At 37.5% G+C, this 57671-nt stretch carries 54 protein-coding genes and 1 other annotated feature (1 of these 55 running past the window's edge); of the genes, 17 read left to right on the top strand and 37 right to left on the bottom strand.

Annotation, left to right across the window (positions count from 1 at the left end):
• From B3D98_RS06130 to B3D98_RS06105, 6 genes are all read right to left on the bottom strand, one after another.
• A protein-coding gene (locus B3D98_RS06130; RefSeq protein ID WP_054549798.1) for a catalase crosses the window boundary here: on the bottom strand, nt 1-1366 show its 5' portion. 716 nt of this gene lie to the left of the window's left edge; the window shows 1366 of its 2082 coding nt (coding positions 1-1366); its start codon is at nt 1364-1366; its stop codon lies off the left edge, out of view.
• 126 nt (nt 1367-1492) lie between these two features.
• Nucleotides 1493-2068, bottom strand: a complete 576-nt coding sequence (locus B3D98_RS06125; protein ID WP_048392008.1) for an RloB family protein — start codon at nt 2066-2068, stop codon at nt 1493-1495.
• On the bottom strand, nt 2065-3342 hold the full coding sequence (locus B3D98_RS06120; protein WP_066036265.1) for an AAA family ATPase: 1278 nt from the start codon (nt 3340-3342) through the stop codon (nt 2065-2067). The genes B3D98_RS06125 and B3D98_RS06120 overlap by 4 nt, the downstream gene beginning before the upstream one ends.
• Before the next feature lie 94 nt (nt 3343-3436).
• Nucleotides 3437-4378: an NAD-dependent epimerase/dehydratase family protein gene (locus B3D98_RS06115; RefSeq protein ID WP_048392010.1), complete on the bottom strand. Its 942-nt coding sequence runs from the start codon at nt 4376-4378 to the stop codon at nt 3437-3439.
• A 186-nt stretch (nt 4379-4564) separates the two neighbouring features.
• Nucleotides 4565-5092, bottom strand: a complete 528-nt coding sequence (locus tag B3D98_RS06110) for a YceI family protein (RefSeq protein ID WP_004224534.1) — start codon at nt 5090-5092, stop codon at nt 4565-4567.
• A gap of 311 nt (nt 5093-5403) precedes the next feature.
• Nucleotides 5404-5976 (bottom strand): manganese efflux pump, encoded by a 573-nt coding sequence (locus B3D98_RS06105; RefSeq protein ID WP_048392011.1) that lies wholly within the window; start codon nt 5974-5976, stop codon nt 5404-5406.
• Nucleotides 5977-6195: 219 nt separating this feature from the next.
• Between B3D98_RS06105 and B3D98_RS06100 the strand changes: the two genes are divergently transcribed.
• Nucleotides 6196-7071: a glycine betaine ABC transporter substrate-binding protein gene (locus B3D98_RS06100; protein ID WP_288581758.1), complete on the top strand. Its 876-nt coding sequence runs from the start codon at nt 6196-6198 to the stop codon at nt 7069-7071.
• Between the two features lie 556 nt (nt 7072-7627).
• Here the strand turns inward: B3D98_RS06100 and B3D98_RS06095 are convergent.
• Together B3D98_RS06095 and B3D98_RS06090 are read right to left on the bottom strand one after the other, a co-directional pair.
• Nucleotides 7628-8248 (bottom strand): thermonuclease family protein, encoded by a 621-nt coding sequence (locus tag B3D98_RS06095; protein WP_288581755.1) that lies wholly within the window; start codon nt 8246-8248, stop codon nt 7628-7630.
• A gap of 133 nt (nt 8249-8381) precedes the next feature.
• Entirely contained in the window at nt 8382-10121 is a 1740-nt protein-coding gene (locus B3D98_RS06090; RefSeq protein ID WP_288581753.1) for an ABC transporter ATP-binding protein, read from the bottom strand.
• Nucleotides 10122-10242: 121 nt separating this feature from the next.
• On the opposite strand from B3D98_RS06090, the gene B3D98_RS06085 reads away from it, so the two are divergent.
• From B3D98_RS06085 to B3D98_RS06075, 3 genes are read left to right on the top strand one after another with little or no spacing between them, the layout of a single operon-like run.
• Nucleotides 10243-11673 (top strand): ABC transporter permease, encoded by a 1431-nt coding sequence (locus B3D98_RS06085; RefSeq protein WP_288581750.1) that lies wholly within the window; start codon nt 10243-10245, stop codon nt 11671-11673.
• Nucleotides 11674-11686: 13 nt separating this feature from the next.
• On the top strand, nt 11687-13183 hold the full coding sequence (locus tag B3D98_RS06080) for an ABC transporter permease (RefSeq protein WP_048392016.1): 1497 nt from the start codon (nt 11687-11689) through the stop codon (nt 13181-13183).
• A 12-nt stretch (nt 13184-13195) separates the two neighbouring features.
• Complete coding sequence (locus tag B3D98_RS06075) at nt 13196-15007, top strand: ABC transporter substrate-binding protein (protein ID WP_288581746.1); 1812 nt, start codon at nt 13196-13198, stop codon at nt 15005-15007.
• A gap of 60 nt (nt 15008-15067) precedes the next feature.
• Here the strand turns inward: B3D98_RS06075 and B3D98_RS06070 are convergent, their stop codons facing one another.
• The gene (locus B3D98_RS06070) at nt 15068-15649 is read right to left on the bottom strand and encodes a phosphatidylglycerophosphatase A family protein (protein ID WP_054549790.1); all 582 of its coding nucleotides are present in this window, start codon (nt 15647-15649) and stop codon (nt 15068-15070) included.
• Between the two features lie 113 nt (nt 15650-15762).
• Between B3D98_RS06070 and B3D98_RS06065 the strand changes: the two genes are divergently transcribed.
• From B3D98_RS06065 to B3D98_RS06055, 3 genes are all read left to right on the top strand, one after another.
• Nucleotides 15763-16482, top strand: coding sequence for an alpha/beta hydrolase (locus B3D98_RS06065; protein WP_054549789.1), 720 nt, complete (start codon nt 15763-15765; stop codon nt 16480-16482).
• 83 nt (nt 16483-16565) lie between these two features.
• Nucleotides 16566-17081 carry a YjcG family protein gene (locus tag B3D98_RS06060; protein ID WP_054549788.1) on the top strand — a complete coding sequence of 172 codons (516 nt, stop codon included), beginning with the start codon at nt 16566-16568 and terminating at the stop codon, nt 17079-17081.
• A gap of 3 nt (nt 17082-17084) precedes the next feature.
• Nucleotides 17085-17513 carry a GNAT family N-acetyltransferase gene (locus B3D98_RS06055; RefSeq protein ID WP_054549889.1) on the top strand — a complete coding sequence of 143 codons (429 nt, stop codon included), beginning with the start codon at nt 17085-17087 and terminating at the stop codon, nt 17511-17513.
• A 119-nt stretch (nt 17514-17632) separates the two neighbouring features.
• Here B3D98_RS06055 and B3D98_RS06050 read toward each other — a convergent pair whose 3' ends face one another.
• The 6 genes from B3D98_RS06050 to B3D98_RS06025 form a co-directional block, all read right to left on the bottom strand.
• Complete coding sequence (locus tag B3D98_RS06050) at nt 17633-17881, bottom strand: stage VI sporulation protein F (RefSeq protein WP_004230969.1); 249 nt, start codon at nt 17879-17881, stop codon at nt 17633-17635.
• Nucleotides 17882-18011: 130 nt separating this feature from the next.
• Complete coding sequence (locus B3D98_RS06045) at nt 18012-18182, bottom strand: YjcZ family sporulation protein (RefSeq protein WP_009374137.1); 171 nt, start codon at nt 18180-18182, stop codon at nt 18012-18014.
• Between the two features lie 65 nt (nt 18183-18247).
• On the bottom strand, nt 18248-18607 hold the full coding sequence (gene spoVAE / locus B3D98_RS06040; RefSeq protein WP_369700615.1) for a stage V sporulation protein AE: 360 nt from the start codon (nt 18605-18607) through the stop codon (nt 18248-18250).
• Nucleotides 18608-18623: 16 nt separating this feature from the next.
• The gene (locus tag B3D98_RS06035; protein WP_054549787.1) at nt 18624-19619 is read right to left on the bottom strand and encodes a stage V sporulation protein AD; all 996 of its coding nucleotides are present in this window, start codon (nt 19617-19619) and stop codon (nt 18624-18626) included.
• Nucleotides 19613-20068 (bottom strand): stage V sporulation protein AC, encoded by a 456-nt coding sequence (gene spoVAC, locus B3D98_RS06030; protein WP_004230957.1) that lies wholly within the window; start codon nt 20066-20068, stop codon nt 19613-19615. The genes B3D98_RS06035 and spoVAC overlap by 7 nt, the downstream gene beginning before the upstream one ends.
• Entirely contained in the window at nt 20069-20473 is a 405-nt protein-coding gene (locus B3D98_RS06025; RefSeq protein WP_225340734.1) for a YhcN/YlaJ family sporulation lipoprotein, read from the bottom strand.
• A 133-nt stretch (nt 20474-20606) separates the two neighbouring features.
• Here B3D98_RS06025 and B3D98_RS06020 point away from each other — a divergent pair, with 133 nt between their 5' ends.
• On the top strand, nt 20607-21131 hold the full coding sequence (locus B3D98_RS06020) for a CotY/CotZ family spore coat protein (RefSeq protein WP_004230953.1): 525 nt from the start codon (nt 20607-20609) through the stop codon (nt 21129-21131).
• A gap of 63 nt (nt 21132-21194) precedes the next feature.
• Here the strand turns inward: B3D98_RS06020 and B3D98_RS06015 are convergent, their stop codons facing one another.
• The 6 genes from B3D98_RS06015 to B3D98_RS05990 form a co-directional block, all read right to left on the bottom strand.
• Nucleotides 21195-21596, bottom strand: coding sequence for a hypothetical protein (locus B3D98_RS06015; protein ID WP_231595610.1), 402 nt, complete (start codon nt 21594-21596; stop codon nt 21195-21197).
• A 53-nt stretch (nt 21597-21649) separates the two neighbouring features.
• Complete coding sequence (gene mgtE, locus B3D98_RS06010; protein WP_288581725.1) at nt 21650-23026, bottom strand: magnesium transporter; 1377 nt, start codon at nt 23024-23026, stop codon at nt 21650-21652.
• 413 nt (nt 23027-23439) lie between these two features.
• Entirely contained in the window at nt 23440-24375 is a 936-nt protein-coding gene (locus tag B3D98_RS06005) for an RluA family pseudouridine synthase (protein ID WP_288581722.1), read from the bottom strand.
• Nucleotides 24350-25144 (bottom strand): NAD kinase, encoded by a 795-nt coding sequence (locus B3D98_RS06000; protein WP_004227435.1) that lies wholly within the window; start codon nt 25142-25144, stop codon nt 24350-24352. Before B3D98_RS06000 ends, B3D98_RS06005 begins: the two co-directional genes overlap by 26 nt.
• Nucleotides 25141-25812 (bottom strand): GTP pyrophosphokinase, encoded by a 672-nt coding sequence (locus B3D98_RS05995; RefSeq protein WP_004227437.1) that lies wholly within the window; start codon nt 25810-25812, stop codon nt 25141-25143. The genes B3D98_RS06000 and B3D98_RS05995 overlap by 4 nt, the downstream gene beginning before the upstream one ends.
• Before the next feature lie 56 nt (nt 25813-25868).
• Nucleotides 25869-26252, bottom strand: a complete 384-nt coding sequence (locus B3D98_RS05990; RefSeq protein ID WP_288581717.1) for a hypothetical protein — start codon at nt 26250-26252, stop codon at nt 25869-25871.
• 126 nt (nt 26253-26378) lie between these two features.
• Here B3D98_RS05990 and B3D98_RS05985 point away from each other — a divergent pair, with 126 nt between their 5' ends.
• From B3D98_RS05985 to B3D98_RS05970, 4 genes are all read left to right on the top strand, one after another.
• On the top strand, nt 26379-26966 hold the full coding sequence (locus tag B3D98_RS05985) for a CYTH domain-containing protein (protein ID WP_288581714.1): 588 nt from the start codon (nt 26379-26381) through the stop codon (nt 26964-26966).
• Nucleotides 26967-26995: 29 nt separating this feature from the next.
• The gene (locus B3D98_RS05980) at nt 26996-27754 is read left to right on the top strand and encodes a lytic transglycosylase domain-containing protein (protein ID WP_288581712.1); all 759 of its coding nucleotides are present in this window, start codon (nt 26996-26998) and stop codon (nt 27752-27754) included.
• Between the two features lie 220 nt (nt 27755-27974).
• Nucleotides 27975-28382 carry a hemoglobin gene (locus B3D98_RS05975; protein WP_004227447.1) on the top strand — a complete coding sequence of 136 codons (408 nt, stop codon included), beginning with the start codon at nt 27975-27977 and terminating at the stop codon, nt 28380-28382.
• On the top strand, nt 28375-29184 hold the full coding sequence (locus tag B3D98_RS05970; RefSeq protein WP_004227450.1) for a DsbA family protein: 810 nt from the start codon (nt 28375-28377) through the stop codon (nt 29182-29184). Before B3D98_RS05975 ends, B3D98_RS05970 begins: the two co-directional genes overlap by 8 nt.
• Before the next feature lie 391 nt (nt 29185-29575).
• Here the strand turns inward: B3D98_RS05970 and pepF are convergent, their stop codons facing one another.
• The 4 genes from pepF to spxA all read right to left on the bottom strand — a co-directional run bounded on the left by pepF (nt 29576) and on the right by spxA (nt 34254).
• Entirely contained in the window at nt 29576-31393 is a 1818-nt protein-coding gene (gene pepF / locus B3D98_RS05965) for an oligoendopeptidase F (protein WP_288581708.1), read from the bottom strand.
• 51 nt (nt 31394-31444) lie between these two features.
• Nucleotides 31445-32563 (bottom strand): competence protein CoiA, encoded by a 1119-nt coding sequence (locus tag B3D98_RS05960; RefSeq protein WP_066036272.1) that lies wholly within the window; start codon nt 32561-32563, stop codon nt 31445-31447.
• A gap of 193 nt (nt 32564-32756) precedes the next feature.
• On the bottom strand, nt 32757-33425 hold the full coding sequence (mecA, locus tag B3D98_RS05955; protein ID WP_004227456.1) for an adaptor protein MecA: 669 nt from the start codon (nt 33423-33425) through the stop codon (nt 32757-32759).
• A gap of 433 nt (nt 33426-33858) precedes the next feature.
• Nucleotides 33859-34254 carry a transcriptional regulator SpxA gene (gene spxA / locus B3D98_RS05950; protein ID WP_025116803.1) on the bottom strand — a complete coding sequence of 132 codons (396 nt, stop codon included), beginning with the start codon at nt 34252-34254 and terminating at the stop codon, nt 33859-33861.
• Nucleotides 34255-34745: 491 nt separating this feature from the next.
• Nucleotides 34746-34967, top strand: a binding site (T-box leader).
• A gap of 115 nt (nt 34968-35082) precedes the next feature.
• Here spxA and trpS point away from each other — a divergent pair.
• Nucleotides 35083-36072 carry a tryptophan--tRNA ligase gene (gene trpS / locus B3D98_RS05945; protein WP_048392030.1) on the top strand — a complete coding sequence of 330 codons (990 nt, stop codon included), beginning with the start codon at nt 35083-35085 and terminating at the stop codon, nt 36070-36072.
• Nucleotides 36073-36074: 2 nt separating this feature from the next.
• Here trpS and B3D98_RS05940 read toward each other — a convergent pair whose 3' ends face one another.
• The 3 genes from B3D98_RS05940 to B3D98_RS05930 all read right to left on the bottom strand — a co-directional run bounded on the left by B3D98_RS05940 (nt 36075) and on the right by B3D98_RS05930 (nt 38613).
• Nucleotides 36075-36296: a hypothetical protein gene (locus B3D98_RS05940; RefSeq protein ID WP_016994330.1), complete on the bottom strand. Its 222-nt coding sequence runs from the start codon at nt 36294-36296 to the stop codon at nt 36075-36077.
• 106 nt (nt 36297-36402) lie between these two features.
• Nucleotides 36403-37644 carry a beta-ketoacyl-ACP synthase II gene (gene fabF, locus B3D98_RS05935; protein WP_048392031.1) on the bottom strand — a complete coding sequence of 414 codons (1242 nt, stop codon included), beginning with the start codon at nt 37642-37644 and terminating at the stop codon, nt 36403-36405.
• Between the two features lie 30 nt (nt 37645-37674).
• Nucleotides 37675-38613: a beta-ketoacyl-ACP synthase III gene (locus B3D98_RS05930; RefSeq protein ID WP_048392032.1), complete on the bottom strand. Its 939-nt coding sequence runs from the start codon at nt 38611-38613 to the stop codon at nt 37675-37677.
• Between the two features lie 465 nt (nt 38614-39078).
• On the opposite strand from B3D98_RS05930, the gene B3D98_RS05925 reads away from it, so the two are divergent.
• Nucleotides 39079-39273 (top strand): YjzD family protein, encoded by a 195-nt coding sequence (locus B3D98_RS05925; RefSeq protein WP_004227469.1) that lies wholly within the window; start codon nt 39079-39081, stop codon nt 39271-39273.
• 49 nt (nt 39274-39322) lie between these two features.
• Here B3D98_RS05925 and B3D98_RS05920 read toward each other — a convergent pair whose 3' ends face one another.
• Nucleotides 39323-41449 (bottom strand): ATP-dependent Clp protease ATP-binding subunit, encoded by a 2127-nt coding sequence (locus B3D98_RS05920; RefSeq protein ID WP_082148127.1) that lies wholly within the window; start codon nt 41447-41449, stop codon nt 39323-39325.
• 266 nt (nt 41450-41715) lie between these two features.
• Between B3D98_RS05920 and B3D98_RS05915 the strand changes: the two genes are divergently transcribed.
• The gene (locus B3D98_RS05915) at nt 41716-42402 is read left to right on the top strand and encodes a Crp/Fnr family transcriptional regulator (RefSeq protein ID WP_048392033.1); all 687 of its coding nucleotides are present in this window, start codon (nt 41716-41718) and stop codon (nt 42400-42402) included.
• Nucleotides 42403-42462: 60 nt separating this feature from the next.
• On the opposite strand, the gene B3D98_RS05910 is transcribed toward B3D98_RS05915, so the two are convergent.
• A complete protein-coding gene (locus tag B3D98_RS05910) occupies nt 42463-42771 on the bottom strand; it encodes a metal-sulfur cluster assembly factor (protein WP_004227477.1) in 309 nt (102 codons plus the stop codon).
• A 53-nt stretch (nt 42772-42824) separates the two neighbouring features.
• Nucleotides 42825-43589, bottom strand: coding sequence for a prolyl oligopeptidase family serine peptidase (locus B3D98_RS05905; protein ID WP_048392034.1), 765 nt, complete (start codon nt 43587-43589; stop codon nt 42825-42827).
• Nucleotides 43590-43710: 121 nt separating this feature from the next.
• Between B3D98_RS05905 and B3D98_RS05900 the strand changes: the two genes are divergently transcribed.
• Nucleotides 43711-44520, top strand: coding sequence for a Cof-type HAD-IIB family hydrolase (locus tag B3D98_RS05900; protein WP_048392035.1), 810 nt, complete (start codon nt 43711-43713; stop codon nt 44518-44520).
• A gap of 142 nt (nt 44521-44662) precedes the next feature.
• The gene (locus tag B3D98_RS05895) at nt 44663-45520 is read left to right on the top strand and encodes a DegV family protein (RefSeq protein ID WP_048392036.1); all 858 of its coding nucleotides are present in this window, start codon (nt 44663-44665) and stop codon (nt 45518-45520) included.
• Between the two features lie 50 nt (nt 45521-45570).
• On the opposite strand, the gene B3D98_RS05890 is transcribed toward B3D98_RS05895, so the two are convergent.
• The 6 genes from B3D98_RS05890 to addB all read right to left on the bottom strand — a co-directional run bounded on the left by B3D98_RS05890 (nt 45571) and on the right by addB (nt 57294).
• Nucleotides 45571-47037, bottom strand: coding sequence for an alpha-amylase family glycosyl hydrolase (locus tag B3D98_RS05890; protein ID WP_288581673.1), 1467 nt, complete (start codon nt 47035-47037; stop codon nt 45571-45573).
• A gap of 184 nt (nt 47038-47221) precedes the next feature.
• Complete coding sequence (locus B3D98_RS05885) at nt 47222-47590, bottom strand: YisL family protein (protein ID WP_004227486.1); 369 nt, start codon at nt 47588-47590, stop codon at nt 47222-47224.
• Nucleotides 47591-47790: 200 nt separating this feature from the next.
• Nucleotides 47791-48693: a fumarylacetoacetate hydrolase family protein gene (locus tag B3D98_RS05880; protein ID WP_048392038.1), complete on the bottom strand. Its 903-nt coding sequence runs from the start codon at nt 48691-48693 to the stop codon at nt 47791-47793.
• 124 nt (nt 48694-48817) lie between these two features.
• Nucleotides 48818-49984: a DUF418 domain-containing protein gene (locus B3D98_RS05875; RefSeq protein WP_016993448.1), complete on the bottom strand. Its 1167-nt coding sequence runs from the start codon at nt 49982-49984 to the stop codon at nt 48818-48820.
• 82 nt (nt 49985-50066) lie between these two features.
• Nucleotides 50067-53783, bottom strand: coding sequence for a helicase-exonuclease AddAB subunit AddA (addA, locus tag B3D98_RS05870; protein WP_288581668.1), 3717 nt, complete (start codon nt 53781-53783; stop codon nt 50067-50069).
• Between the two features lies 1 nt (nt 53784).
• Nucleotides 53785-57294 carry a helicase-exonuclease AddAB subunit AddB gene (gene addB, locus B3D98_RS05865; protein WP_288581665.1) on the bottom strand — a complete coding sequence of 1170 codons (3510 nt, stop codon included), beginning with the start codon at nt 57292-57294 and terminating at the stop codon, nt 53785-53787.
• Nucleotides 57295-57671: the final 377 nt, after the last annotated feature.

Genomic DNA, 57671 nt, shown 5'->3' with positions numbered 1-57671 from the left:
ATTTACTACGCGCTCTCGTGATTCTTCCTTCAACCTTTTCTTCATAATGAACATATCCGCCTTCTCTTGCAGTAGAGGTAGCTGGTGTATTATTTGCTAATGAATTTTTATGATAGCTTACCCTGCCTAAATTAATGGTCTGTCGACTAAAGCCATTACGTTGATTGTTATGCACTGGGCAAATCGGGCGATTAATAGGGATTTCTGCAAAATTTGGTCCACCTAATCGAATCAATTGTGTATCTAAATAGGAAAACAATCGACCTTGTAGTAGAGGATCATTCGTAAAATCTATGCCAGGTACAACATTACCTGGATGAAAGGCAACTTGCTCTGTTTCAGCAAAGACATTATCTACATTGCGATTTAAGGTCATCTTTCCAATTTTCTTCACAGGTACTAATTCCTCTGGCCAAAGCTTTGTCGCATCTAAAATATCAAAATCAAATTTAAATTCATCCTCAGGTTCTAGTATCTGTATGCCTAACTCAAACTCTGGATAATCTCCAATTTCGATGGCTTCCCATAAATCTCTCCGTTGAAAATCTGGATCCTTCCCTGCAATTATTTGTGCTTCATCCCAAACAAGAGAATGCACTCCTAGCACAGGCTTCCAGTGGAATTTCACAAATCTTGATCTTCCCTTGTCATTGACGAAACGGAATGTATGCACACCGAAACCTTCCATCATACGAAAGCTTCGTGGAATGGCACGGTCAGACATTACCCACATTACCATATGTGCAATTTCCTGATTACTGGCTACAAAATCCCAAAAAGTATCGTGTGCAGAGGCTGCTTGTGGCATTTCATTATGAGGCTCAGGCTTTACGGCATGAATTAAATCGGGAAACTTAATGGCATCCTGAATAAAAAATACAGGGATGTTATTACCAACTAAATCATAATTCCCCTCATCCGTATAAAATTTTGTTGCAAACCCACGTACATCACGAGCTGTGTCCATTGAACCTAAGCTCCCTACCACTGTCGAAAATCTGACAAACACAGGTGTCTTCTTTTTCGGATCCTGCAAAAATTTTGCCTTCGTATATTCCGACATGGATTCATATAATTCAAACTCGCCATGTGCTGCAAAACCTCTGGCATGTACAACACGCTCTGGAATGCGTTCATGATCAAAATGGGTAATTTTTTCTCTAAGATGAAAATCCTCCATAATTGTCGGACCACGAACACCTGCCTTTAACGAATCCTCATCATTGGACACCCTTAGTCCCTGATTCGTTGTCATTTTCGTACCCTCATTTTCGACACGAAACGGCTCTAATTGATGATCCTTTGGGTTTCCTTCTCCATTTTTGGATTGATTCGACTTTGAGTTATCCACACAATCCCCTTTCATACATGTACTAATTTCGCTCCATATACACTATATGTTTCGGAAAAAGAAACATACCTTCATTCCGACAAAGCATTATGTAAAGATAAAAAACAGGCTTCTATTTGTTAATAGAAAACCTGCTCAATCTTAAAATATGTATCGTATCATTTCATGTATGTTACAGTATGGGTTGTCACGGCTCTCTGTCTCTCGAAGTGCCATCATATCTGTGCAATTTTTAATCGCTAACTCATGTCGTAATGCAATGGGGGCTATGAGGGATTCATCAGCCTTATGTCGGAAATAACGACTCACACCAAGGTGCTGTTCCATTTTGTCATTAAGGACAGCACGAGGGTACTTTTCTGTACTATCAACTTCCTCAAAATGCAAGAGTAACCACAATTCAAATGCTTCATTTGTATAGGCAATATGAATATTTTTTTCCTCACAAAATTGATTTACTTCCTCAAGTTGCTTTTCGGTTAGATCATCCTTATCAAAAACAATCCAAACTTCATCAAAGTATTGGTAGCTGGAATCTCGATAAGCATGTTGGGCAAGCTTAATCGCTGAACGTTTAACGTTTTTTATCTTGACGCTAACCATCTTAGAGCGCTTTAAAATACGCATTTGTTCAAAATAGATGCGTTCTGTTTCACCTTCACAATAAATTAAAATAGTTTTACGCAGTGTTCGGCTCCCTTGTTGACGTACTCTCACTGCTCAGATACCTCCGCTTCTTCTAAGTATTGTTCAGATAAATACTCATTAATGACAGGCGTTGCACCAAATTCCCCTTTCATATAGCGTTTCGCATAAGAAAGATCTCCACGTTTCCTTTGTAAATCTGCAAAATCAAATAAGGAGTATAGTTCCGATTCATTTTTAAAGCTTTTATTAACAAACCAAATTTGATCGGCGCGTAGTGGCTGATCAAGTAATTCTATTTCATGACTTGTCACGACAAATTGATTACTGCTATTGCGTTTGCTATTCATAATAGCCATTAAAAACTCACAAATCGATACATGGAAGGCTGTGTCGAATTCGTCTATAAAAATGGTTTTTCCTTTATTATAAGCATCCACCATCACACAGGCTAAATGTAGCATTCGCACTGTGCCCTTAGAATCCATTGTCCAATTAATTGTTTTTGTCCCTATCGGTGCACCTGCTTCATCAAATGATAAATAATGTAGATCAATATCTACTTCTTGAATCACCTCAGGCGAATCAAACTCATAGCCAATTGTATTTTTCTCTCTGCGTTCCACACGTCTAGCCGTGACATCTTGAATGGAGAGGTCTGCAATTTTTAGCAGTTTGATCACTTCCTTTTTAAAGGGCTCCTCTTCAAGTTTACGAATAAGAGGATGACTTGATAACCGATTTGCTTCATCTAGGAAAAGAATTTTATGTAAAAACCAATCGAATATCTTTAAAGCGTCTGGATCATTAAAAACATGTAATACGGATAGAAAGGCTGTATTATTACGAGTATATTTTGTCAATTCCTGTGAAGCTGTTTGAAATGTCTCATAAGAATATTCTGTACCATCCCATTGTCTGACAAATAGTTCTTCCTTCAGTGACTTGTTCGTTTTCACAAGACGTTCATAAAGAACTTGAGAAGCATTATACTGTATTTCATAATCATATAAAGCTCCGTCCAAAAAAAGCGATATCATAAACTCTGTTGGTTTGTCTTGCTGACTTCCTAACTTAAACGGTTGATAGGGTAGACGTAACTGCTTTACATTATTTAAGTTTTCAAAATTAAAAAGCAAGGAACGTAATACTTTAATAGCCGTAAACAGATTAGATTTTCCGCTTCCATTTGGACCAAAAATAAATGCGCTTTTTACAAGACGAAGTGTATCAAACTGAATTGTATGGGTATCCTTCCATTTTCGTAGGCGACTTCCAGCTACCATTGAAAACAACGTATCATCTTTATAACTTAAACAATTCTTTACTCTAAAATCTACAAGCATATGTAAGCCTCCGTCCACAACCATTTCTTTAATGAATTATTATACTATAGACATAGAAAAAGACATATTACTCAATGTAATATGTCTTTTTACTTTATCCACTTTTTTGTTGAATTTCTGCTAATGATTCATTTTGTAGCGCATGCAATGTACGTTCAATGCCTTCTGCAAAAGATATTTTAGGCTTCCAACCAATTGCATTGGCTAATTTATCATTATTTAAAAATGAATGCTCAATATCTCCTTCTCGTGCTGGGGCATATTGAATTTCAAGTGGATGGTTTAAGTGTTGGAGCAGTAAGATGACCTGGTGAATTGACCAAGCCTCATTAGTGGATACATTATACGTGCCTTGTAAACGTGCAGATACACCTGCGTAAATAGCATCAGCAATATCGTCTACATAAATAAAATCACGTGTTTGTTCACCATCACCATAAATTGTAAATGGTTTACCTGCCATACTGCTTTTTAACATACTTGGAATCACAGCTGCTTCACCTTGCATTTGCTGTCTTGGCCCGAAAACATTGGCAAATCTATAGATAAGAACGGGCAAACGATAATCTTTTTGCCATTTCTCACAGTAGGTTTCGCCAATGCTCTTGTTTAATCCGTACATAGATATTGGTTCACAGACATCTGATTCCTCTAATGGAGGATAGTGACTATCCCCGTAAACAGCTGCTGAGGAGGCAAAGACAAAGTGCTGTACCTTATACTTGGATGATAAAAAAAGCATTTGGCTAAGCCCAACTATATTTGTCAAAATATCCTTTACTGGCTCCTGGATAGATTGCTGCACGCTCGTTTGCGCTGCACAATGGACGACCACATCAAAGTTTATTTCCTTAAAGAGATGCTCGCAAACCTCATCCTCAACATTTAAAAGATAGGATTTATGCTCGAAGTCAACATTCCGTAAATGCCCCGTACTTAAATTATCAATAATATAAACCGTTGCACCTTCTTCAAAAAAGCGCCTACCTACTGCACTGCCAATAAAACCATAGCCACCTGTCACTAATACATTCATCCTATCGCCCCCAAAAACAATATGATGATTTATATGCAGTAATTACTAAAAATATGCAAGAAACTTATTTACTGGAAATTTTTCTCAAATTCTTTTTACTAGATTTCTTCATTCACAAGTATCTATTTTGAGCTATATAAAAAGCATGTTTGAAGATTACTTCAAACATGCCCTAGCTATCTATTTTTAAGCTGGATTAATTTCTAATTCAACCGTTACTTTAATATCTTTCCCAACAAGGACCCCACCAGTTTCTAATGCCGCATTCCAAGTTAGACCAAAGTCTTCACGATTAATTGTTGTTTCAGCTTCAAAGCCGTATACTTCTTGACCCCATGGATTTGTGCCTTTTCCATTAAATTCTGTATCAAATGTTACTGATTTTGTAACGTCTTTGATTGTTAAATCACCAGTTACTGCATATTCATCGCCTGCTTTTTTAGCAATATTTGTAGATTTAAACGTAATCGTTGGATATTTTTCGGCATCAAAGAAATCTGCTGCTTTTAAATGATTATCGCGATCTTCGCTACGTGTATTAATACTTGCTGGATCGATTGTAAAACTAATGTTAGCAGTTGTTAAATCTGCAAGATCTGCTGCCTCAATATCAGCTGAGTAACTGTCAAATACACCCTTAACTTTTGATACCATCATGTGTTTTACTTGAAAGTTAATTGCTGAGTGTCCTAAATCAATGTTCCATTTTGCCATTATAAATTCCTCCAATTGGTTGATTTTATCTCGATTTCGAGATATATTTTAAAATATGAAGCAACTACATCTTTTATGTTACCCAAAATTGGATAGGATAAACATTTGTAGTTACTTATGTGTTTACATCTTAGCTTATGAAAAGTTTTTAATTACTTTCTGTAACCTACTATATATTAATAATTTAGTTACGTCAAGTAATTAAAAATAAATTTTTAAAACATAAAAAAAGTCGAGTCATCGGTACATCCCTCTCTATGTAATAAAAAGAATATCACCAATATTTGGTGATATTTAGCCGCAGCAATATATTATTTTGCAAAAACCTCAAAAATACCAATCATGATAAGTAGCCATCCTGAGATTGCTGTAGAATGCTTGCCAATAAACGTTTTTGCTAGTAAAGAGCCACATCTACTTCCTACTCCAACTGTGATAAAGGAAAATACGCCGATCGAAATGACTGTCCAAAGGGCTGAGATGCCATTTGCGCCTATTGCAATCCCCCCTGCTAAACAGTTTGCTGACAAGACAAAGCCAAGTGCCATTGCTTCTCTTGTTGAGATTACTAGATTTTTATCTTCATCAAATAATTCGGGATTTCCTGCTATCCGCTGATTAGAAAAATTATTGGACATCAAAGTCCATATACCAATCACACACAGTAGTAAACTCCCTAGTAAATTGGCAGTATGCGGTGAAATATACTCAACAACTGTGCTACCAGCTGTTACTGCGACATATGTGACAATCATCGACATAACAGCAATCACAGCATTTGATAAAATTGGAATTTTAACTTGTTTAACTCCATAGGCTAGACCAATCCCCAAGTTATCTAAATTCGCAGCGATTCCTATTAGAATAATTGTAATCCAATGCATACTAAGCCTCCTCAAATCTCCGTCTCCATTTTCACCTATCGTATGACAACAATAAAAAAATTAATGGGCTCAAATAAGTTAGTTGATTATGTTTCATCTTTTTAGCACGGTGTGACTAAACCATCAATTTGACAAAAGTAACAACTTGTTTATAAAATTAAGTTGTTACTTGTTAATATTTTTATTTTTATGTAAGAAATAATGGAAAGGAGATGTAATATGAAACTCATCAAGTTATTGAAAATAGGAATAGCATTTATATGCCTTATTGTGTTAACTGCATGTGGTTCAGAAAATGGAGACACAAAGAATACTGATAAAGGTGAAATCAATTTAGCATATGTTGAATGGGATACTGAGGTTGCATCTACACATGTAGTAGGACAAGTACTAGAAGATTTAGGATATAAGGTAACACTGACACCTTTAGACAATGGAATCATGTGGGAAGCACTTGCAAACGGAGAGGTCGATGGTATGGTATCTGCTTGGTTGCCACAAACACATGCTCCACAAGTAGAAAAATACAACAATAAGATAGAGAACTTAGGAGAAAACCTAACTGGTGCTAAGATTGGTTTGGTTGTACCAAGTTATATGGATGTCGATTCTATTGAAGATTTAACAAACCAAGCTAATCAAACCATTACAGGCATTGAACCAGGAGCTAATATGATGGCTACGACAGAAAATGCCTATAAGGAATATAAGAATCTGGAAGGTTGGAATGTATTGACCTCGTCTGCTGGTGCAATGACCGCAGCCCTCAGTCAAGCTATCTCTAATAATGAAGAAATCATCATCACAGGCTGGTCACCACACTGGATCTTTAATGCCTATGATTTAAAGTACTTAGATGACCCCAAAGGTTTATATGGAGACGAAGAATATATTGGCACTTTTGCGCGGAATGGTTTAAAAGAGGATGCCCCTGAAGCCTATAGCGTCCTTGACCGTTTCAACTGGAGTGCTGAAGATATAGAAAGTGTAATGTTTGATATAATGGAAGGCATGAGTGCCACAGATGCTGCGAAAAAATGGATTGCCAATAATCAAGAGAAAGTAGCCGAATGGACGAAAGATGTACAAGCATAAAAAGAGAACCCATTTACTACTCATTAGTAAATAGATTCAGACTGTAGACGGCTCATTCTATTATAGAATGAGCCGTCTACAATTTTTAACGTTCCCAAAAATGAGGGGGGTTTCAGGAGCGTAATCATGAACTAGCAAACTTCTGGAGAAAAGTAGCTAAAGTTCATCCTCTCTACACTGTATTGTAGAACAAGGAATATTCTTTATATGATAATGATAATCATTATCATATTGATTGTCAACATTAATAAAAATGATTTTTTCACTTATCAGTAGCCGTCTTCCACTGTTAAGTAAACAAAACGTTGCTGGCATCTTGCTTTCCTTTGTGCAATGGCTTTCCGCTACCGTGTGCTGAACCTCTACAGTAGATTTTTACGACCAATATCATGAGTGCATTATATACAGAGAGACGACCCTAGAAAAGGGAATCATCCTCTCATGCCAAAAGCTTTTGCAAAGGGAATTTAAAATAGGAAGCTGCTACCAGTAAGATACTGGAAGCAGCTTCCTAGCTAAAATTAAACTTAAAAGCGTATAGTAATGGATTTATAGATTATTGAACTACTTCAGGGTGAAAACCATCTTTTTGGAAGTAATCCTCATGTGACCAAATATTTAATTTTGCATCCTGAGCTTTTTGTTGAATAGCTCTAAATGCATCTTCAAATGTATTGTTTGGTTTATGAATATAACGTACAACTGCAAGCCCTTCGTTTAATAAAGATTCCTGCAATAAGACATTATCTACAAACACGTAGGCTAGAAGGCGATCATAATTGTCTGTTTCTGGTCCAACATCATAGACCGCTTCAATTTTCTTAGCCTTTTCCAATAAATTGATCGTATACTCTTTTGCTTCTTCCGCATATGGCTGAGCGCCACCTTTATTGTAATTCATTTCAGGAGTATCCACCATTAATAGACGAATTTTTCGTTTCTCACCATTAATTGTCGCCTGAATCGTATCCCCATCATATGCTTTATTATAGTCTATCTCAAAGCGTTTATTACCTGTTTTTCCTTCCACTTGTTCAATGGTAATAGTACCTTGCTGATCTGTAACTGATTTAGTACTTTGATCTTCCGCAGGTGATCTGCCAAATATCATGTACAATGCTACAGCCAAAATAATCGTACCACTTGTTATTAATGTTTTTATATCTTGCATTTTCATGTAGTAGGCCCCTCACAACTAATCATCATTGCTTATACTTACGATTCGTATAAGTTGTGCACCTCATCATCAGAAAGACAACAAGTTTCACGATGTTTCTATTGTAAAATATCAAGCTACTACATTCAAGCTATCATATTGTCACTGCTACCCAGTGATTTGGTAAAACCTCTACTAACTGACTATTTTCTACCTCATAACGTATTTTCACGTCTTCTGCATGATCAGCATCAGTATATTTCTGCTTCTCAATTGCAGGATCTGGAATAGGAATAGAACGTAGTAATGCACGTGTATATGGATGTTGTGGGTTAGCGTATAGCTCTTCACTTTCTGCCAGTTCTACAATCTTTCCACCATACATCACGGCTACACGATCACTGATGTGCTTCACCATGGATAAATCATGGGCAATAAATAAATACGTCAGCCCAAGCTTTTGTTGTAATTCTTTTAATAAATCAACAATCTGCCTTTGAATGGAAACATCAAGTGCCGATAAGGGTTCATCACAAACAATAAAGTTTGGCTCAACCGCTAATGCTCTCGCAATACCAATTCGTTGACGCTGACCTCCCGAAAATTCATGAGGATAACGCATGGCATGCTCTTTTTTCAAACCAACAAGTTCAAGCAATTCCTCTACCCGTTGTCGCCTCTCCTCATGTGTCTTCACCAGACCATGAATATCAAGAGCCTCGCCAATAATATCTAAGATTTTTCTGCGAGGATTTAACGATGAATAGGGGTCTTGGAAAATAATTTGCATATGGCGACGCATTGCCTTTAGCTGTTTTTTCGATAGCCTCGTTACAGGTATTCCTTGATACAGAACCTCTCCATTTGTAGGCTGATGAAGTTGAAGAATCGTCCTACCTGTAGTCGATTTACCTGAACCAGATTCACCAACCAAGCCCAATGTTTCACCAGGATATATATAGAACGATAAATCATTCACTGCTTTCAACGTTTGACCACGACCTAATGGAAATTCTTTGGATAGATGGGTCACTTCGATTAACGGCTTATGTCGATCGATACCTGGCTGAATAGTAGCAATCTCTTTTGGCTGCTTTTTCTCATGCAGTTTTGGTAAGGCATTCAATAATTTCTGGGTATACGGATGCTGGGCATTTGCAAAAATTTCTTCTGTTGTGCCCTGTTCAACTATTTCTCCTTCTTTCATCACTATGATGCGATCACACATACCTGCAACAACGCCTAAATCGTGTGTAATTAAAATAATAGACGTTCCCATTTTCTTTTGCATATCGCGCATCAATTTTAGGATTTGAGCTTGAATAGTAACGTCCAGTGCTGTTGTTGGCTCATCTGCAATAAGCAGTGAGGGATTACAAGCAAGCGCCATAGCAATCATTACCCGTTGACGCATACCACCTGAAAATTCATGAGGGTATTGTCGATACCGTTCTTCGGCGTCTCTAATACCAACCAATTTTAATAATTCTATTGTTTGTTGATGGGCTTCGTTTTTTGACATTGACTGATGCTTGATTAAACTTTCAGCCACTTGATCACCTATTCGAATAGTAGGATTTGTGGATGTCATCGGATCTTGGAAAATCATACTAATATCTTGTCCACGTATCCCTTCCATTTGTTTTTCACTAAATTCAGTGAGTTCTTGCCCTTTAAACACAATTGAGCCAGATTTCAAAAATGAAGGTGGCGATGGTAATAAACGCATAATGGAGCGAGCCGTTACACTTTTCCCGCTCCCAGACTCTCCCACAATTCCTAGTGTTTCACCTTTATTTAGATGGAAGTTAACGTCCTTAACGGCTTCAAATTCTGTCTCCCCTGTGATAAAGGATACGCGAAGATTATTGATTTCTAAAAGCTTTTCACTCATTCGACCCATCCTTTTTAAAATTTGTGATTGACTTACTTTCAAGTATAATCCATACTTTACAATACTGATAGGAATTATACAATATAATGCTGAATATTTTATTTACGTTTGGAGGAAATGCATGGTTACTTCAAAAAATCATTTAAAACCAGAGAAATTTATTTTCTTTTCTACGGTTTATCAAAAACTAATGCATCAAAAGCCTTATCATCTACTTCTTTTTCTTTTAAGTATTTTAGTTCACCCTTTTACATACTTTATCTATCGGAAAAGGAAACTTTCAAACACTTATGATCAGGCTTTTGCATTGCGTAGTCAGTACTATATAGATCATGGATTGGTTGCCCAGTGGCAAAAGGAATTTGAGCAACAAGAAATAGCAAAAGCTACATTTTTTAAAGAGGCTGTATTGGAGTCACAAATTCAGCTCACAGCCAAGCACTTAGCTCAAAGGAAGCTTCAACAGCAAGTGGATCAGGATTTACAAAAAGAGGACATACAACAACTATCCTATGTCCAATTTTTTAATCAGCAACTAACTAACAAACGTTTTGTGGCTCTTACCTTTCTACCAGCTGTTTTATTTTATGTAGTACTTATCTTATTTGCGAATCCATTTCTGCAATTTATCATTGAACGTATTTTACAAAGCTTCATTGTGATTGTTGGAGTGGCTACATTAGTGTTTACCATTTTATATTTATCACCTTTTGATCCAGCAAGAAACCTACTCGGAGTTGAAGCAACACCTGTGCAAATAGAAAACTTTAATCGCATTCATGGTTTGGATCAACCTTATTTATCACAGCTATGGAACGCATTATCTGGTCTATTTACATTTGATTTAGGTACATCCTTTGCAGGTAAAGAAGATATCACACATAGCATTGCTACAAAATTTCCTGTCACTCTTGAAATTGCCGTATTGTCGTTGCTAATGGCTATTGCTATTGCCATACCAGTTGGAATTATTTCAGCTGTTCGTCCAAATTCATATTTGGATTATACATTTATGTTCATTGCTTTAATTGGTCTATCCATCCCAAGCTTTTGGCAAGGTTTAATTTTTATTTTGACATTTGCTCTAAAACTACAATGGTTTCCAGCTACCTATAACCCTCATAATTGGCTATCGCTTATCATGCCAATTGTCGTCTTAGGAACATCCATTACGGCTTCTATTGCTAGGATGACAAGGTCAAGTATGCTTGAGGTGATTCATGAGGATTACATTATTACAGCAAAAGCTAAGGGCTTAAATGAATTCAAAGTGATTTCAAAACATGCCATTCGCAATGCTATGATTCCGATTATTACGGTGATAGGACTTCTTTTTGGAGGTATGTTGGGAGGCGCATCTGTAACAGAAAAGGTATTCAACATTAGTGGTATAGGTAGTTATATCGTCGATAAACAATTTATCCCTGATATTCCGGCCATTCTTGGGGGCGTTGTTTATATTGCCATCACCATTTCGATTGTCAATTTATTCATTGATATCATGTATGCCTTTTTTGATCCACGCATTCGCTCGAAAATGAAGAAGTCTTAAAGGAGGATCACCTGTGAAAAACATCTTACATGTCAAACTACTCTTGAAGATTACACAGGAATATGTCAATTCTCATTTTACCTTTGTCTTTTCCTTACTGTTTTCTTTACTATTTCTAGCCTATAGCTATAATTTTTCCAGCAATAGCTGGCGACCAGTGGTTCTGCTTCTTTTTGTTATTTATGTCATCACTACGGCATATGTTGCCTTCGTCAATTTACGAATTAAAAAGGATTTAGCAACGTATGGTGACATTCAAAAAAATACTCGAATGTTTGGCTATCCTCTTTTAATAACGATACTGTCAGGCAATATTTTTTCGACATCCTTTGCATTTATGCTTGTGTCAAAAAGAAAGACTGCTGAATATACTTTTGCTGCCTATGCCTTTATAACACAGCTATTCATCTTAGGTATTGCAGCATTGAATTTATTTAAGCCATATGTCACAGATACCTTTGTACTGGCAATGGGCGTTTTCTTAGTACTCTCGCTTCTCTATATCGTGATGGCCATTTTATGTACGAAATATGTCACAGCAACTGAGGCACCTAAATGGATGCTCATTCCAGGTATTGTCCTATTATTGGCGACTTTCACTGGTAATCTATTTGCGACTTTACTAGGATATAGCCTTATCCAAAAGGCTCGAAGGGCAAATCCATCTTCTATTGAGAAATGGCAAAAAATATGGGAGAAGATTTTACGCAATACAATGGCTGTATTCGGCTTATTCTTCATTATTTTCATGTTCTCGTTATCCGTTACAAGTTCTTGGACTTTCGACTATGATTTCGCTACTGAAAATAATTATGGAGCATTGCTACAAACACCGACATTAGAATATCCACTAGGTACAGATAACTATGGTCGAGATTTATTTTCTCGTATTGTGTTTGGGGCACAAATATCATTAATCGTCGGATTTTTCTCCACGATTATCCCCGCAGTTATTGGTGGCGCATTAGGAGCATTTTCAGGCTATTATGGTAAATCCACCGATAATATCATCATGCGAAGTCTCGATATTTTATATGCCATTCCTGGGATATTGTTAGCCATTGCTATTATCGCCGCATTTGGTGCTAATACTGTGAATCTTATTATTGCACTTAGTGTTGGAGCAATTCCAACCTATGCCCGTACAATGCGGGCAAATGTTATGCAGCTTGCTAATTATGAGTTTGTAGAATCGGCTAGAGCTTTAGGTGCATCTGATGCAGCTATTATTTTCAAGCACATTGTCCCCAATTCTTTAGCACCAATGATTGTGAAAGCAACATTAACGATTGGCGGAGCTGTTATTTCCACAAGTAGCTTAAGTTTTTTAGGGCTAGGTATTGAGCCACACATTCCTGAATGGGGCAATATTTTAAAAGTTGGTAGTACGTACCTGGAAACACATTCATATGTCGCGATTTTCCCAGGTCTTTGTATTATGCTTCTTGTCCTCTCCTTTAACTTCTTAGGAGATGGTTTACGAGATGCTTTAGATCCAAAAACAAATTAATCGGAGGTAACTATGAAGAAATTACTTGTATTTTTATTCGTTGCAGTACTAGCTTTGGCTGGCTGTGTACAAACAAAAACTGACGTAGAAGGCAGTAAAGATTCAAAAGATAGTGACAAGAGCAATGGCAAGGTTGCCATTGAAGTATTAGGGATGGCAGCTTCTGAAGAAGATATGAACATTGTGCGTGACCAATTAGTGAAAAATGGTTTTGATGTAAAGCTAAATATTCAACCTGATTACGGTTCTTTCTCTGCTCAAAAAGAAGCAGGTAATTATGATCTTGCTCTTTCAAGCTGGACGACAGTTACAGGGAACCCCGACTATGCTGTTCGTGGTTTATTTAAAACTGGCGGTGACTACAGTGTGGTGGCAGATTCAAAACTAGATGCATTGATTGATGAAGCGAGTACATTGACTGGTGAAGAAGCAGCAGCTAAATATAAAGATTTAGAACAATTATTAGTATTCGATCAAGCTTATATTGCGCCTTTATATATTTCCAATAAGTATCAAGGTATCTACTCTGAACTTGTAAACCCTGAAACAGTACTTTTACCAAAATCTCGTGCACAAGTTTGGGAAAAAATAGAATTTAATGATACATCTAAAAATGCAACAGAACCTTTAATTTTACACCAAACAATCAATTCTCTTACTTCACTAGACCCAATCAAAGGGAATGATGGTTCAATCAACACATTAAACACGAATATGTATGTTCGTCTTGTTAACTTAACAGACACAGATGAAGTTGTGTCAGATGGTTCATTATCTTACAACCATGTAATGGCTGAAGGGAATCAAGAATATTACTTCATTTTACGAGATGATATCAATTTTGCAGCAGTGAAAGATGGTGCAGCTGTTGATACAGGTGAAATAGTGTCAGCTGAAGATGTGGTCTTCTCATTAAACCGTGCGAAAGACGCTAATTCAGTACCAGATCATCGTACTTACAGCATTCATGAAAACATTGAAACAGTCGAAATCATTTCTGATTTAACTGAATTACAAAATAAAAAAGTAGCAGGCTCTGAGCAATCCGTTTTAGAAGCATTATCACAAAACCTACCTGCTTCTGTAGCGCAATTAGCAGAAGATAAAGGTGCTGTTAATAATGAAGCAGGTGCATACCAAGTTGTTAAAATTACAACACCTACACCTTTCCCACAAGTATTAAACTATTTAGCACACCAATCTGGTGGTATCGTATCTGAAAAACAAGTAACAAGTGTTAATACGTATGATGTGGCTAACTACAACCCTGACAAGGACATTGCCTATGGTGATCAAGCTACTGTAACGGAAGGTTCAGCTACATTCAATAACCAGTTATATTCAAGTGGTCCTTACATTTTAGTGAAGAAAAATGATTATGAAGCACAGTTTGTGAAAAATCCTGCTTATCGAGCTGGTAGCGAATATGAGCCAAAAATTGCTAAAATCAATGTCCGTTTTATCTCTGATGTTGATAGTGCCCTATCTGCATTACGTAATGGTGAAATTCATGTTCTGCAAACAGTACCAGAAACGAAACTGGATATTGTCAAATCAGATGCTAAATTAACATTAAATACGGCAGATAGTAATGCTGTGTCTTACCTACAAATGAATACATCTGGCCGTGCGGTTTCTGATTCAGCAGATTTACGTAAAGCAATTCTATACTCTATTAACCAAGATGAATTCATTAGCTATTATCAAGGCAATAAAAAACCAGCTGTATCCACAGTCTCTCCATTAATTGATACTGGTTTAAAACTTGAAGCAGATAGCGAAAAAGTAAAAGAATTGGTAAAAGCATATAACGATAAAAAGTAATACAAATTAGAGCCTTCTCAAAATTTGAGAAGGCTCACTTTTATATAGAAGAAACTCATTTTAAATTTCATTATGTGATTTTGGTTTTGGTCCTAGCTCTTCAGGTTCGATATCAGCGAATGTTTCGCCTTCTTCTTCTAGGTCACGCATACGATGTGCAATACGGGAAGCTGCTGACGCTGCTATACTACCAACCAAATCATCTAAGAACGTGTTGACATGATGTCCGGGTTCTGTATCCAGTTTTTTAATAATCCCTATTTTCTGCTTGTCTAAATGACCAAAAGTAGTAACGGCAATGCTGCCATATGTAAATACAGATCCTAGTGCAATTGTTTCGTCTACACCAAATAGACCTTCATCTGATTCGATAATTTGTTGTAGTGGTGAAGATAATAATTTTTTCTCTGCTAATTCATCTAATTCAATCCCTACTAATAAAGCATGTTGCACTTCTCGCTTACGTAATACACGTTCAACAGAATGAACACAATGCTCTAGTGTTAAACCTTCATTATAGGTTTTTTGCATTTCGTAAACAATTTGCGCGATATCCTCTATCGCTACACCTCTACGAATTAACGCGGCTTGAGCTGCCTTTGCTACTTCGTCAGAGTGCACACGAATACTTTTATTATGCATATTTAACCCTCATTTCGATTTTTATTGCTAGTATAATGCTAGCCCAACCTATTATACCTTTACTTACGTAATATGGTACAATTTTGTTACAAACACAAGAAGGAGTGTCATCATTGGATAAGGGAACAGTACAGGATTTAACATTTTACAGTGAGTCATTACAGGAAGAATTACAGCTCTATATTTATGTTCCTGCAAATTATTCTCCACTATATAAATACAACATTTTAATCGCATCAGACGGTAAAGATTATTTCCAACTTGGTGGTATTACAAAGCTAGCTGATGAACTGATTGATGACTATGAAATCGAAAATTTAATTATTGCATTTGTTCCTTACAAAGACATAAAAGATCGACGTCATAAATATATCCCGAGCGGTGAGCAACATGAAGCCTATCTTCGCTTTTTAGCACATGAGCTAGTGCCTTATTTAGATCAGGAGTATGCCACTTACCAAATGGGTATGAGTCGTGGAGTGATTGGTGACTCTATGGCTGCCACTGCTTCCTTAATGGCTGCTTTAAAGTATCCAAGCATCTTTGGCAAAGTCATCCTACAATCACCTTATGTAGATGCTGATGTATTAAAGGCTGTGGAAAATTTTAAAGATCCAGGATCTATTTCTATCTACCATATCGTCGGCAAAGGCGAAGATCAGGTTGTGACAATGGATAAAACCATCAAAGATTTTTTAACACCTAATCGTCAATTGCATGATCTCATGATAAATAAAGGGTTTACTACATTTTATGACGAGTTTGATGGCAATCATACATGGAAATATTGGAAACCAGACCTTCGACGTGCATTAATTGAAAATTTCAATTAATATGAAGCGATTCAAATTACGAAAACTGAAATTTCTGTTATACTTAATTAGAAAAATTGTTTATTTTCGGGAGGTAATGGACTATGAAGTACGGTATTGTGGCATTTCCATCAAAAAAATTGCAAGATTTAGCGAATACTTATCGCAAACGATACGATCCTCATTATGCAAAGATTACACCGCATATGACATTAAAGGACAGCTTCGATGCGTCTGAAGAAGAGATTCAAACCATCGTCAAGCAATTAGATGAACTTGCTGCTAAATATGCACCTTTAAACATTCATGCATCTCGCATTAGTTCGTTTTTCCCTACAACAAATGCGATTTACTTCCGCATTGAACCAACAGAACAATTAGCAGCATTCCAACATGAACTTCAAGAAAAAATCCCTTATGGGGAAATGAAGCATGTATTTGTTCCACACATTACAATCGCTCAAAAAATGTCAGATTCAGAGCATGATGACATTTTTGGTCAATTACGCATGACAGGCGTTGATGAAAAAGATACAATTGATCGCATTCATCTTTTATATCAATTAGAAGATGGTTCATGGACAACTTACGAAACATTCCGTTTGTCTGGAGCTGAGTGATTGTTGTATAACGTTAAAATTGTTGAAACAAAGCAAGAACACGATGATGCCTTTGCTATTCGCAAAAAAGTATTTGTTGAAGAGCAAGGTGTTCCGCTTCATCTAGAATGTGATGCTGAGGATGCAACTGCAACACATTTCATTATGTATGATAACGATGAGCCTGTAGGAGCAGCACGTTTACGCAGTATTGACAACAATACAGCTAAAATTGAGCGTGTCTGTATTTTACAATCCCAACGCGGCAAAAAATTAGGCGCTTTAATTATGAAGGAAATGGAGAAGCATGCCATTTCTATTAATAAAAAAACCTTAAAACTTCATGCACAAAGCTATGCAATTCCCTTTTACGAAAAGCTAGGCTTTACAGTTACCTCACCTGAGTTTATGGATGCAGGTATTCCACACCGTGCTATGGAGAAGAATATTTAATGAAAGGGTGTTACGATATTTATAATGTCGTAACACCCCTTTTTATGAGACGAATTCGCTTGCCACCATTTATCTACTCTATCGTAACAAGCTGCATTGCCAAGTAGATATGCCATGCGCTACTTCATCATTCTAGTGATTTTATCGAAATCTAGTGATGCGCCATCTTGAATAATAGATTGTACTAATTTATCTTCTAACTCTTGCGTAATCGATCTGTTAGATATTTTAGCAACACGTCGTACAATTTTTCTTACTTGTTTTTCACTGGTAAAATCCGCATGTTGAATGGCATTGGCTAATGCGAAGATTTCATCCATCGATACACCTGTTTTTTGCTCAATCGAATTAAAAAACGAGCGATGCATGTTTTCCCTCCTATCATTAAAACTCAATATGACCTTGCTTCTTGCACGAAACATTTCGCAAATGGTGGAGGCCTTAACTTTATTTAGAATTTCCTAAATAAAAGCTAAAGCCTTTATTATGTTCATCAAATTAGATGTAAGTAGCGCCAACAATAATTAATAGAATGAATAGTACAACAATTAGAACAAATGTAGAACCATAACCATAGTTGTTGCCTCCAGAGTATCCTCCGCAGTAGCTATTGTTCCACCCACCAACGTTATTTCCGTACGGTTGTGAGCCCCAGCCTTGGTATCCCATAAAAGCACCCCTCCCTTCTACAACCTATAATATGTTTCGGTCGTAAAAATGGGAGGGGTATTCGTCTAGTCAATATTTCCTTTTGGTCTAAATATTAAGGCACCAATAAAGCCGAACACAATAGCAGCACTGATTCCTGAGCTTGTTACTTCGAACATGCCTGTTAATACGCCAACAAGTCCATGTTTTTCTGCCTCCGCCAGAGCACCATGTGTTAATGAATTCCCGAAGGATGTAATGGGCACTGTCGCCCCTGCTCCAGCAAAATTAATTAATGGCTCATATAAGCCCATACCATCCAAAATCGCACCTACAACCACTAACGTACTTAGTGTATGGCCCGGTGTTAAATTGCCAACATCCATTAATAATTGGCCTATGACGCAAATAATGCCTCCAACAATAAATGCAAATACAAAAGTCATAACCATGTTTTTTGCCTCATTTCATCGTAATTTCTATCGCATGTGCCGTACATGGAATCGTCTCGCCTTGCTGATAGGATAGCGGAGATAATAACGCACCCGTTGCTACTAGTAATACTCGCTTATAGCTCCCTGCACGCATTTGTTGAATAACATAACTAAAAAAAACAGCTGCCGAACAGCCTGCACCACTTGCACCAGATTGGAATGCTTCATCCTGTCCATAAAATTCAGCACCTGCATCACGTAATAACGTGAGCTCTTCATTTTTCACGCCATTTTCCACAAGCATTCCTTTCAATAGCTTTAAGCCAAGCTGGCCCAAATCGCCTGTTAAAATTAAATCGTAATGATAAATTTTTTGATTTCTCTGTTGTAAATGAGATTGAATCGTTTGGAAAGCAGCAGGTGCCATTGCTGCACCCATATGGAAAGGATCATCCATACCATAGTCAACGGATTTGCCAATTGTTGCCGCTTCTATAGAAGGATATTCCTCGCGATGCTTGCCAATTAACGCATAACCAGCAGCAGTTACAGTCCACTGAGCTGTTTGTGGTTTTTGTGCTCCATAATTGATGGGGTAACGAAACTGGCGTTCAATTGCATTATGTTGACTAGAGGCACCTGCTAATGAAAAATTAGCAGCACCTAACTCGGTTAACAGGCATGCAATAATGACTGAAGATACAGATGTGGCACATGCCGAAAAGAGTCCAATAAAAGGGATTTCTAAATCCCTAGCGGCAAAATTAGTTGGTGTCATTTGGTTGACTAAATCTCCACCCATTAAATAATTGATATCACCTTTTTGTACGCCCATTTTTTTCATAGCAAATTCACAGGCCTCTTCGATCATTTTACGATGTCCCTGTTCGTTTGTTTTCATTTGCCAACGTTCATCATCATACACAGAGTCAAAATATTGACTAAAAATACTCCTATTTTCTAATGGACCTGCTACCACACCACCTGCTAAAAGAGAGGGCTTCGATTGAAATACAATTACCATGAAACCACTCCTATCGTTACGAGGATATATTTAATGAGCGCTACAAAAAATGCTGACACTACACCAAATAAAACAACTGATCCTGCTAATTTAAATAAATTTCCTCCGACTCCCAATACTAGCCCTTCAGAACGATGCTCGATTGCTGCCGAAATAACAGCATTACCAAAGCCTGTTACTGGAACTGCTGATCCAGCCCCAGCAAATTGACCAATTCTTTTATAAAGGCCAAGACCTGTTAATATCATTGCGAAAAATACCATCGTTGCAACCGTAGGATTTCCTGCTGTTGCCTCTGTAAAATTGAAGAAAATAATATAAAAAAGAGACACAGCTTGACCGATTGCACAAATAAAACCGCCAACGAAAAAGGCTTTTGCTACATTCTTTAAATAAGGGGGCTTTGGTGTAACATTTTGCTCTAACTGTTGATACTGCTCTTTTTCCATTTATGTCTCCTCCTTTGCAAGCTCTTTTAGTTCTGTAATTTTATCGCTTAATTTATTATCTTCCATCTGATCCTTTTTTATTTTATTGGCTTCATAAAAAATTTTGTAATCAGCGGAGACAAACACTTCTTTGTTTGGATATTTCTCTTCAAATTTCTTTTGCAATTTTTTCTCTAACTTAGTTTTTTTCCACTTTTCCCATGGTTTAATTTGTACTGCGATAAGCATACTATCGTCATATTGAATAACCGTTGAGCGATCAACATAGTCTTCTTCTTTAATAAGGGTTTCGACTTCACTTTCATTTTGTGGAGACCCATAGACGATAAATTTTTCCTTTTCAGCACAACCATTTAACAGCGATAAAACAACTAAGAGAGGTAACGTCATTCCTAGTAGCCTCAAGTTTTACCCTCCTTTTCTTTAAAGTTTCTCCACACATAAAAAAACTATTCATTCAAAGAAATACACAAAAGCCCGAGTCCAGTTTTCAAAAGTACATATTGTAGAAGTAGTAACAAGGAAAGGGGGTGACAATATGGGTTGTGGTAAGCCAACAAATCCTATTGGACCAATCCATTCAGCAGGCTGCGTTTGTGACGTAGTTCGCGCTATTTTAGATATTCAAAATCAAGCGGTGCGAGATGAGTGTTCTCCATGTACAGCAAACTGTTTCTTAGAGCCACTAGGCGGGATTGTTAGTCCTGCACGCTCACAAGCAGATACACGTGTTTTCATGTTAATTACAAAAGATGGTACTCCTTTCAAAGCATTCTTTAACTCTCCAACAGCAGATCCTTGTATTTGTACATCCGTATTCTTCCGCGTAGAAGATATGTTTGATGAATGCTGTGCTACTTTACGTGTTTTAGAGCCATTATGTACATTTGACTCTAGTGAAAGTACAGTAGACTTACTAAGCAAAGATGGTTGTTGTATCAACATGAAGAAAATCTGTAAAGTAGATGACTGGAGCTCAACAGATAGCTGTATTACTGTGGATTTATCTTGCTTCTGCGCTGTACAATGTATCGCTGATGTTGACTTAGGGATTTGTGACTAATTCTTTCACCTTTGACACACACACATAAAAAAAGTGTACAGCATCCTCTGCTGTACACTTTTTTTATAAAGTTGGCAATTTTCTTCCTCGCCAAAGTATTTGCTGTATATCTTCAAAATGAATGATTTCCTGTATTTTTAATTCTAATGATGTGAGCATTAAAGAATCATTCTGTACATCTGAAGCTGTCCCAGTTAATTTTCTACCATCCTTTAAACAAACTAATAATGGCTGATAGGCTCTCTGACGAAATGGTTTTTCTAAAAACTGGAGCTGTTTCAGTAAATAAGGATCTATTTGTACTTCATCCACTGTCTCATTTTTTTCTTCAACTATTTGCTCATCGAACATAGTGTCCTTTACATAGACAGATGTACTTTCATCCAAATCAAGTTCATGTAACACCTTAGAAATATTTAAAAAATATGATGGTGATTTTATAAACAAGCGTGGTTCTTGATCCACTTTACTCACTTCCCTTTTTTCCATACAATATGCGAAAGTAAGCAAATTGGTTCTTAGCCTATTTGGCTTAAGAAAACTGTTGCTAAGCCCAAATAAATTAAAATACTTGTAATATCATTTAATGTAGTAATAAAGGGTCCTGATGCAACAGCAGGGTCAATTTTTAGTCGATGCATTAACAATGGAATAAATGAACCAGCTAATGTTGCCACTAAAATAGAACCACAAAGCGCTGCCCCTACTAACATACCTAGGACAAGTTCATGTTTCCAAAAATAAACGATCCCAATAACAATTAATCCACAAACAATGCCTGACATTAAGCCAGTACCTGCTTCACGTAATAGTAACTTCAATTTACTATGTTCTTCTACATCACCTGTTGCAATCCCTCGAATGGCCACGGCCAATGCCTGTGTTCCACTATTACCTGAAGTTCCTGAAATTAATGGAATAAAGACCGCTAGTAAGGCAACCTTATCTAAAGTATCCTCAAATTGCCCCATTAGGTTAGCTGTTAACATACCTAGAAACAGTAGAACTACTAGCCATGGCAAACGTTTTTTAGCTGCTTGGAATGGTGTTACATCAAATTTATCCATATCCGAAATACCAGCCAATTTAGAGTAATCCTCAGAAGCCTCTTCATCAATAACATCAATAATATCGTCAACCGTGATAATACCAAGTAATTCTCCTTTATCATCAATAACAGGTGTCGCTAAAAAATTATAATCCTTCATAATTTGCGCGACTTCTTCTTGGTCATCGCCTACATGTACCATCACGACACGTTCATTCATAATGGAACGAATAAGTGTATCCTCGTCAGCAATGATTAAATCACGTAACGAAATAACACCCGTTAGACGATGTTCTTCATCCACAACAAAAATATAATAAACGGTCTCTGCATCTGGTGCCTCTTTACGCAAAATGGCCATAGCTGAACGAACTGTTGAATTTTCTGGTATAGCGACATATTCAGTGGTCATGATAGAACCAGCAGTATATTCATCGTAGCTTAATAGCTCATTAATATCTTCTGCCGCTTCTTCATCCATCATTTCTAAATAGCTTTCGCGCTGTGCTGTATCCAGTTCATTTAAGACATCTGCCGCATCATCCGCATACATATGAGATAGCATTTCTGCACCGTATGATGGATCCATTTCAGCAAGATATGCTTTATACTCATCATCTTCAATATCGATTGCCTCAAAAATATCAGCCATTTCTGTCGGAGACAAGAACGAATAGATGATTTTCCTTATATCAGGTTCCACCTTTTCATAAAACGTTGCCTGATCATATGGATGAAGTTCTAAAAACTCATCACGGAATGCGTCAATATTATGTGCTTCCAGCATTTCTCGTAGATGTGCCTCATCAAATTGCACATCATCCTTTTCATTTCTATCCTCTATCATGCTTGTCCCCTCCTTCCGAGCTTTCAATCATTTTACGGGCAATGCTGCCGTAAATCTACCTTCTATATAATAGAGTGTAATGTACCTTTTCTGCAAACTCTTTTTTAAGTTATATTTATGAGCAATTGGGCAGATTTTTATAAAATTCAATATTACGCCTAAAATCATGGCGATTCTATTTTACTATACCTTACCTTTGGTCACTTTGTTATGAATAAGGTGTAAAATAATCTAATTCTCTAAACTCCAGGATAGTTGTTGTTGACGCGCAGATAAACAATACATCCAATTTTCACCTACCATACGACCTGTGATATTAAGAATCTCCCTCGTGAAGAAATACGCAGTTTAACCTAATTCAAAAAATGATAAGGAGATGCTCGTTTGCGCGAACACCTCCTTTTATCAAAAATTTATGCTGAAGATTCCTTCAGTAATCTTTGCATGTCTTCATTTAGCATACTTGTAAAGTGTAATGGCACACTTGTTAAAGGATGCTCCATACTTAAAGATACACAATGTAATGCTTGTCGATCAATCTGAAGACGACTACCACCATAAAGGTCATCCCCCACAAGTGGGTGTCCAAGATGTGACATGTGCACGCGAATTTGATGTGTACGCCCTGTATGCAATTGAAGTCGTACATGTGTCATTGGTTCAGCACCCAGTGAAAAACGCTTCAGAACCTTTACATCCGTATGTGCATATTGTCCATCTTCTCGTACTTCTCTTTCAATAATACTAGCTTCTTTACGACCAATCGGAGCTATAATCGATTGAAAGTTTTGTTCGATATGTCCATGTACAATGGCTTCATATTGTCTTGAAATCTCTCTCTTACGCTGAGCAAGCCCTGTTAAATGATGAATATGAGCATGCTTAGCTATGCATAGTAAACCTGATGTATCTCGGTCTAGCCTTGTAACAATATGAGCCGTAGAGGCCAGTCCTTGTTGCTGAAAATAGCCACAAACTAAATTTGCAATACTGTTGGTTGGATGCTCTCGTGAGGGTATCGTACTTTGATGAGCTGGTTTGTTGAGCACTAAGATGGCATCATCTTCGTATACAATGGACAAATCTCCATGCTCGATAGCAAGCCCTTCACTTTTTTCTTCAAGAGGAAACGTTACTTTCACACAATCTCCAACTTGCAGGATATGTCTCACATTACGTTCGACATCATTCACAGTCAACATGCCACCATCAAACTTAATAGCTGTTAGAGCTCGCTTAGAAATACGCCACTCTTGAAGAGCCTCTCGTAATAATTGGCCATTTTTCTTTGCCTCAAATTGTAATGTAAATCTTGTATCCACGTTATTCATTTGCAACAAATGATTCATGCACTCGCTCCCAAAATGGGAATGGTCGGAAACGGGCAAAACGTACTCTTTCATTTGCTACATTAAACGCTATGGCTTTGACATCACCTTGAGTAATTTGCAAGTGATCAACAGTCATATTAAAATTTTGTTCATTTACAGGACGCAATACACAATGATGGTGTGCTGGTAAGATTAATGGCGATCCTACTGTCCTGAAAACGCGGTTATTAATTGAGGCAATTTCAGTGACTTGGAGTGCCGCTAGTGTAGGATGTATGATGGCTCCACCTAGAGCTTTATTATAAGCCGTACTACCCGAGGGAGTGGATACACAAAGACCATCACCACGGAAACGCTCAAATTGATTGCCATTTAACTCTACATCCATCACAAGTGTAACATCTGGCGATTTGACGGTTGCTTCGTTTAAAGCAAGATACGTATTTGATTCGGCATTATGATGCTCTACCCTTACTTCCAGCAGTGGATATTCCACAACATTAAAATCCTTCTTAGCAATGGACAAAACTAATTTTTCTAATTCAGATGGTTTCCAATCCGCATAAAATCCTAAATGCCCTGTATGGATACCAACGAAGGCTACCTGATCTAATAAATGGGAATATCGATGAAAGGCATGCAATAGTGTGCCATCTCCTCCAATCGAAACAACAATTTCTGGCGTCTCTTCATCATAGGTCAAGCCAAAATCCTGTAAATAGGTTTTAGCAAGTTCCATCAGCTCGTTAGATTGTGCATCTCTACGTGATTGAATCGAAAATTTCATTGCGCGTCACGCTCCTTCTCCGTTAGTAAATTAGGATTCGATGCTTCTTTATATTCGCTAAAGTAGGCCTGTGCCTCTTGAATTTCACTACGAATGGATGACATTTCTTCATCCAACCGAAATGCTGCCTCGGCAGCACTTTGCAAGCGATTCTTAATTTCTTCTGGGAACATGCCCTTATATTTATAATTTAAAGAATGCTCTATTGAAGCCCAGAAATTCATGGCTAGTGTACGGATTTGTATTTCTGCTAATACTACTTTTTTTCCTTGAATTGTTTCAACAGGATACTCCACTATCATATGGTAGGAGCGATAACCACTAGGCTTATTATGTGTAATATAATCGCGTTCTTCCACTACACGCATATCTTTTCGCTGACGAATTAGCTCAGTTACCGTTGAAATATCATCAACAAATTGACACATAATCCGAAGGCCAGCAATATCACCAAGTTCATCACCAAGTTGTTTAGAAGGCTCAAAAGCTAGTCCTTTTTCTAACGTTTTGTCATATATACTTGCTAAAGGCTTGACACGTCCTGTAACAAATTCAATTGGTGAATTTGCATTAACAATACCAAATTGCGAACGCATGCCCTTTAATTTTACTTTTAATTCGTCTACTGCTTGTTTATAAGGACTTAAAAAAATTTCCCATTGTCCCATTGTAAAAACCTCCCGACAATCGGTATCGAACACCACCGTCTGTTCGTTTTGTCTTTCTATTCAGCAAGAATAGCCTTGAAGTGTTGTTCCACTGCCTGGACAAATTCTGCCCCATAATTGTAATTTCCTTCAATATTATACACGAGCATTTCCAATTCCTCGTAGAAATTTGTCAGCTCAATCACTTCTTCACCTATTCGTAGCAATGGATTTTTCCCTTTTTGTAAAATATGTACAAGATTCTCCCAACTACTCGGTGGAAAACGCAAGTAATGATAGTCTTCACCTGCATCAAGTAAATAAATGAATGCAAAATCATCTGAATCTGCAATGAGTTGTCCAGCAGGTTTTAACTGTAAATTTACTTCATTGTCGTTTAAACTAAAATGAAGTTGATCTTGTTCAAAATTCGATGTTTCTATTGTATAAATTTTACGCACATGCGGTTCCCCTTTTCGTTGTACTCTTCCTCTTATTTTAGCACACAGGGTAAATAGTTGCAGTGTGTAAATATTAATTCGAGCGAAACAACGGATGAAAAATAAAAAATAAATAGGTGACTATAAATGACACAAGAAATTGAAATTGAATTTAAAAATCTATTAACAAAACAACAATACGAGCAATTATTACAAGAGTTCCACATTAGCCAAAATGCTATTCATCGTCAAACAAATCATTATTTTGACACACCTAATCAAGCAATTCGCAACCTACAAAGTGGTCTTCGTATTAGACAAATTGGTGATTATTTCGAATGTACGCTCAAAGAAAAAAACGCCGAGCATGCTCACCTTGAAACGACGGATGAAATAACAGCAATAGAGGCGCAACAAATGTTAGATGGCAAAGGATTTTATGCTCAAGAGGTAGCTAAAAGATTAGCTCTTCATCACATTCCTTTAGAACATTTGCATGTATTTGGTTCTCTCACTACAGATCGTGTCGAAATTCCTTACAAAGAGGGACTTCTCGTTTTTGATCATTCTTTCTATTTGCAGCGTGACGATTATGAGGTAGAATATGAAGCAAAAGATGCAATAAAAGGAAATATAATTTTCGACGAATTTTTACAACAATATGGTATTGATAAGCAACCAACTGATAAAAAAATTGCTCGTTTTATGAAGGCACTAAAAGCACAAAATTTATAAAAGTAGAAAAAAGGAAGGTGTCTGACTCCTTGGATATTCAATCATTCAAATCTTTACTAGAAATTCGGGCTTTGCAAACACTTGGATCAAGCGAAAGTTCACCCACAGACAATGAGTCTATTTTTTCTGATATGATTAACGAATTATTAGGAGAAACTTCGACAGCAAGTAATGCTAAATTATCAAGCTTGCTTGCTACAGGAACAGCAAATAATTCAAATTTCGTCAAAGAATTAGCTACTTTGGAGCAAAGTCCATTAGAATCATTACTTTACAAAGGGTCTAATGCTGTGTTTATACCTGAATCAGTCAAACAAGCTTTAGCAAACACATATGCTAGTAACAAACTTGATTCCTATGTTTCAGACGATGTAATAGGCTCTACAGCATATGCTAATTCACTAGCAGGATCAAATGAGTATACTGCCATTATTGAAAAAGCAGCCGCTACTTATCAGATACCCGCGAAGCTTATTGCAGCGGTTATTAAACAAGAATCTAATTTTAATCCAACTGTAGTAAGCCATGCGGGTGCGCAAGGTTTAATGCAACTCATGCCCAAAACAGCACAATATTTGGGTGTGACTAACGCTTTTGATCCAGAGCAGAATATTATGGCTGGTGCAAAATATTTGCGTCAAATGCTAGATAAGTTTAATAATGACCCTTCACTAGCATTAGCAGCTTATAATGCTGGCGCATCTCGTGTTACGAAATATGGAGGAATCCCTCCTTTCAAAGAAACACAGAATTATGTCAAAAAAGTGATGAATTACTTTACAGTGTAATCGCACCTTTCCTGTTATCTATGTCATTTCCAACAAATTTCACCCATAGTGGTGAAATTTGTGCTTTTATAGCGAACAGCAATTCGAAAGAGCTCTTTGTTTGTGTTAACGAAAAGACGTTGATAGAATGAAGGTAGTCACAAGAATTTCACAATTTGATGAGGATGAAGTATACAATATGGTACTTTACGATATAAAGAATTAAAGGAGCATATAACTTATGAGTCGAAAATACACTGTTCCTTATGAGGAGCTGGGAGCTGAAAAACTGTCAGAACTCATTCATGCGTTCTATAAAAGAGTTGCTCAGCATCCTGATCTTATTCCAATCTTTCCAAAGGATTTAACAGAAACAGCCCGTAAACAAATTCAATTTCAAACACAGTATTTAGGAGGGCCAAATCTTTTTACTGAGGAGCATGGTCATCCGATGATGCGTGCACGTCACATGAATTTTCCTATTACACCTGACCGCGCTCAAGCTTGGCTAGAGTGTATGTCAGAAGCAATGGATGAGGTAGGTTTGGAAGGGAAGTTCCGTGAGACTTATTATCAACGTTTAGTATTAACAGCTCATCACATGGTTAATACGCCAAATGACGATGAGGGGGAATTGTTACGTGAATAATATTCAAATGTTGCAAGAGCCAACGCCAACGATTTCTACTGCAAACAAGCCAATTGAATTGTATATTTTCGTAGATCCACTTTGCCCTGAAGCTTTCAGTATGCAAGCAACTCTTCGTAAATTACAGCTTGAATACAACCATTACTTCACATGGCGCTTTGTTTTAAGTACAGAACTTACTTCTTTAAATTGCTTAAGTAAACGTGTCAAAGGCTGTATTTCAGGAATCGAACTTGATATTAATCACCCTGTTTTACCTTCTATCGCTATTAAAGCAGCTGAATTACAGGGGAAACGTGCAGGTGCGCGTTATTTGTCGAAACTACAAGAATACGTATTATTAAGTCATCAAGATGTAAACTCCTATGCAACGCTTTTAAAAATAGCTGAGGATGTTCAACTCGATATGAATGAGTTTACTGTTGACTTTGGTTCAAAAGAGGCAGCACGTGCTTTCCAATGCGATTTATATATTAAACGCGAAATGGAAGTAGATGAAGTACCAAGTATCGTATTTTTCAATGAATGTATTGAAGATGAGGGACTAAAAGTTAGTGGTAGCTATTCCTATGAAGTTTATGAACATATTTTACAAGAAATGCTGAACGAACAGCTTGTCCGTCAGCCTTTACCATCAATAGAGGACTTATTTTCTAAATTCCATACTCTTTCTACAAATGAAATAGCTTTTATCTATTCATTAACAGAGCAAGCAGCAGAGCGTGAACTAAAGAAACGCATGCTGCAACAAAAGATCGAACGAATCCAGACTACTCACGCTACGTTATGGCGTCTTAAATAATAAAATAAACAAAAGGGACTCCAATCATCATGATGGAGTCCCTTTTTCAAGATAACGCAAAATACAAAGAAGCGCCTCTATCCTCGACCGATAGAGACGCTTCTTTTTCACAAAGGGGATGGGAGAAATGTTCACGTTCAAACAAAGGGGTGTATGTTTGTTTTGTGATTTATTTCACAAGAATTACTCTATCATGGAATAATATATTTAGCAATGAAACCAATACTAGATTCACAAATTTGTCAAATAGAAAGCGATTACAAACAGTATTTTTCCAAGATGCACACTTTTAAACTATTTAGAAATCAAAAAAAAACATTATTCTTTCCTTTTAATTTATGCTGTTAATAAAAAGAATTAGGCTATAGGAACATTCCTATAGCCTAATTAATTAGTTATTTAACAATAATTTTTCTAATTCATTTAAACGTTCTTCAAATACTTTACATGCATCTTCAATTGGCTTAGCTACGTTCATATCAACGCCTGCTGCCTTTAATACCTCAATAGGGAAATCAGAGCATCCCGCTTTTAAGAAGTTATTAATATAACGTTCTACAGCTGGTGCACCCTCCTCTAAAATTTGTTTACTCAATGCTGTAGCAGCTGATTTACCAGTCGCATACTGATAAACATAGTAATTATAGTAGAAGTGTGGAATACGAGCCCATTCTAAGCCTATTTCCTCATCTACCACCATATCATCACCGAAGTACTTTTTGTTTAATTCATAGTAAACTTCTGTTAAACGATCTGCTGTCAAGGATTCACCGTTCTTATCCATCTGATGAATAAGGTGTTCGAACTCTGCAAACATTGTTTGTCTGAATACCGTACTTCTGAAGCCATCTAGCCAATGGTTTAATAAGTATATTTTTTGTTGTGGATCATCAATTGTTTTCAATAAATAGTCATTTAATAACTCTTCATTGCAAGTAGAAGCGACCTCTGCCACAAAAATAGAGTAGTCTCCATAAACAAATGGCTGGTTGTTGCGTGAATAATAACTATGAACACTATGGCCAAATTCATGTGCTAATGTAAATAGATTGTTCACATTATCCTGCCAATTCATTAAAATATACGGATTCGTACCATAGGCGCCTGAAGAATAGGCTCCACTACGCTTCCCTTTATTCTCTAAAACATCGACCCAGCGGTTATCCAGTCCATTTTGAACGATGCTTTGATATTCCTCCCCTAATGGAGCTAAAGCCTTTACTAAAATATCTTTCGCTTCATCATAAGAGACCTTCATTTCCACCTCTTTAACTAGTGGCGCAAATAAATCCCACATATGCAATTCGTCTACACCCAATAATTTCTTACGCAACGAAATATAACGTTGCATAGCTGGTAAATGCTTATGAATTGTTTCCACCAGCTGATCATAGACATTTTCAGGAATGAAGTTATTAGACATGGCAGCGTGGCGTGCAGATTCATAATGACGAATTCGAGCACTTACATTATGCTTCTTTACATTACCAGTTAGCGTAGCCGAGAACGTATTTTTAAACTTGCCATATGTTTCGTACATAGCCTTAAATGCGCCTTCACGTACAGAGCGATCCTTGCTCTCTAAAAACTTGATATAATTACCATGCGTAAGTTGTACTTCTTCTCCCTCTTCATTTTTCACATGAGGGAATACCATATCGGCATTGTTTAACATGCTGAATGTATTCGAAGCTGTACCTGTCACCTCAGACATTTGCGCTAGCAATGCCTCCTGTTCGGCTGGTAATACATGTGGACGTGCCATTGTAATTTCTTTTAAAGATTGCTTATATTGTTGTAGGTCTTGATTTTCTGTTAAGTAGCGTTCAATCGTTTCTTCACTTAATGACAGAATTTCTGGCGTTAAATAGGAAAGGCCAGCTGAGATACTCGTTGCCAATGTTTGAATACGGCTGTTCATATCTTGATAAAAGCTATTTGTAGTATCTTGATCATAGCGCATATGAGCATATGTGTAGAGCTTCATTGCACGTTCATATATATGATCATGATACTGTAAAGCTGCTAATAATGCCTCTGCCCCATTATTTAAAGTACCTGCATAGCTAGGTGCTTGTTTAGCAAGCTCTGCAACCTCCTTCAATTCCTCTTCCCAAGCTGCATCTGTTACAAAGATGTCTTCTAAGCGCCATGTTAATTCTTCTGGTACTTCTTTTCGAACCAAAACCTGATTACTATTACTAGCCATATATGCCAGCCCCCTTTATATGTGCTTTTTTCCTTTTACTCTCATATTTTCTCAGTATATTGTGGCAATTGCAAATAAATGTACATAGACTTGCTCACAATTATCTAGTAAACCATTTTCATGATACATACGCTTAAGAAGATACCCATAATTTTGAATAGCCCTGAGTGCTTGTTCGGTTACTTCGAGCTGATGCTTACATAAAAAGTTTTCCATCTGCCCCTTTGTTAATTCAAATGGAAGACGTCCTAATTGTTTACTAAAATAAAACAGCATTATTTGCCACTCGCTCGTAAACAAAGGGATAGCTGCTCCTTCTTTCACTGGAATACCAATGTATGGTGGCAGAGCAGTAAGAGAAAGATTTAATTCATAGCAATTACGTAAAAATGGATCTTGTGCCCCCTTCTTGCTATGTAAAAGACGACTATGCGCAAATTGCCTACAAGTCTGTTTATAGAGCTGCCAATAGCGTTGAAATTCTTCTGGGGTAATACGTTGAGGTCTATAAAAAGGGAAATGTTGTAGATCGACCGAAATTTTCTGTACTTTACCTATGAAAGTATGCCCATGAACATGAAGAAGATTCGTCCAATAAACAAACTGGGCTGTCACCGGGTTGTACGTCAATAAATATGGTAAATCCGTTGTCGTTATAAACGCTTTTTGCAAGAGTGGAGAGATTCTAATTTTTCTGATGCCGTTGACAGCTTCTTTGCCTTGCGGAGTTTGAAAAAGCCAAATTGCTTGTATATCGTTTCTTTCATAGCCCATTGTTCGTTGGTGCCATTTTTCATGAGAGATAGTACTACATTGAAATTCAACTGCAAACTGCTCCTTATCGAGTGTAACAAGCAAATCTGGGCGCTGAGAAAGCTCCTTTAAATATGGTTCTAGTTTCACCTGATGTCCATGCTTTTGGAGCCACTCATATAATTGCACTTTACCTTGTAAATGTATTTTAGATTCACCTTCTGCGAACAGCTGTGAACATTGATTTTTTGTGAAGTGAGCAAAGTGGGGAATATTATAGTTACCTATTTTCAATTGAACTTGTTCTAAACATTGAGGGCAATAAAATTTCATTTGCCGCCTATATCGCTGTAAAGCTTTCCTCGTATATTGATATGGGAGAAATAGTTGCTGTTGATTGTTATAGGCAATCAGCATAGTATCAGCTCCTTTTTAGCCAACTATAATAGAATGGATTTTCACTAACAAAAATAAAGCACCTTTTTCTTGAAATTTTAAAAATGAGCTCTTATTCAAGCTCTTTGATGCTGAAAACATAAAAAAGGACTGTAGCGAAACTCGATTCATTTACGAGTTTCACTACAGTCTAAAATAATTAGTGTTTCATTGCCTATGCAAAGTATTTTCGAACTGTTTCAAAGCAATTGAATTCCATAATCTTTTCACCGTACTCCTCTAGACGATGAATTGTAAAATTGGATGGTGTTAAAAATTCCTTGATAACTGCATTTCTATCATGACGATTTAAATCCTCATCTGCGTTTCCGAAATCAACAACTAGATAGTACCAATTTTCATATTTAAATAATGAGGAATCCACTAATTCGTCTGTCATTCGTTTTGCGACAGGGATTAACTCATCAATATCTTTAAATTTATAAACATAAATGTCTGTATCCATAAATAATTCTGACTCATCCATGTCACCAAATTGAGTTAGTTGGCTAAGAAGATCCTCTCCAACTTCATCGAATGGTGCAAACATATCTTTGTGTTCATCAAAATTCGAATGACCATCTAATGTTTCACCGTCTTTTAAAATATGTGCACGTGTGACAATGATTTCTAAGCCTACTTCAGATGCATTGATATGAATCCAAATCGGACCCTCTACATCAAAATAATCCTCCGTGTTTACTTCATCAATCATATCCCAAAAAAGTTGTTCACCCTTTGCTCGATTGTACCAAATTTCTTCACGACTATAGCCGCGATCCTCTATATCATTGTACGTAATAAAGAGCTTGAGTGTATTTTCATTTACACGTTCGATGTCCACTAGACCTCATCTCCCTTCACTGTCATATGTCGAAAAACAGTTTGTTTCATTAGTATGCTTTTATTCTTTGTTTTTAACCTTCATACTGCATTTGTTTTTCAACCTTTGACCACACTACAGTAAAACCATCGAGTAACCGTAAACATGAATTTTTGTGTTCACAGTTGTCTCTAACTCTATTGTATGCTGTTCTGTCATAAAATGAAAAGGATATACACCGTTTCACAGAAGATATTTGAATTATTGAAATTGTAGTAAACTATTTAACTTAAATCAAGTTTAACATACTTTTACGGAAATATATGACTTTTCCCTATTAATTATTATACTTCATATAGAAGGTTTTACAGAAGTAAAACATAAAAAAAAGATGTCACAACATGTATTCCACATCTGTAACATCTATTACATATATTATTCAGAATAGAAAGGTTTAATTCACCATTCGTTGCGCTTCTTGTAATTGATATGCTCGAACTTTTCGAGGTAAGAAACGACGAATTTCATCTTCATTGTAGCCAACCTGCAGACGTTTTTCGTCTAAAATGATTGGTCTACGTAGTAAGCCAGGATATTCCTGAATTAATTCATATAAACGTTGTAATGGTAAGCTTTCAACGTCCACATTTAATTTTTGGAATATTTTAGAACGAGTGGAAATGATTTCATCAGTTCCATCTTCTGTCATTCGTAAAATTTTTTTTATTTCACTTATGCTAAGCGGTTCAGAAAATATATTACGTTCTGTATATGGAATTTCGTGCTCCTCTAACCAAGCTTTTGCTTTACGACAAGAGGTACAACTTGGTGATGTAAATAGGGTTACGATCATTCTGACACATCCTTTCATTTAAAAATCATTATCTATAAACCAGAACCAATGTGTTAAATTAGAATTAATGTAATGTAAAATACACAGTACCATTATACAGTACTCAGCTGTATTTGAATATAGTTCCAATAAAAAAAATCTGAACCTATCCATAAATATTCTGTCTATTCATACAGCTTTCAAATATGATGTATTTTCTTCAAACTTATGTGCTACTACTACCATTCCCATTTTTAAAGCATTTTAAACATCTAAACAGATATCTCAGTTGTTCTCATTTAAGAAAAATAATCGAGAAAATTGTCAATCCCACGTGTACATCTAAACAATTTTTTAATAAAAAATTATAAATTTATAACAAAATTACATAACAAAAAAAGCATATAATTTTTTCTAGAAAAAAAACACCGTCAAAAGTCTGACTTTACACAAAGGAATCTTTATAATATAATTCTTTGCAATCAAATCAATTTGAACAATTTAAATTGAGAAAAACGCTGACGAAGAGTAGTACATATGCTAATTCACGTATAGAGAGTCTGTGGTTGCTGTAAACAGATCGTGGATGCATGTGGAATGGACTTCCGAGTTAGCTTTGTGAACGCTACTTGAAGCTATTAGCAAAGCTCGTCCCTTCACGTTACGAAGCTGAGTGGCCTTTTTAGGCAAGCTGGGTGGTACCGCGGATTCAAACATCATTCGTCCCTTCATTAGAAAAAATCTAATGAGGACGCATGATGTTTTTTTGTCTTCATTACCAAGTTGAAAGGTGAAGACAACACTGTGACATAAGTTACAGCAATTGAATTCGAGGAGGAATTTTTTATGACAACTATTTTTTCTGGCGTACAGCCTACAGGTATCGTAACATTAGGGAACTATTTAGGAGCATTCAAGCAGTTCCCGGCACTACAAGATGAAGGAAACGCTATTTATTGTATCGTTGATCAACATGCCATCACTGTTGCACAAGATCCTAAAGAATTACGAGAAAGTATTCGTAAGCTTGCTGCTACCTACATTGCTACTGGCATTGACCCTAAAAAATCGACATTATTTATTCAATCAGAGGTGCCAGCGCATGCTCAGGCAGGATGGATGTTACAATGTGTTGCGTCTATCGGTGAGCTAGAACGTATGACACAATTCAAAGATAAATCACATGGTAAGGAAAGCGTATCTGCTGCTCTTTTAACATATCCACCGCTAATGGCTGCAGACATTCTACTTTATAACACAAATATTGTCCCTGTCGGCGATGATCAGAAGCAGCATATTGAGCTAACTCGTGACCTTGCAGAACGCTTTAACAAACGCTTTGGCGATGTTTTAACAATTCCTGAAATTCAATTACCTAAAGCTGGCGCACGCATTAAATCCTTACAAGAGCCAACAAAGAAAATGAGTAAATCAGATCCAAATACGAAAGCGACAATTCGCTTATTAGATACTGCGAAAGACATTGAGAAAAAAATTAAATCAGCTGTAACTGACTCTGACGGCATCGTTGCATTTGATGTGGAAAATAAACCAGGTGTTTCAAATTTATTGACAATCGAATCAGCTATTTCAGGGGTAGCCGTTGAAGATTTAGTCAAAAAATATGAGGGAATTGGTTATGGTGGATTCAAGCAGGGTGTAGCAACAGCAGTAATTGAACACCTAACACCTATTCAAGAGAAATTCTATCATCTAGTAGAATCATCAGAATTAGATGTCATTCTAGATGAAGGTGCTGAAAAGGCGAATGCGATTGCTAGTGCTACATTAAAACGTATGGAAGATGCTATGGGTCTTGGTCGCGCACGTCGCTAAACTTACGGCTTGTCTGAGGATCGATCAAAGCCCAAATCAAGCACAACTGCGCAGATGATGATACAGGCTCCTACCGCCATATAAAATTCTGTTGTTTGAAAAATAAATTTGAAAACAACCTTCCATGAATAACCTAGTGTGCGGTAATTTAAATACAATATGAGATTCCCTACAGAGAGGATCATTAAGCCATAACTTACTAAAAATAAAAAGAGACGAAACATAGTAATGGCATCCTTTCTATTTCTTCTTACTTATCATTTATTCACAAAACTATAAAAAAAGACGTCAGCCGTTTAAATTTGGCTGACGTTTTTTTATGTTTATCTATTATGCTTCATATTTTTTGAATAGGAGACTTGCATTATGACCACCAAAACCAAGAGAATTACTCATTGCATATTGAATATTTGCTTCTCTTGCTTCGTTTGGAACATAATCTAAATCACATTCAGGATCAGGATCTTTTAAATTGATTGTAGGTGGTAAAATCCCTTCTTTAAGGGCTAATGCTGTGAAAATAGCTTCCACACCACCTGCTGCTCCTAATAAGTGACCCGTCATAGATTTTGTTGAGCTCATTGCAAGGTTATAAGCATGATCACCAAAAGCAGTTTTCACAGCTTGTGTTTCGAATAAATCGTTATATGGCGTACTTGTACCATGGGCATTAATATAATCAACTTGTGATGGCTCTACGCCACCATCTGTTAATGCTTGCGTCATCGCACGTGCTGCACCTTCACCCTCTGGAGCTGGAGCCGTAATGTGATGCGCATCCCCAGTTGCACCATAACCTAAAACTTCAGCATAGATTTTGGCACCACGAGCTTTTGCATGTTCATATTCTTCTAAAATGACAATACCCGCTCCTTCTCCGATAATAAAGCCATCTCGGTTTTTATCGAATGGGCGACATGCTGCTTGTGGATCTTGATTTAATGATAGTGCTGTATTGGCACAAAAACCTGCAACCGCCATTGTTACGATTGGTGATTCAGCACCACCAGAAATCATAACATCAGCATCTCCACGCTCAATTACTTTAAAGGCATCACCAATAGAGTTTGTGCCTGAAGCACATGCCGTTACAGAACAAGAATTTATCCCCTTTGCACCAAAGTGAATAGAGACTTGGCCCGATGCCATATCAGGAATCATCATTGGGATAAAGAAAGGACTAACACGTCTTGCGCCACGCTCTTGGAATGTTAAAAATTGTTGTTCATATGTTTCCATCCCACCGATACCAGAACCAATCCATACACCTGCACGTGGAGCTAGCTCTTCATCAATTGTTAGCTGTGCATCTTCCATTGCCATAATAGAAGCCGCTAATGCGTATTGTGTGAAGCGATCCATTTTACGTGCTTCTTTACGATCAATGTATTTTTCAATATCAAAGTCCTTTACTTCTGCTGCGATTTTTGCGGCAAAAAGATCTTTATTTAAACGTGTCAGCTCACCAATGCCAGATTTACCAGCTTTAATGTTTGCCCATGTTTCTTCGATGCTATTTCCTAGTGGTGTAACTGCGCCAATTCCTGTAATTACTACTCGTCTTTTACTCATTGTCTTACTCCCCTCAAGCATTTTTCCTACTTATTTTCCCCATCTCATGGCTACGGCACCCCATGTTAAGCCGCCACCAAAACCAACAAGGACTAATAAATCATCCTCTTTAATCTTACCTGCTTCGAGCTCATCTACCAAGGAAATACCAATAGATGCTGCTGAAGTATTTCCGTATTTATGAATCGTTTTTGACATTTTTTCTGGTGGTAGCTCTAAACGCTCACGTGCAGATTCCATAATACGTATATTTGCCTGATGTGGCACTAGGAAATCAACGTCTTCTTTTGTTAATCCCGCTTTCTCTAATACATTAACAGCCGATTCACCCATTTGTCGAACAGCAAATTTAAACACTTCACGACCATTCATCGCAATTGTATCTTGCTTCGTTAAATAAAGATTCTTTCCGCCTGTACCATCTGCACCAAGTTCAAAGGATAGAATACCTCTACCTTCAGAGACTTGCCCAATGATAGCTGCACTGGCACCATCGCCAAATAATACAGCTGTATTGCGATCTTCCCAATCAACGACTTTAGACAGCTTTTCAACACCTACTACTAAGACATATTTATAAGCATTTGCCTCAACAAAGTGCTTTGCTGTCACTAAACTATATATAAATCCTGCACATGCTGCTGCTTGATCCATTGCTGCAGCATTTACTGCTCCGATTTGTTCCTGAATCATACAAGCTACACTTGGAAAAGTTTGATCCTGTGTGACAGTTGCTACAAGAATTAAACCAATTTCCTCAGGCGTAATACCCGCATTTGCAATAGCTTCTTTTGCAGCAGCTACTGCCAAATCTGAAGTTTCCTGATCATCTGCCGCAAAATGACGTTCTTCAATGCCTGTTCGAGTACGAATCCATTCATCAGAAGTATCCATGATTTTTTCCAAATCAAAATTTGTAACGACCTTCTCAGGAACATATTTGCCTATTCCTATAATACCAGCGTTCATATAGCAACCCCTCAGCTTTCTTACTATCAATTATTAGTAACTGGTCATAATTATAACGCATATAAAAGGAATGACGCAAGATGATTTAAAATTTATGCGGCTGAGGGTAGTGTTCTTTGAATATAGAAGTGAAGAATTTTATGGAATGAGGTTATTCTGTTTAGAGCTTTATCTATCGTACTTTGTTGAGCTTGTTCATTATTTTTCAAAGCACCTTGCATCATGTATGAGCGGTGTTCTTCCCTTTTGGAGCACTTTTCACCCGCTTAGGAGCGCATTCCCCTATTTCAGAGCTGTTCCTAAATACTTTACATTACTAAACATAAAATACTAAATCTCATATTTGTTGTGACAAAATCGCCATGTTTCACATAAATGGTTCATTTTTTTTTGATTTATGTTATGATATGATAATGAATATGAGTAAAACCTTATGATGAAAAAAGTTCGGTTGAGGTGAAATTAATGCAATATATCGTAACGTTCATATGGTCATTCCTACTAGTTTCTATGTTAAACTACGTAGTCAGCTCTGTACTTGGTGTACCATTTGATTTCAAAACTGGGGCAATCGTTTCTGTTGTATTCTCCATCCTTATCTTTATTATTGGAGCAATCATTCCAAACGACCCTACACCAGAAGCTGCAGACCATCATTAATTCAGCTAGAAAAAACCTGTTCAGCTTCATGCCGAACAGGTTTTTTCTGTTATTTTTCCACAACACATTGACCCTCATGCATTTTCACATGCAACGTCTCCCCCGGTAAAACTTCTCCGCGTAATAGTTCTTTAGCAACGGCTGTTTCGATATGTCGCTGTACAAAGCGTTTTAGTGGTCTTGCTCCAAATTGGGCATCTGCACCTTGCTCTACTACCCAATCAATGACTTCTTGCTCCACAGATAAAGTAATTTCTTGCTCTGCGACACGTTTAATCAATTGCTCCACATACTTCCAGGCAATCGCAGTAAAATGTTTAGTAGATAATGCATGGAAGAAGATGATATCATCCATTCTGTTTAATAGCTCAGGTTTAAAATGTTGTCGTAGGGCTGACATGACTAAGTCCTCCACAGCCGCATCATTTTCCTTTGCCTCCATTAAATAACTTGATCCGATATTCGAAGTTAAAATGACTACTGTATTTGTAAAATTCACCATTCGTCCCTGACTATCTGTAATGCGCCCATCATCTAAAATTTGCAATAAAATGTTCGCCACATCAGGATGAGCTTTTTCAATCTCGTCTAGTAGCACCACAGAATAAGGATTTCGGCGAACTGCTTCCGTTAGTTGTCCACCTTCCTCATAGCCCACATAGCCTGGAGGAGCCCCAACAAGTCGAGACACACTATGTTTCTCCATGTATTCACTCATATCAATCCGAATAAAGTGATCTTCTGAATCAAATAACTGTGCAGCAAGTGCCTTGGCAAGTTCTGTTTTACCTACACCAGTTGGACCTAAAAATAAAAAGCTACCAATAGGTCGGTGTGGATCTTTGATACCTGCACGTGCACGCCATACCGCTTCTGTCACTAATTGAACTGCTGTATCTTGTCCAACCACACGTTCATGTAATGTATCCTTTAAACGTAATAATTTTTCACGCTCACCCTCTACTAATTTTGTTACAGGGATTCCTGTCCAACGTGAAACAATTGCTGCGATTTCATCTGCTGTTACCTCTTCACGTAAAATACGAGATTCTGCACCGTTCTCTAATTCCTTTTCAAGTACCTGAATGTCTTTTTCAAGTGTCGGAATTTTACCATGACGTAATTCAGCAGCTTTATTTAAATCATATTTACTTTCTGCCTCATCTAGATCACGACGATATTTATCCAATGTTTCACGTTTTTTCTGAATATCGTGTAGTTTTTCTTTTTCTGCTTCCCATTGTTGTCGCATGCCCTTAGATGACTCTTTTAACTTTGTTAATTCTTCGCGTAATTGCTCCAGACGTTTTTTACTTGCCTCGTCCTTTTCCTTACGCAATGCCTGTTCCTCAATTTCAAGCTGCATAATACGACGTGTGACTGCGTCTAATTCCTGTGGCATTGAATCAATTTCTGTACGAATCATTGCACAAGCCTCATCAATTAAATCAATGGCCTTATCAGGTAAAAATCGTTCTGTAATATAGCGATTGGATAGTTCTGCTGCCGCAACAATTGCTCTGTCATGAATACGTACTGCGTGATGTAATTCAAAGCGTTCCTTTAAACCACGTAAAATGGATACCGTATCCTCTATAGATGGCTCACGCACTAGTACTTGCTGGAATCGACGTTCTAAGGCAGGATCCTTTTCAATGTACATACGATATTCGTCTAAGGTAGTAGCACCAATACAGTGTAATTCACCACGTGCTAGCATAGGTTTTAGCATATTTCCTGCATCCATAGCGCCATCTGTTTTTCCTGCACCTACGATCGTATGAATTTCATCAATAAATAGAATGATTTGTCCTTCTGATTCTTTTACTTCTTTTAGCACACCTTTTAAGCGTTCTTCAAATTGTCCACGATAACTTGCACCAGCGATTAACGCACTCATATCCAGTTCATATAGCACACATTCTTTCAAGCCTTCTGGTACATCACCTTTAACAATACGCTGTGCTAAACCTTCCACAATTGCCGTTTTACCAACTCCTGGTTCACCGATTAATACAGGATTATTTTTCGTTTTACGTGTTAGAATACGAATTACATTTCGAATTTCTTCATCACGCCCGATAACAGGATCCATCTTGCCGTTTTTTACTTCTTCAATTAAATTGCGCCCAAATTGTTCTAATGGTTTTTTATTGTCTGTTTGTTGAAATTGCATAGCTAGCACTCCTTTTTTTCATATTTCTCATTATTTATATACCCATTCTTATTCATTAAAAAAGTTTGACCTTTTTTGACTAACTTTATTTTACATCACTCGACAATGCTTAGCAAAGAAATCGTCCTAAAATTTTTTCACTTATTATGGAAGTTTACGTTATAATAATGGTATGTTTCTATGTTTTAGTATCGAAATCCACTATCCTTTTGTAATAATCGCCATTTATTACAAAAAGAAAGCGATGTGTTGGAGATATGGTTTTAATGGATAATATGTTTGAAAAAATTAAAGAACTTTTTCAAAACCACGGTGTTTTTATCAAAGTGAATAAAGGAAATAAAATTTTTCTAGAGGGTGAACGGGCAAAAGAAATTTATTACATCCAATCAGGTGTTATTTCGATTAGCCAAGAATCCGAGACGGGTAAGGAATTAACCATTCGTATTTGTGGCCCTGACAGCATAATAGGAGAAGGTTCGTTATTTTGTAATCTCGTCTATAATTCAATGACTGCCAAAGTTTTAGAACCCTCTACGTTGTATGTTTTGAGTCGTAAATCTTTGGAGCATTTACTAGAAGAGCAGCCGACAGTTATGGTGGAATACATGAAGTGGCTACAAACAGAAAACTTAAAGCATCAGAGTCGTTTGCGCGATTTAGTGTTAAACGGTAAAAAAGGTGCTCTATTTTCAACGCTCATTCGGCTGTCCAATACGTATGGTAAACCTGTAGAAAATGACTCGATTTTTATTGATTTTCAGCTAACAAATACAGAAATTGCAAATCTGTGTGCGACAAGTCGGGAAATGATTAATCGTATGCTGAATGATTTAAAAAAACATGAGATTATCACTTTTGATAAAGGATTTATTACCATTCATGATTTACAATTTTTAAAAAATGAAATTGCCTGTGAAAATTGTCCATTACAAATATGCCGTATCGATTAGTTTCGTTACAAGCAAAAACCCTGCTTATTGAAAAATAAGCAGGGTTTTAAATAATCCATTTTAACGTACGCCCAATGCCATTTTGGCATAGCGTGACATTTTATCTTTCGACCAAGGTGGATTCCATACAATATTAACATTTGTACTTTTCACTTCTGGAAGTTCACCTAACGCCGTATTCACTTGATCCACAATGACTGGACCAAGTGGGCAGCCCATAGATGTTAGTGTCATCGTAACAGTTGCAACACCTTCATCATCTAATTCCACATCATATACTAAACCTAAGTTGACAATATCAATGCCAAGCTCAGGATCAATTACGTTTTCTAAAGCACCTAACATGCTATCTTTCATATCCTGATCCATTCGTATTTCTCCTTCCATCATAGTGTTAACCTTATCATAGCAGATGCACCCTGTTATGCCAAATGCTGTGCAAGCCATGCTGTAGCTGCTAGCATACCGTCACGTGGTACAGCATGTCCAGCCCTTTTGTTAACCATGAACTTTAAATATTCAGGGTTTGCTTCATAGTATTCCCGTAATGTTTCATAAAATTTATACGTTTCGTGAAAAGGAACTGTTTTATCTAATTCTCCATGCCAAAAGAATACAGGGCGACCCGCGAATTTTTCTGGTGTTAAACTGACATCATATTTAGCAAGGGCTTCATTAATTTTTTCTACGTCTTCCTCTGACATCGGCCAGTTAACTCCGCTTTTAGCAAATTGTTGCAATTGGTATTCACCCAATTTTATAAAACCAGGTGCACCCATGCATATTGCAGCTGTTTGTATCCAATCATAAAGTTTCAGACAGCCTGATGTCACGATGCCACCCATTGAAGTGCCTCCTATGCCAATTTTATGACTAGCTAATAAATTTTTATTCTTTAATACATCATATAATTGTTGTACTTCATGAATAGAATTTAAAACAATGTCCCAAAAATTTAAATTCATTTGCATTTCTGTTAGGCCTTCGCTACGCTCACCATGAAATTTTGCATCTGGCAATAGGACACGCACCCCTTTATGCACCAATTGGTATGCATAGTGTAAGTTATGTTCTTTTGCACTCATAAAGCCATGCAAAAAAATGACTACCGGGGTTTCTTCATTCATATTGTCTGTATGTATATGTAATAAAGGAATATTTCCCCACACTTCTTTTTCTACAAACATTATTGTCACTCCCAACTATTCTCTCATCTTTATGTTAGCAAACTTTTTTCACTGTGACAAAATTTTGACGAATGTAAGACAAAGAGATACTATTCAAACTATAGGAAAGGGGCAACGAGCTATGAAACCGCATTTAATCGTATTAGACTTAGATGGAACTTTATTAACAGATCAACAGCAAATTTCTGCAAAAACGAAAAAAACATTATTGCAGGCTAAGGAACAAGGGCATCAAGTGATGATTGCGACAGGACGTCCTTACCGAGCAAGTACTATTTATTATCAAGAACTTGGGCTCACTACACCCATTGTTAATTTTAATGGCGCATATGTGCATCATCCTAAAAATGTCTCTTGGCAACATATGCACACACCAATTGATTTAAGTGTCGTACATGATGTCGTTGATTCTATTAACAGTTATGAATACGAAAATATTATCGCTGAGGTAAAAGATGAAGTTTATGTTCACACAGAGGACGATCGTATCTTAAATATCTTTAATATGGGTAACCCAAAAATTACACTTGGCGATTTATACACACACCTCTTAGAAAATCCTACAAGTTTGCTGATTCAGGCAAATGAAGCCAATTCGGTTATTATACGTGATCATTTACAGGCAGTGCATGCTGAAGTCATCGAGCATCGTCGCTGGGGCGCGCCACTTCATATTATTGAAATTGTGCGTCGCGGCTTAAATAAAGCTGTGGGTATTGCACATGTCGCAAAAGATTTAGGTATTCCTCGTGAGCGCATCATCGCATTTGGTGATGAAGACAATGATTTAGAAATGATCGAATATGCTGGACTTGGTGTAGCGATGGGGAACGGTATTTCAAGTCTTAAAAACATTGCCAATGAAATTACGACAACGAATAATGATGATGGAATTGCAAAAATACTCATTGAACGCTTGAAATTATCATAGTTAAGTAGTAAGTTCAAGTTAACATTCCATTTTTACCAGTTTAACTTTATTCAGTGGTACCCCTTCCATTTATCTAAAGTGAGTATCTACTGAATAAAGTTAAAAAGCTTTAAAAGTAAGTTGAAATTAGGGGGACAAGAGAATGAAGATTTTTACGGATAGTGGATGTGATCTACCAAAATCTTACTATGAAGAAAAAGATGTCGTGCTACTCCCTTTACGAGTGCAATTGAACAACAAAGAATATGAAGATGTGATTTCAATTGATTCCAAAGAGATCTATGATGCAATACGCCAAGGTGCTCAGCCAAAAACATCACAAGTGTCACCTGAGCTCTTTTTGAAGCATTTTGAGGAGCTAGCCAAAAATGATGAAGAAGGTATTTATATCGCTTTTTCATCAGAATTATCAGGCACATATAGTACCGCTCAAATGATTCGCAATCAGGTACTTGAGCAGTATCCTTCCTTAAAACTAGTCATTATCGACTCTAAATGCGCATCACTAGGACATGGCCTTGTCGTGGAAGAAGCTGTACGACTGCGAAATATAGGAGTATCCTTAGAAGACATGGCCTCTAAAATAAATACCCTTGCACCTCAGGTCGAGCATTTATTTACAGTAGAAGACTTAGATTACCTTGCAAAAGGTGGTCGTGTATCAAAAGCTAGTGCATTTTTAGGTGGCCTTCTTAGTATTAAGCCTATTTTAAATGTAGAAGATGGCAAACTTGTACCGATTGAAAAGTCACGCGGTCGAAAAAAAGCACTTAATCGTATGTTAGATTTAATGCAGGAGCGTGGTGGCAGCTTTACAAATAAAATCGTAGGTATTAGCCATAGTGACGACGCTGCCTTTGCGAATGAAGCAAAAGCCTCTATTCAGGAGCGTTTTTCACCTCAAGCTGTGCAAATTACCATGATAGGTTCCGCGATCGGCTCACATGTCGGACCTGGGACTATTGCAATTTTCTTCACAAATAAAAGCTTTGAAGGCTAATAAAAAGCATGCTAGGATGGTTCCTGGCATGCTTTTTTGTCGTGTTATTATTATTGGACGTCTTGCTCCTGACGACGAACTTTCCCTCGTTTAATGATGATGACAACAAAGCCAATAAAGATCACCCATACTAAGCCAAGAGCCACCATATAAGGAGTGTTTAAGCCTTCATCATTGCGAACTTGATAAATTTCAACCATTTCTCTGTCTAAAATAACAGGATAGACTTCTTTTTCATTTAAGCGAACTTTTTCCTCATGTAAAATACCGTTCAGCATTTTCCCTTCACCAAGTTGTTCAGGTGTTAAGTCGACGCGTTGTGTTTTACCAGTATTATTAACCATGATTACCCACTTTTCTTCGTCAGAAGAACGTGTAAAGACAAGAAGGCCATTTTCATTTGTAATGACTTCAAAATCACCATTACGTAAAGTAGCTGATTGATTACGTAAAGATTGAACATTTTTAATATAATCTATCAGTTCCTCGTCTGTTTTAAAGTTATAAAGCTGGTGTGTATCTGGTTTTGCTTCCCCATTCATAGCAATTTCTGTCCCGTATTGTACGACAGGAATTCCTGGTAGCATAAATAAAGCACCCATCGCCATTTTTAAGCGGGTAGGTGGGAACATATTTTCATTAGCAGAGTCAAATGTAAAACGATGAGTTTCAAGTGAATCCACCATAATTTGTGTCGGTTTTTCTCCTGTGAAGGGTTCCATTAATTTAGAAGAATCCATATCCACGTTTTTAAATATATTACGATAGATATCTGCCGTTACAGGTGAGAAAGTTGCATCAAAGTCAGCATCGCTTTCTTCATTTGCTATCACATAAAGTGATGTTTTTGTCTCTTTTAATGCAGCTATTACTGCATTGATAAACGCTGTATCAGCCCCTGCGATATTTGTTAAACGAATACCACCGATGTCATATGTAGAAACAAATTCAGTTACTGCTTGAATAAGTGCTTCTTGCACATCCTTATTCGATAAATCCCACTGTACTTGTCCATTATTGGTAGATGCAATCCAATCCGCTTTCGATGCATCCTTTGCCCACTCATGATTTGGACTCACATTTGTAAGTGGAAAATCCACCATAATGGACATATTTTTAGCTTTGTAGGCCTCTACAGTACTTTGGAATTCTTCCGTTGTTCCAAAATGACGTTCTATTGTAGTATAGCTTGTGGGCATTGATCCATCATACTTCTCTGTAGAAAAAATAGGCCCAATGGAAACAATTGTATAGCCCATCTCACCGATAAATTTCAGTTTATCCTGTAAACCTGTAAAATCGCCCCCCGCAAATTTCGAAGGGTCCTGCGTATTTGTATCAAAATCGTTTGTGCCCGAGCCATTAAAGAAACGGTCAACGAGTAAATCATAGATGCTTTCTTCTGCTATTGTTCTAGTCGCTGATTCATCCGCATGTGCTACTGGTATAGTACTTACTAATGAAGTTGCTAATAAAAGTGATGCAGCCGTCGCACTTATCCACTTCTTAAATTTCACTGTTATTCCCTCTCTTTCAAACCAATCAACGTCATTTTACCAAATAACTCTGTCACGTCGCTATCTTTTCCAAAGATTTTGCGTAAAAGCGAAATGAATTACGACAAAAAGGTGTCAATTCCGTCTTCCGTTTTCGTTTACAAAATAAAAGCCGTGAAGCAACTACTTCACGACTTTTAAATCATTATGCTAAGAAATCTTGACCCATTGGCAGTTTAAATCCTAGGAACAAAGTGATTAATAGGAATACTGCAAATAAAATCCAAAACATAGCTGTTGGTTTATTTTTCTTTTGACGCACTAAGACCATTTCCATCATGCCAATTACAAGTATGCCACCTAAGAACTTAAATCCGTAAAGCATACCTTTACCATAGTCCATTGCCTCGATAAATAATGCCCCACCTGTGATGATTATTAGTACATAAAACAGACGTAATGTCATATGTAAGCCTTTTGATTGCTTGCCCATTAGTGCCGCAATTAAAAAGATGACAATACCTACTACCCACGTAGTAATATGCAAATGCGTTTGGCTAGTTAAAAAACTCATGATTGTCCCCCTCATTCTTTTTCTATCAAACTCTATCCTACCATGCGATGGAAAGGGTTTCAAATATTACAATAGTGTTCACACAATTTACATCATTTAAAACTTGGAATCCTTGCATCTCATAGTTTTTACTTCTGTTACTATGCCTTAAAGCAGTAAAAAATCCGCGGAGTATAGACTCACGCGGATTGATATCATCATTATTCAAAATGGTTGACTAAAGTACCAATTCCTTGAATAGATACTTTTACTGTATCTCCAGCTTTTAAGAATTGCGGCGGGTTCATCCCTTTGCCAACACCAGCTGGCGTACCTGTTAAAATCACATCTCCTGGCTCTAATGTTACATGCTGAGATAGGATGGATACTAACGTTTCAACAGAGAACATCATATCTTTCGTAGAGCCATTTTGACGTACTTCATCATTGACCTTTGTCACTACTGTTAAGTCTTGTGGATTTGGGATCTCATCCTTTGTCACAAGGTATGGTCCAAGAGGGCAAGTACCATCCAAGCTTTTACCCAAGAAGAATTGTTTATGTTTCTCTTGTAAATCACGAGCTGTTACATCATTGGCAATTGTATAACCAAATACATAATCAAACGCTAAGTTTTTAGGAATGTTTTTGCCACGTTTACCAATAACGATAGCTAGCTCACCTTCATAATCCATTTTTGAAGAAAGATCTGCATGAATGGAAATTGTTTGTCCATCTGCAGCAATTGCAGTTGGTGATTTTGTGAATACCATTAAATCCGTTGGTGCTGCCTCTGCACCCATTTCCTTTGCATGTTCATCATAGTTTTTACCAATACACATAATATTTTTAGGTGTACGTGGAATTGGTGAAAGCCATTCGATCTCTGTAAATTCACGTTTAAAACTATTAGCATTATCTGATTTTTCCGCTGCTTCTACTAATTTACGAATCTGTTCCACAAAATCAAAGCCTAAAGCAATGCCATCCACGATTGAACTTGAAAAAGAAGGGAGAACTTGAAGTTCACTTTGAATAGCGAGTACATCCCATACCGCTTCTTCTTTTTTTACTTTTGGTCCAAAGCTTACATGCCCACCTAATTTGAATGATAAAATTTTCATGATTGAAAGAGCTCCTTCTTTTTTCTACATAATACAACAATATGATAGAAATTACCTCATTTTTGCGACAACATTTTTATAAGTTGTTATATCTTCATAAAATATGCATGTGAAGAGGAATATATTAACGCACTTCTACTTTTTGCTTATATGTTAATTTACGCCATATTGTTTCTAACGGTCCTTGTTTCCACTTAGATAACCAGATTTCTGCTATGATCATTTGCACAACAATAATGCCGACAGCAATTAATACCCCTGTTTCTACACTTACTTTACCATACCAGCCAAAGCCAAATTGGTAGAATAAACAAGTACCTATAATAGATTGAAGAATATACATCGTTAATGACATGCGTCCGATTTTAGCAAAAGGACTAAGTAGTTTTAGCATTATTGGCACTAAGCAAAGTAACACAATGACCCCAATATAGCCCACCGATAGAACTGGGCCCCCTATGTATACCTTTAAATAATCTAGTAAATATGTTCTTGTAAACATAATAGATAAGCTTTTTATACCAATACCGATGACCAATCCAGCAATTGCAAACGTCAGCCAGAGCCACTTCAATTCTTTAGCCCGTTCTACTAAACGCCATTTAGAGGCAGCGGCACCTATTAACATATACGGTAAAATCGTGAACAGTGCGACAAACCACATCTCGATGCCTGCCTGCGTCGATAAATCTGTTAAGCGTTGCAAAAAGGCATCTACCCAGTTTCCTGTCCCATAAGCCGTGATGGCCTTCTCTACTGAAACGATATCTAAGTAATCATCTACTTTTGTATTAAAATTTACAATCCCTACTACAAAGAGCATAAAAGCTTGCATCAAGCCATTAATAATCAAAGCACTCGCTAATAGCCAGATGGGACTCAATCGTAGTAAAAGCACTAAGAAAACGCCACAAAATGCATACATCATTAATATGTCGCCCCACCAAATTAGCACAGCATGGATAAAACCAAAAGCAAACAGGATGGACAGTCTACGAAGCCCCAGGGTATAAAAGTTTTGTTGACGACTTTGAGCCTTTTGCCACTGCATGGCTAGCCCATAACCAAATAGCATGGCAAAAAGCGGGTAAAAGCTGCCTTGCACATAAATATCTATATTTTTCTGCCAAACAATATCTGATGGGGTTGTAAACCATGATGCCAAATCAATATGCGGCATTGGCAAATAAAAGGTATACATATTTACAAGTAAGATACCTACTAAACTAATACCTCGTAAAATATCTAATGTTGCTATTCGTTCCTGCAACATTGTTGGTTTTAACTCCACAAAATAGCCTCCTCTTGACTAGCAGCTATGGTGAAAGCAGGGCAAGAAAAAACTTTGCCCCACTTTGCCCGTAACAAGTTCTTTATGCGTGTATGGTCTGTTCATTATCGAATAAAAATAATACTTTATCGTTCACCTTGATGTGTAAGATGGATTCAATGGCTTCGCTATAAACACGAAGCTGTACGGCATAACGACCTAGTATTTCCTTTGACAAGGCTGGCTCCTGCGCAAAATGAGATTGTATACGATCCGTTTTATAATCCAACAAGACCCAATTACCGTATTCATCCTCAAATAGGCAGTCAATGATCCCTTGCACAATTTGAGCATCACCATCTTCATCGATTCTACTAATTGTAAACGGCATTTCTCTACGTATCTGCCTTGCGCGTTGAAAGCGTTGCCCTATTTCTGTCTCAAAAAAACGATAAATTTTCGCTTGCGGAACTACTTTGCCCTCCGCCTCTGTTAAAAGCTGTCTTGCCACTAAATCCTCCACAAAGTCCCTTACAGCATCGATATGACTAAAGCCATATTGAGGAACATGCTGCATCACTGTGTGTACAGCTGTACCAATTTCAGCACCAGTTAGCTGTTGCTCCTGTAAAAAAACGGGTCGAGGTGCAATGGACGAAGCCTTTTGCTTGATAGGAGAGGCAAAATAAAATTCAGGTTCCTCCTGGCGCTGTAAATTTTCTAATCGCTTTATTTCACTAACAGATGTTTTGGAGCGCTTTCTTGTAGATTTTTGATAGACATACTGCGCTTGAAAGCGGGTAGTGATTTCAGCCAGCAAGTCCTCATCCTCTTGCATCGCAAGCACTTGCTGTACTTCATCGCCCATCGCCTCTATCTCATATGAATAATGCTTTGTATCGATGGCTTGAACCCACCAATGTGATTGATCCTCCACTTCTTTATAAGATGTGCTTGCTACTACTGCAAAATCTGCATGTCTTGCTACTGCTGGGCCAACCCAGTCCAAATAGCTATTAGCTCTTGCACGTAAATATTCTTGAAGCGGTGCATCCATTGGTAAACTTTGTGCGTCCTGCCAGTTGTCGCGTGTTTTCTCCCAGTTCTTCACTGAGCCTACTAAAATCAAACGCTCCTTCGCACGAGTCATCGCAACATATAAGACACGCATTTCTTCTGCACGCATCTCCAGTTCTTTTTTCTCCTTCAATGCTAAAAACGGTAACGATGTATAGGTGATACGATTTTCGGGATCAATGGCCTTAACAGCTAGTCCAAAATCTTGATCAAACAAATAGGGTTGATGAAAATCCATTTTATTAAACGGACGTCCCATTCCTGCAACAAAGACGACTGGATATTCTAACCCCTTGGAAGAGTGTATTGTCACCAGACGTACTACATCATCCTTTTCGCCAATTGATTTGGCCGTACCTAAATCATCGCCACGCGTACGCATACGATCAATAAAGCGTAAAAAACGGAATAGCCCACGAAATGCTGTTTTTTCATACATTAATGCACGATCATGTAATACGCGTAGATTTGCTTGACGCTGTTTGCCATTCGGCATTGCCCCAACCATTTCATAATAATGTGTATCTAAATAAATTTTCCAAATTAAATCTGATAATGATCCACGACGTGCTAAATCACGCCAATTTTCAAAGGCTAGCATAAAGCGTTGCAACTTCTCAAATGTAGTGGTTTGCACACCATGTCCTTCACTACGAATAAATTGTCGTAAAGCATCATAAAAAGGTACCTTTTGATCGGCTAAACGAATTTTCGCCAGCTCATTTTCCGTTAAACCAACAAACGGTGCGCGCAGTACAGAGGCTAAGGGGATATCCTGATAGGGATTATCGACTACCTTCAGGACATTTAACATAATCATTACTTCGAGTGCGTCAAAATAGCCTTTAGATGATTCTGCATAGAGTGGAATCCCTGCCAGCTTAAATTCCTCTACTAAGTCTGTTGACCATGTCATCGAGCGCATTAAAATCACAATATCACTATACTTTAATGGTCGCTCTGTTTTTGTTTTCGTATCGTATACGGTTGTTCCATCTTCCATCATTTGACGTATACGATCGATAATAAATCGTGCCTCGTATTGTGATTTTTTTAATTCCTCTAGCTCCGTTGCCTCATTGCTTAGTTCTTCCAGTTCTTCTAGTGTTTCCTCTTCCGGTGGTGGATGCAATACGACCAGTTCAACAGGTATTTCTTTATCATCATAGGGCGCAGCAGGCTTTAGTGACGCATTGTCATCATACGAAATCTCACCGACACGCTCACCCATAATTTGTGCAAAAACATAGTTTGTAGCATTTAATACTTCTTTTCGACTTCGGAAGTTAGCGTTTAAATCAATTCGCATCCCCGTTACAACAGGTGACTCCAAATATTCACTATATTTTTTCATAAAAAGCTTTGGCTCAGCTAATCGGAAACGGTATATACTTTGTTTAACATCCCCAACCATAAAAAGGTTGCCATCTTGTTCTTCACCCGTTTTAACAAACTGTAAGATGGTTTCCTGTAGCATATTGGTATCCTGATATTCATCCACAAGTACTTCTTTAAAACGCTTTTTCATATCTAGTGCAACCGGTGAGGGATGAAGTGCACCATCTATCTCTACCGTTAAAATTTGAAGTGCATAATGCTCTAAATCTGAAAAGTCAATGATTCCCCGTTCTAACTTGGCTAGTCGAAATTGTTCACTAAATGTAGTGGTCAATTCAACTAGCGTAGTAATGGTCGGTGCCATTAACCTTATTTCCTCAAGTAGCCGTGCAGGCGTACGAACAAAATATGTCTCCTTGATTTTATTCATCATTTTTTTGGCTGCTTCTCGTTTTTTCTTCGCAAGCTCCTGTAGCTCTACATTAACTAGTGCATCCTTCGATACCCGCTTTAAGGTAGACCATTTAACCGTTGCAAAATAATCAAATAGCTCCTGCCATGTCCCACTTTGACTAATGCGTATCCCTTCCTGAATCATAGCAAAATCTACCTCTGCCGTTTCTGCATAGGGTGCAGGTCCATCTGGCTGTAATGTAATTGTGCGCATTTCAGAAATTAACATAAACGCCTCTTCCAGACTATGACGTACGGTTAATTTGACGTATTGAGATAGCTCTAAATCATCTATTGTCACTTCCTCAGCTAATTCATAAGCTTTCGGCAGGCTCCAAAGCCATTTTTGAGGCTCAGCATGGACACGAGACGTATCATAAAGTTTACTAATCAGCGTTTCGATGGCTTGATCATCACGATCTGAGGTAAAGCTATCGACAAGACGATAGATAGCTTGTACGTGAGCCTCATTCTCCGCATCGTAGGCATCTTCTAAAACTTCTGCTAAAACATCATCTCGCAATAATGCTATTTCTGCTTCATTGGCAATACGGAAGCCTGGGTCTATATCAAGTAAGTAGGCATATTGCTTCACAATTGCTAAACAGAATGAATGTAGCGTAGAAATTTGTGCTTTATTCACAAGACTTAGCTGCCGTCTTAAATGATTAGATGTTGGATTTTCTGCTATCGCCTTTTCTAATGCCTCAGACATACGATGGCGCATTTCAGCGGCTGAGGCATTTGTAAAGGTCACTACCAATAGTTCATCTACATTGATCGGGTTTTCAGTAGCAATGACTTTTTCAATCATACGATTGATCAGAACCGCTGTTTTCCCCGACCCTGCTGCAGCCGAAACGAGTGTATCTTGACCGCTAGCATAAATGGCCTTCCACTGATCGTCTGTCCATGTGACATCTACTGGCTTAACAGGAATTGTTTGTACCATGCTATTCTATCTCCTTCCGAATTTTATCGACAATATCATTCGGCTTTGCTTGCATTAATTGACGATAGTTTTGTTTACCATCTGATGGATCAAATTGGCAAACCGCAGCAAATTGACAATAATCACATGCCGTTTTAGCTTTTAATTTATAGGGGCTAATGGCCGTATCACCAGATAAGATACCATTCCCTGCCTCCTGATGTTTACGACGAACAAAATGCTGCAACTTTTTCATATCATTGACAGGAACTATACGCGATTGTGACTCAGACGGTGTCCCATCTTTTTTCATATAGACAGGAATGATTTTTGAATGTCCGCTACTTTCTTCCAATTGCTCGTCCATCGATAAAATCGCTTCAGCATTTTCAGATAGCAAACCTTTCATTTTATACTGCTTTAAACGATCCTCTTCTATTTCACTGTCCGTCAAATCTTTATCCAGCTTCAGCATCGGATTATGGACATGGACATACAGTACCCCTGCTGGCTCTGCTTCACCTGAGAGCCAGTAAGAACTATTTTCCATTGCCACATCTAAATACGTTAGGACCTGTAAGGATAATCCGTAATAAACCTCATTTAAATCAAGGTCACGAGCTGAGGATTTATAGTCGACAATCCGCAAATAAGAGCGGTCATCTATCGTTGCACTATCCACTCTATCAATACGTCCACGCATAAACATTTTCTTACCACCAGTCAAATCAATCTCTAATGGTGGTAGCTGTTCATGTTGTCCAGGACCGAACGACGCCTCAATTGCAATTGGTTTGAAGTGTGATACATTTGCATGCTGTGTCAGTGCTGTCATTGTACGCTCAACAATTCGAATTAGCTTACGCTGAATATAGCGATAGCGGGCACTGGATAATAGGATTTGATGGAAAAAAACTGGAACAATTTGTTCTACTGCTTGACGTGCTAATTGTTTAATTTGCTTTGTTGTTAAACGAATCCAAGATAATTGCTGACGATGTGTTTCCTCTGTAATCCACTTTAATGCCTCATGGAATAAGTCACCCATTGCAAACGTTTCTAGCCGATACTCAGCTCGTTCTTCAAGACGTAGGCCATACGTAGTGAAATGAGAAAAAGGACATCTGAAGTATTTCTCAATTCGCGACACACTGGATGTTAGCTTCTGACCATATAATTCCTGTGTAATATAGGTTTCAAGTGGCTCAGCCTCATTTTTATGGGTAATTGGATAAAGTACGCGGTCGAAAATGAGTGCCCAATACGGATCTTGTTTATAAAATCTTTGTAAAGCTAGCCATTCTGGAGCTAGTTCACGGCTATGTTCAGCTTGACGTAGCTGTACCATTAGATGTGCCAATGCAGTCCTTGGATGGCGTAAATATGATAAAACATCCCCATCTAGTAATTCAATCGGATCGACTACCACTCGTTCTATCGAAACACCACTTAATAAGCCAGCCTTTTTGTCATTTCCTATTATTTTCTTAATATAAAGTGAGGCTAGAAGTGCCTTGCCTTCCTCATCCGCCGTAGGATAGGTCATATACAATTTGTTAGATGGCGTTGTAATAGCGCGATAGAACAAGAAATTTTCCTGTAATAAACGATTAGTAGAGGTAGGAGCAAGCTCATAGCCAATTTGACTAAACCATTCACGTTCGATATCTGACAACAAGCCCTCATACTCCATCCGAGTTGGATAAACACCATCATTCATTCCTATTACAAAAGCGACTTTGATATTGGATAAACGAGCTAAATCAACAGTAGCCACCATTACTTCATCAAGGGTTGGCGGAATTCTTGAAAATTCTAATGTATCAAAGCCTTCATCAAGAATTTTGGCTGCTTGCTCTACAGACATCTCCTGCTCTCCAAACATATAAACGAATTGGTCAAGAACAGCAATCCATTCATTCCAAGCTTGTTCATGTTCACTTGCAGCTAATGCGTCACCTCGCTCTAGCTCACGATCTTTCATGGCTTGCAGTTTATCATATACCTGTAATGACTCTATAAATTCAAATAAAGCAGTCGCAATATCTCTGCCATTTTTGGCGCTATCAAGCTTGTCTTGTAAAAGTTTTAGAGGTTGGCGAATTTCATCTCGAATGGCCTCGATTTCTGCCTGCATTGCACGCTCCTCATCTGTTTGTACACGCGAATGGAATTCTAGACCTCGATATTTTTTATAAAACCAACGTGCCTCCTCAAACCATCGTTCACCATAGATGCCTTGTGCCAAGCAATAATTTTCTAATCGATCTGCTCGCTCACGCCAAATTGTTAGCTCCGCTTGTAATGGGAAAAACAAATCGGTTTTGACACTACGAAAAACTGGCTCATATTTCCAATTCGAGGTCATAACCTCCAAGGCTGAACGACTTAGCTCTATTAATGGATGATGTAGCATTGTCTTTTTTGTATTTGTAAAAATAGGAATTTCATATTGTTGGAAAATACTTGTAATAAGTGGATCGTAGAGATCTGCTTGTCTGTACAAAAGTACGATATCCTGATAGCGAAAACCGTCTTCTCTTGTCAGTTTTGTTATTTCCCGGGCAATCGCATGTATCTCTGCTCGACGATTTGATGCTTCAAGCACGGTTACATCTCCTGAAGTTTTTATCGTTTGGGGCTCCAAAACAGCAAATTTTGCCTCCACATGCTGTAAATCTTTAGAATGAAATCTTTGAGTCTTATAAAAATGTAATGGTAATTCAACATCAATGCCCTCTTCTTTTGCTATATCATGAAGACGTTGATTCGTTAACGCTGCTTCATGGAATAAAGCTTGTTCATCAAAGGCTTCATCCATATGATCAAATGGAAGGACGACAGTTACTTGCTTCGTTACCTTTAACAATTCACTAACCAGTTCTAACTCTCGCACAGTGAAAGCGGTGAAACCATCAATATAGATGGTCGCTTGCTTCATCGTTTCTGCATACTTCAGTTGCTCCGTTAAAATCGGATAATAGCCCTCGCTGTCAACATAGGTCGTACCAAGTCGTTCCTCCAATGCCTGCAAAACGACATGTAAATCATTCGCTTTCGCCTGCAATGTATTAGGTGCATCTATTGCCTTTAACGATTCCGTTACCTCTGCCAAGACTGAGCTATTGACGCTATAGCGACTAAATTCTCTTAAAAGGGTTTCAATTTCCTCCGTAAAGCCACGTTTTCCTGCTGCTTGTCGAAATAAGGAAAACTCGCTTTTTTGTTCCTCCAAAAGTTTACGTATAAGCATTCGATAGCCATAGCCATTCACTTCTTTACGAGCAATACCTCCTGTTTCCTGTAAAACCAACCATGCTAAACGTTTAAACGTCATCACCTGTGCTCGAATCAAGCCTTGTAAACCATGCTTATTTGTCAGCTCATATTCCGTAGAATAAGACATTTGGTCAGGCACTATAATGAAAATTGGATGTCCCAATGGATCTGTCTTTAATTGCTCAACAATTTCCTGATGAATAAATGCGGATTTTCCTGTTCCCGAACGTCCTGAAACAATACGCAATGTCATTTACTTTCCCCCTCCTCATTAACTTGCTGTTGCGGGTGTCTCTCTTTTAATGAAATAAAAATTTGTACTTTTATTTGAGCGATTCTTTCACTGAATTTATTACTTCTCATCTATTTTGGAGCGGCTTCTCCAGACTATTGATCGCTTCTCATCTATGGTGGAGCAGTTTTCCCAGCCTACTAAAAACAACATAAATCATCTATCTTAAATTCTATCGAAAAAAACTAGTAAATACTATCTATCAACCTTCACCTACCTATAAAAAGGTTAATTTATTACACAATCAGAACCACCAGTCTAACTGGTGGTTTGCTCTACGCGTGAAACGCTGGGGTACTGGCCCATGTCTAAAGACAACTGAAAGGTCCGCCAACCGC

The organism is Lysinibacillus sp. UBA5994 (genome assembly GCF_002429725.1).
Taxonomy (GTDB): domain Bacteria; phylum Bacillota; class Bacilli; order Bacillales_A; family Planococcaceae; genus Lysinibacillus; species Lysinibacillus capsici.
This window is presented reverse-complemented; position numbering and strand designations above follow the sequence as displayed.

What these genes read in the sequence shown, in the direction of transcription:
- B3D98_RS06120 (WP_066036265.1), bottom strand. Translation starts at nt 3,342, where the DNA reads ATGCTTGTAGATTTTAGAGTAAAGAATTGTTTAAGTTATAAAGATGAT.
- B3D98_RS06115 (WP_048392010.1), bottom strand. Translation starts at nt 4,378, where the DNA reads ATGAATGTATTAGTGACAGGTGGCTATGGTTTTATTGGCAGTGCAGTA.
- B3D98_RS06110 (WP_004224534.1), bottom strand. Translation starts at nt 5,092, where the DNA reads ATGGCAAAATGGAACATTGATTTAGGACACTCAGCAATTAACTTTCAA.
- B3D98_RS06105 (WP_048392011.1), bottom strand. Translation starts at nt 5,976, where the DNA reads ATGCATTGGATTACAATTATTCTAATAGGAATCGCTGCGAATTTAGAT.
- B3D98_RS06100 (WP_288581758.1), top strand. Translation starts at nt 6,196, where the DNA reads ATGAAACTCATCAAGTTATTGAAAATAGGAATAGCATTTATATGCCTT.
- B3D98_RS06095 (WP_288581755.1), bottom strand. Translation starts at nt 8,248, where the DNA reads ATGAAAATGCAAGATATAAAAACATTAATAACAAGTGGTACGATTATT.
- B3D98_RS06090 (WP_288581753.1), bottom strand. Translation starts at nt 10,121, where the DNA reads ATGAGTGAAAAGCTTTTAGAAATCAATAATCTTCGCGTATCCTTTATC.
- B3D98_RS06085 (WP_288581750.1), top strand. Translation starts at nt 10,243, where the DNA reads ATGGTTACTTCAAAAAATCATTTAAAACCAGAGAAATTTATTTTCTTT.
- B3D98_RS06075 (WP_288581746.1), top strand. Translation starts at nt 13,196, where the DNA reads ATGAAGAAATTACTTGTATTTTTATTCGTTGCAGTACTAGCTTTGGCT.
- B3D98_RS06070 (WP_054549790.1), bottom strand. Translation starts at nt 15,649, where the DNA reads ATGCATAATAAAAGTATTCGTGTGCACTCTGACGAAGTAGCAAAGGCA.
- B3D98_RS06060 (WP_054549788.1), top strand. Translation starts at nt 16,566, where the DNA reads ATGAAGTACGGTATTGTGGCATTTCCATCAAAAAAATTGCAAGATTTA.
- B3D98_RS06050 (WP_004230969.1), bottom strand. Translation starts at nt 17,881, where the DNA reads ATGCATCGCTCGTTTTTTAATTCGATTGAGCAAAAAACAGGTGTATCG.
- B3D98_RS06045 (WP_009374137.1), bottom strand. Translation starts at nt 18,182, where the DNA reads ATGGGATACCAAGGCTGGGGCTCACAACCGTACGGAAATAACGTTGGT.
- spoVAE (WP_369700615.1), bottom strand. Translation starts at nt 18,607, where the DNA reads ATGACTTTTGTATTTGCATTTATTGTTGGAGGCATTATTTGCGTCATA.
- B3D98_RS06035 (WP_054549787.1), bottom strand. Translation starts at nt 19,619, where the DNA reads ATGGTAATTGTATTTCAATCGAAGCCCTCTCTTTTAGCAGGTGGTGTG.
- spoVAC (WP_004230957.1), bottom strand. Translation starts at nt 20,068, where the DNA reads ATGGAAAAAGAGCAGTATCAACAGTTAGAGCAAAATGTTACACCAAAG.
- B3D98_RS06020 (WP_004230953.1), top strand. Translation starts at nt 20,607, where the DNA reads ATGGGTTGTGGTAAGCCAACAAATCCTATTGGACCAATCCATTCAGCA.
- mgtE (WP_288581725.1), bottom strand. Translation starts at nt 23,026, where the DNA reads ATGATAGAGGATAGAAATGAAAAGGATGATGTGCAATTTGATGAGGCA.
- B3D98_RS06005 (WP_288581722.1), bottom strand. Translation starts at nt 24,375, where the DNA reads ATGAATCATTTGTTGCAAATGAATAACGTGGATACAAGATTTACATTA.
- B3D98_RS06000 (WP_004227435.1), bottom strand. Translation starts at nt 25,144, where the DNA reads ATGAAATTTTCGATTCAATCACGTAGAGATGCACAATCTAACGAGCTG.
- B3D98_RS05995 (WP_004227437.1), bottom strand. Translation starts at nt 25,812, where the DNA reads ATGGGACAATGGGAAATTTTTTTAAGTCCTTATAAACAAGCAGTAGAC.
- B3D98_RS05985 (WP_288581714.1), top strand. Translation starts at nt 26,379, where the DNA reads ATGACACAAGAAATTGAAATTGAATTTAAAAATCTATTAACAAAACAA.
- B3D98_RS05975 (WP_004227447.1), top strand. Translation starts at nt 27,975, where the DNA reads ATGAGTCGAAAATACACTGTTCCTTATGAGGAGCTGGGAGCTGAAAAA.
- pepF (WP_288581708.1), bottom strand. Translation starts at nt 31,393, where the DNA reads ATGGCTAGTAATAGTAATCAGGTTTTGGTTCGAAAAGAAGTACCAGAA.
- B3D98_RS05960 (WP_066036272.1), bottom strand. Translation starts at nt 32,563, where the DNA reads ATGCTGATTGCCTATAACAATCAACAGCAACTATTTCTCCCATATCAA.
- trpS (WP_048392030.1), top strand. Translation starts at nt 35,083, where the DNA reads ATGACAACTATTTTTTCTGGCGTACAGCCTACAGGTATCGTAACATTA.
- B3D98_RS05940 (WP_016994330.1), bottom strand. Translation starts at nt 36,296, where the DNA reads ATGTTTCGTCTCTTTTTATTTTTAGTAAGTTATGGCTTAATGATCCTC.
- fabF (WP_048392031.1), bottom strand. Translation starts at nt 37,644, where the DNA reads ATGAGTAAAAGACGAGTAGTAATTACAGGAATTGGCGCAGTTACACCA.
- B3D98_RS05930 (WP_048392032.1), bottom strand. Translation starts at nt 38,613, where the DNA reads ATGAACGCTGGTATTATAGGAATAGGCAAATATGTTCCTGAGAAGGTC.
- B3D98_RS05925 (WP_004227469.1), top strand. Translation starts at nt 39,079, where the DNA reads ATGCAATATATCGTAACGTTCATATGGTCATTCCTACTAGTTTCTATG.
- B3D98_RS05920 (WP_082148127.1), bottom strand. Translation starts at nt 41,449, where the DNA reads ATGCAATTTCAACAAACAGACAATAAAAAACCATTAGAACAATTTGGG.
- B3D98_RS05915 (WP_048392033.1), top strand. Translation starts at nt 41,716, where the DNA reads ATGGATAATATGTTTGAAAAAATTAAAGAACTTTTTCAAAACCACGGT.
- B3D98_RS05910 (WP_004227477.1), bottom strand. Translation starts at nt 42,771, where the DNA reads ATGGATCAGGATATGAAAGATAGCATGTTAGGTGCTTTAGAAAACGTA.
- B3D98_RS05905 (WP_048392034.1), bottom strand. Translation starts at nt 43,589, where the DNA reads ATGTTTGTAGAAAAAGAAGTGTGGGGAAATATTCCTTTATTACATATA.
- B3D98_RS05900 (WP_048392035.1), top strand. Translation starts at nt 43,711, where the DNA reads ATGAAACCGCATTTAATCGTATTAGACTTAGATGGAACTTTATTAACA.
- B3D98_RS05895 (WP_048392036.1), top strand. Translation starts at nt 44,663, where the DNA reads ATGAAGATTTTTACGGATAGTGGATGTGATCTACCAAAATCTTACTAT.
- B3D98_RS05885 (WP_004227486.1), bottom strand. Translation starts at nt 47,590, where the DNA reads ATGAGTTTTTTAACTAGCCAAACGCATTTGCATATTACTACGTGGGTA.
- B3D98_RS05880 (WP_048392038.1), bottom strand. Translation starts at nt 48,693, where the DNA reads ATGAAAATTTTATCATTCAAATTAGGTGGGCATGTAAGCTTTGGACCA.
- addA (WP_288581668.1), bottom strand. Translation starts at nt 53,783, where the DNA reads ATGGTACAAACAATTCCTGTTAAGCCAGTAGATGTCACATGGACAGAC.
- addB (WP_288581665.1), bottom strand. Translation starts at nt 57,294, where the DNA reads ATGACATTGCGTATTGTTTCAGGACGTTCGGGAACAGGAAAATCCGCA.